General features: G+C 43.9%; 44 protein-coding genes and 3 pseudogenes (1 of these 47 cut by a window edge). 20 read left to right on the forward strand and 27 right to left on the reverse strand.

Translation table 11 applies throughout. The features are described from left to right. Positions 1–215 precede the first annotated feature (215 nt). The 3 genes from WA325_RS01530 to WA325_RS01540 all read left to right on the forward strand — a co-directional run bounded on the left by WA325_RS01530 (position 216) and on the right by WA325_RS01540 (position 1,947). The gene (locus WA325_RS01530; protein WP_024121580.1) at positions 216–923 is read left to right on the forward strand and encodes a cytochrome c biogenesis protein CcdA; all 708 of its coding nucleotides are present in this window, start codon (positions 216–218) and stop codon (positions 921–923) included. An 89-nt stretch (positions 924–1,012) separates the two neighbouring features. Next, complete coding sequence (locus WA325_RS01535) at positions 1,013–1,375, forward strand: response regulator (protein WP_010334411.1); 363 nt, start codon at positions 1,013–1,015, stop codon at positions 1,373–1,375. An 80-nt stretch (positions 1,376–1,455) separates the two neighbouring features. Beyond that, a complete protein-coding gene (locus tag WA325_RS01540; RefSeq protein ID WP_082687905.1) occupies positions 1,456–1,947 on the forward strand; it encodes a CcdC family protein in 492 nt (163 codons plus the stop codon). Positions 1,948–1,977: 30 nt separating this feature from the next. On the opposite strand, the gene WA325_RS01545 is transcribed toward WA325_RS01540, so the two are convergent. From WA325_RS01545 to sspO, 4 genes are all read right to left on the reverse strand, one after another. Continuing rightward, complete coding sequence (locus WA325_RS01545; RefSeq protein WP_024121582.1) at positions 1,978–2,406, reverse strand: DUF2621 domain-containing protein; 429 nt, start codon at positions 2,404–2,406, stop codon at positions 1,978–1,980. A 232-nt stretch (positions 2,407–2,638) separates the two neighbouring features. Next, positions 2,639–3,031 carry an outer spore coat protein CotM gene (gene cotM, locus WA325_RS01550; protein WP_095713925.1) on the reverse strand — a complete coding sequence of 131 codons (393 nt, stop codon included), beginning with the start codon at positions 3,029–3,031 and terminating at the stop codon, positions 2,639–2,641. A 78-nt stretch (positions 3,032–3,109) separates the two neighbouring features. Continuing rightward, on the reverse strand, positions 3,110–3,256 hold the full coding sequence (locus tag WA325_RS01555; protein ID WP_003221237.1) for a small acid-soluble spore protein P: 147 nt from the start codon (positions 3,254–3,256) through the stop codon (positions 3,110–3,112). Between the two features lie 31 nt (positions 3,257–3,287). Beyond that, a complete protein-coding gene (gene sspO / locus WA325_RS01560; protein ID WP_003221239.1) occupies positions 3,288–3,434 on the reverse strand; it encodes an acid-soluble spore protein SspO in 147 nt (48 codons plus the stop codon). 227 nt (positions 3,435–3,661) lie between these two features. On the opposite strand from sspO, the gene acnA reads away from it, so the two are divergent. The 7 genes from acnA (at position 3,662) to WA325_RS01595 (ending at position 8,487) form a co-directional block, all read left to right on the forward strand. Continuing rightward, on the forward strand, positions 3,662–6,391 hold the full coding sequence (acnA, locus tag WA325_RS01565; protein ID WP_202853888.1) for an aconitate hydratase AcnA: 2,730 nt from the start codon (positions 3,662–3,664) through the stop codon (positions 6,389–6,391). A 70-nt stretch (positions 6,392–6,461) separates the two neighbouring features. After that, positions 6,462–6,971: a redoxin domain-containing protein gene (locus WA325_RS01570; protein WP_336183103.1), complete on the forward strand. Its 510-nt coding sequence runs from the start codon at positions 6,462–6,464 to the stop codon at positions 6,969–6,971. A gap of 80 nt (positions 6,972–7,051) precedes the next feature. Next, a complete protein-coding gene (locus WA325_RS01575) occupies positions 7,052–7,177 on the forward strand; it encodes an FbpB family small basic protein (protein WP_003244964.1) in 126 nt (41 codons plus the stop codon). Positions 7,178–7,241: 64 nt separating this feature from the next. Beyond that, the gene (gene sspN / locus WA325_RS01580) at positions 7,242–7,388 is read left to right on the forward strand and encodes an acid-soluble spore protein SspN (protein WP_024121586.1); all 147 of its coding nucleotides are present in this window, start codon (positions 7,242–7,244) and stop codon (positions 7,386–7,388) included. A 35-nt stretch (positions 7,389–7,423) separates the two neighbouring features. Continuing rightward, a complete protein-coding gene (gene tlp, locus WA325_RS01585; protein ID WP_105954363.1) occupies positions 7,424–7,675 on the forward strand; it encodes a small acid-soluble spore protein Tlp in 252 nt (83 codons plus the stop codon). Between the two features lie 80 nt (positions 7,676–7,755). Beyond that, positions 7,756–8,172, forward strand: a complete 417-nt coding sequence (locus WA325_RS01590; RefSeq protein ID WP_010334419.1) for a YbgC/FadM family acyl-CoA thioesterase — start codon at positions 7,756–7,758, stop codon at positions 8,170–8,172. Between the two features lie 15 nt (positions 8,173–8,187). Continuing rightward, on the forward strand, positions 8,188–8,487 hold the full coding sequence (locus WA325_RS01595; RefSeq protein ID WP_024121589.1) for a hypothetical protein: 300 nt from the start codon (positions 8,188–8,190) through the stop codon (positions 8,485–8,487). A gap of 32 nt (positions 8,488–8,519) precedes the next feature. Here the strand turns inward: WA325_RS01595 and WA325_RS01600 are convergent, their stop codons facing one another. Both WA325_RS01600 and plsY read right to left on the reverse strand, forming a co-directional pair. Beyond that, a complete protein-coding gene (locus tag WA325_RS01600) occupies positions 8,520–8,807 on the reverse strand; it encodes a HesB/YadR/YfhF family protein (protein WP_024121590.1) in 288 nt (95 codons plus the stop codon). Positions 8,808–8,900: 93 nt separating this feature from the next. Next, positions 8,901–9,482 carry a glycerol-3-phosphate 1-O-acyltransferase PlsY gene (gene plsY / locus WA325_RS01605; RefSeq protein WP_336183104.1) on the reverse strand — a complete coding sequence of 194 codons (582 nt, stop codon included), beginning with the start codon at positions 9,480–9,482 and terminating at the stop codon, positions 8,901–8,903. Between the two features lie 167 nt (positions 9,483–9,649). Between plsY and WA325_RS01610 the strand changes: the two genes are divergently transcribed. From WA325_RS01610 to parC, 3 genes are all read left to right on the forward strand, one after another. Continuing rightward, positions 9,650–10,057, forward strand: a complete 408-nt coding sequence (locus WA325_RS01610) for a CoA-binding protein (RefSeq protein ID WP_024121592.1) — start codon at positions 9,650–9,652, stop codon at positions 10,055–10,057. 390 nt (positions 10,058–10,447) lie between these two features. After that, positions 10,448–12,415: a DNA topoisomerase IV subunit B gene (gene parE, locus WA325_RS01615; protein WP_095713928.1), complete on the forward strand. Its 1,968-nt coding sequence runs from the start codon at positions 10,448–10,450 to the stop codon at positions 12,413–12,415. A 3-nt stretch (positions 12,416–12,418) separates the two neighbouring features. Continuing rightward, positions 12,419–14,836, forward strand: a complete 2,418-nt coding sequence (gene parC / locus WA325_RS01620) for a DNA topoisomerase IV subunit A (protein ID WP_336183105.1) — start codon at positions 12,419–12,421, stop codon at positions 14,834–14,836. Between the two features lie 50 nt (positions 14,837–14,886). On the opposite strand, the gene WA325_RS01625 is transcribed toward parC, so the two are convergent. Both WA325_RS01625 and WA325_RS01630 read right to left on the reverse strand, forming a co-directional pair. Beyond that, the gene (locus tag WA325_RS01625) at positions 14,887–15,012 is read right to left on the reverse strand and encodes a hypothetical protein (RefSeq protein WP_258182103.1); all 126 of its coding nucleotides are present in this window, start codon (positions 15,010–15,012) and stop codon (positions 14,887–14,889) included. A gap of 24 nt (positions 15,013–15,036) precedes the next feature. Continuing rightward, positions 15,037–15,387: a hypothetical protein gene (locus tag WA325_RS01630; protein ID WP_044155717.1), complete on the reverse strand. Its 351-nt coding sequence runs from the start codon at positions 15,385–15,387 to the stop codon at positions 15,037–15,039. 455 nt (positions 15,388–15,842) lie between these two features. Between WA325_RS01630 and WA325_RS01635 the strand changes: the two genes are divergently transcribed. From WA325_RS01635 to WA325_RS01645, 3 genes are all read left to right on the forward strand, one after another. Further along, positions 15,843–17,240: an alanine/glycine:cation symporter family protein gene (locus WA325_RS01635; protein ID WP_336183106.1), complete on the forward strand. Its 1,398-nt coding sequence runs from the start codon at positions 15,843–15,845 to the stop codon at positions 17,238–17,240. 331 nt (positions 17,241–17,571) lie between these two features. After that, positions 17,572–19,068 carry a cellulase family glycosylhydrolase gene (locus tag WA325_RS01640; protein ID WP_336183107.1) on the forward strand — a complete coding sequence of 499 codons (1,497 nt, stop codon included), beginning with the start codon at positions 17,572–17,574 and terminating at the stop codon, positions 19,066–19,068. 76 nt (positions 19,069–19,144) lie between these two features. Continuing rightward, complete coding sequence (locus WA325_RS01645) at positions 19,145–19,405, forward strand: YnfE family protein (RefSeq protein ID WP_059291729.1); 261 nt, start codon at positions 19,145–19,147, stop codon at positions 19,403–19,405. Positions 19,406–19,804: 399 nt separating this feature from the next. Here the strand turns inward: WA325_RS01645 and WA325_RS01650 are convergent, their stop codons facing one another. Further along, positions 19,805–20,950: an alpha/beta hydrolase gene (locus tag WA325_RS01650; RefSeq protein WP_336183108.1), complete on the reverse strand. Its 1,146-nt coding sequence runs from the start codon at positions 20,948–20,950 to the stop codon at positions 19,805–19,807. Positions 20,951–22,106: 1,156 nt separating this feature from the next. Between WA325_RS01650 and WA325_RS01655 the strand changes: the two genes are divergently transcribed. After that, positions 22,107–22,943 (forward strand): sialate O-acetylesterase, encoded by an 837-nt coding sequence (locus WA325_RS01655; RefSeq protein ID WP_202853123.1) that lies wholly within the window; start codon positions 22,107–22,109, stop codon positions 22,941–22,943. A 193-nt stretch (positions 22,944–23,136) separates the two neighbouring features. Here the strand turns inward: WA325_RS01655 and xynC are convergent, their stop codons facing one another. From xynC to WA325_RS01675, 4 genes and pseudogenes are all read right to left on the reverse strand, one after another. Further along, complete coding sequence (gene xynC / locus WA325_RS01660) at positions 23,137–24,408, reverse strand: glucuronoarabinoxylan endo-1,4-beta-xylanase XynC (RefSeq protein WP_336183109.1); 1,272 nt, start codon at positions 24,406–24,408, stop codon at positions 23,137–23,139. Positions 24,409–24,489: 81 nt separating this feature from the next. Then, positions 24,490–26,028 (reverse strand): glycoside hydrolase family 43 protein, encoded by a 1,539-nt coding sequence (locus WA325_RS01665; RefSeq protein WP_336183110.1) that lies wholly within the window; start codon positions 26,026–26,028, stop codon positions 24,490–24,492. A gap of 64 nt (positions 26,029–26,092) precedes the next feature. Then, a pseudogene (locus WA325_RS01670) lies at positions 26,093–26,228 on the reverse strand (malonyl CoA-acyl carrier protein transacylase); the annotation flags it as partial. A gap of 400 nt (positions 26,229–26,628) precedes the next feature. Beyond that, positions 26,629–26,724: pseudogene (locus tag WA325_RS01675) on the reverse strand (6-carboxyhexanoate--CoA ligase); the annotation flags it as partial. A gap of 222 nt (positions 26,725–26,946) precedes the next feature. On the opposite strand from WA325_RS01675, the pseudogene WA325_RS01680 reads away from it, so the two are divergent. The 3 genes and pseudogenes from WA325_RS01680 (at position 26,947) to WA325_RS01690 (ending at position 28,974) form a co-directional block, all read left to right on the forward strand. Then, a pseudogene (locus WA325_RS01680) lies at positions 26,947–27,404 on the forward strand (GtrA family protein). Between the two features lie 6 nt (positions 27,405–27,410). Continuing rightward, the gene (galU, locus tag WA325_RS01685) at positions 27,411–28,304 is read left to right on the forward strand and encodes a UTP--glucose-1-phosphate uridylyltransferase GalU (protein ID WP_336183111.1); all 894 of its coding nucleotides are present in this window, start codon (positions 27,411–27,413) and stop codon (positions 28,302–28,304) included. A 73-nt stretch (positions 28,305–28,377) separates the two neighbouring features. Beyond that, entirely contained in the window at positions 28,378–28,974 is a 597-nt protein-coding gene (locus tag WA325_RS01690) for a DedA family protein (protein ID WP_326324731.1), read from the forward strand. Between the two features lie 46 nt (positions 28,975–29,020). On the opposite strand, the gene WA325_RS01695 is transcribed toward WA325_RS01690, so the two are convergent. From WA325_RS01695 to fenE, 14 genes are all read right to left on the reverse strand, one after another. Next, positions 29,021–30,220 carry a DHH family phosphoesterase gene (locus WA325_RS01695; RefSeq protein WP_336183112.1) on the reverse strand — a complete coding sequence of 400 codons (1,200 nt, stop codon included), beginning with the start codon at positions 30,218–30,220 and terminating at the stop codon, positions 29,021–29,023. A gap of 167 nt (positions 30,221–30,387) precedes the next feature. Continuing rightward, complete coding sequence (locus WA325_RS01700; protein ID WP_336183113.1) at positions 30,388–31,917, reverse strand: acyl-CoA carboxylase subunit beta; 1,530 nt, start codon at positions 31,915–31,917, stop codon at positions 30,388–30,390. 19 nt (positions 31,918–31,936) lie between these two features. Further along, positions 31,937–32,719, reverse strand: coding sequence for an enoyl-CoA hydratase (locus WA325_RS01705; RefSeq protein ID WP_336183114.1), 783 nt, complete (start codon positions 32,717–32,719; stop codon positions 31,937–31,939). 16 nt (positions 32,720–32,735) lie between these two features. After that, entirely contained in the window at positions 32,736–33,638 is a 903-nt protein-coding gene (gene ldeG, locus WA325_RS01710) for a hydroxymethylglutaryl-CoA lyase (RefSeq protein ID WP_336183115.1), read from the reverse strand. Positions 33,639–33,653: 15 nt separating this feature from the next. Continuing rightward, complete coding sequence (locus WA325_RS01715; protein ID WP_024121611.1) at positions 33,654–33,875, reverse strand: acetyl-CoA carboxylase biotin carboxyl carrier protein subunit; 222 nt, start codon at positions 33,873–33,875, stop codon at positions 33,654–33,656. A gap of 14 nt (positions 33,876–33,889) precedes the next feature. Continuing rightward, positions 33,890–35,224: an acetyl-CoA carboxylase biotin carboxylase subunit gene (locus WA325_RS01720; RefSeq protein ID WP_336183116.1), complete on the reverse strand. Its 1,335-nt coding sequence runs from the start codon at positions 35,222–35,224 to the stop codon at positions 33,890–33,892. Between the two features lie 13 nt (positions 35,225–35,237). After that, the gene (locus tag WA325_RS01725; RefSeq protein ID WP_248336531.1) at positions 35,238–36,887 is read right to left on the reverse strand and encodes an AMP-binding protein; all 1,650 of its coding nucleotides are present in this window, start codon (positions 36,885–36,887) and stop codon (positions 35,238–35,240) included. 41 nt (positions 36,888–36,928) lie between these two features. Beyond that, positions 36,929–38,071 carry an acyl-CoA dehydrogenase family protein gene (locus WA325_RS01730; RefSeq protein WP_105954380.1) on the reverse strand — a complete coding sequence of 381 codons (1,143 nt, stop codon included), beginning with the start codon at positions 38,069–38,071 and terminating at the stop codon, positions 36,929–36,931. A 202-nt stretch (positions 38,072–38,273) separates the two neighbouring features. Next, the gene (locus WA325_RS21420) at positions 38,274–38,381 is read right to left on the reverse strand and encodes a TetR/AcrR family transcriptional regulator (RefSeq protein ID WP_232351018.1); all 108 of its coding nucleotides are present in this window, start codon (positions 38,379–38,381) and stop codon (positions 38,274–38,276) included. Between the two features lie 327 nt (positions 38,382–38,708). Beyond that, positions 38,709–40,244, reverse strand: coding sequence for a glycoside hydrolase family 10 protein (locus WA325_RS01740; RefSeq protein WP_105991939.1), 1,536 nt, complete (start codon positions 40,242–40,244; stop codon positions 38,709–38,711). A 144-nt stretch (positions 40,245–40,388) separates the two neighbouring features. After that, positions 40,389–40,781, reverse strand: a complete 393-nt coding sequence (locus WA325_RS01745; RefSeq protein ID WP_105954382.1) for a DUF1360 domain-containing protein — start codon at positions 40,779–40,781, stop codon at positions 40,389–40,391. A 123-nt stretch (positions 40,782–40,904) separates the two neighbouring features. Beyond that, positions 40,905–44,729 carry a fengycin non-ribosomal peptide synthetase FenB gene (gene fenB, locus WA325_RS01750; RefSeq protein ID WP_336183117.1) on the reverse strand — a complete coding sequence of 1,275 codons (3,825 nt, stop codon included), beginning with the start codon at positions 44,727–44,729 and terminating at the stop codon, positions 40,905–40,907. 28 nt (positions 44,730–44,757) lie between these two features. Next, positions 44,758–55,554: a fengycin non-ribosomal peptide synthetase FenA gene (gene fenA, locus WA325_RS01755; protein WP_336183118.1), complete on the reverse strand. Its 10,797-nt coding sequence runs from the start codon at positions 55,552–55,554 to the stop codon at positions 44,758–44,760. Positions 55,555–55,579: 25 nt separating this feature from the next. Next, a protein-coding gene (gene fenE / locus WA325_RS01760; protein ID WP_336183119.1) for a fengycin non-ribosomal peptide synthetase FenE crosses the window boundary here: on the reverse strand, positions 55,580–57,671 show its 3' end. It continues 5,573 nt past the right edge of the window; 2,092 of the gene's 7,665 nt are visible here — the last part of the coding sequence; its start codon lies beyond the right edge, outside the window — the gene reads right to left on this strand; its stop codon occupies positions 55,580–55,582.

Raw genomic sequence — 57,671 nt, forward strand, 5'->3', positions numbered from 1 at the left:
TGTATCCTTTCATACATTAGATCTTCAAAAGTGAATGTTTATATTATATCCATATTTATACTAATTTTCAAATGAGAAGGAGTACAATGTCTCAATGTCAAATTAAATTATATAAGTTTTTTTTGAAAATAGAAATCCTTCGAGTGAAAGTGTTAAAAAAATGAAATGATTTTGTCATAACTTGAAGGAATGTCAAATCATGAAGGGATGATGACATGGGAGATGTGAATTATTTTCTGACATTCGGGGCGGGATTTTTATCATTTATTTCGCCTTGCTGCCTGCCGCTTTATCCGGCTTTCCTGTCATATATTACAGGAGTCAGCATGGATGATGTGAAAACAGAGAAACTATTGCTGCAAAAAAGAAGCTTGGCCCATACGCTGTTTTTTTTGCTGGGGTTTTCAGTGATTTTTATAGCTTTAGGATATGGAACATCTTTTATTGGAACCTTGTTTAGAGATTATCATGATGCCATACGGCAAGTTGGCGCTTTGCTCATTATTCTGTTTGGTTTTATTACGCTTGGCGTGTTTCGGCCTGAGGTTATCATGAAAGAACGCAGAGTCCATTTTAAGCATAGGCCAAGCGGTTTTTTCGGTTCCGTTTTAATCGGTATGGCTTTTGCGGCCGGCTGGACGCCTTGCACCGGTCCCATTTTGGGGGCTGTTATCACATTAGCAGGTACTAATCCTGGCTCAGCGATACCGTATATGATGCTATATGTTCTCGGATTTGCCGTTCCGTTTGTATTATTGTCGTTCTTCATCACGAAACTGAAGTGGATCAGGAAGAATCAGCTTTTGATCATGAAAGCGGGCGGTGTACTTATGATTGTTATTGGGGTACTGCTATTTTTTGATTGGATGAACTTGATCATTATTTTGCTGTCGGATCTTTTTGGTGGATTTACAGGTTTCTGACTGCTAAATTACTTTTGCACTACTACTAATCCTTTTGTTTTTGGTACAATAAGACTATTACCTGAGGAATTCGATTTTTGGAGGGGAATATGACAAGAGTTTTAGTTGTAGACGACGCCAAGTTCATGAGAGTAAAAATCAGAGAGATCTTGGAAGAGGCAAATTACATAATAGCAGGCGAGGCGGCGGACGGCGAGCAAGCGGCTGACCTGTATAAAAAACTTCGGCCGGACTTAGTGACGATGGATATTACGATGCCGGTGAAAAACGGCATTAAGGCGCTCCGTGAGATCATATCCTTTGACCCTAAAGCAAAGATCATCATGTGTACCGCAATGCGCCAGCAAAGAATTGTTACAGAAGCCATTGAACTTGGGGCCAAAGATTTTATTGTCAAACCGTTTGAGGAGTCCAAAGTATTAGAAGCTGTCAACCGCGTTATGGGAAATTGATAGTCATTTCTTTTCAAAATGGTTTTTTTTATTGTTTTGGAGTATAGTATATAGTGTCAACACTCCGAGAAAACAAAGGAATGATAAGTATGATGATTATAGTTTCATCAATTGTTGCTGTTTTAATGGCTGCAGCTGTGATGGTGGTCAGAATTAAGTCTTCCGATAAGCCCGTTTCACCGAAAAAAATCATTCTCCCGCCGATTTTTATGAGTACGGGGGCGTTAATGTTTTTATTTCCGGTTTTTTGGGTAACGGGTGAAGAGTTTTTAGAAGCGATCACTTTAGGCGTGATTTTCTCTATTTTTCTTATAAAAACTTCAAAGTTTGAAATTAAAAATAATGAAATTTACATGAAACGCTCTAAGGCATTTGTCTTTATATTAGTCGGCCTTTTAGTGATCAGAATTGTGATGAAATCAATTTTAAGCACATCGGTTGATTACGGCGCACTGAGCGGAATGTTTTGGATTCTGGCTTTCGGTATGATTGTGCCGTGGAGAATCGCCATGTATCTGTCATACCGAAAACTTCAAAGCGAGCTGCAGTCAGCAGACATTCAAATGAATTAAAAAACCTTTCCTCCTTGCGGGAAAGGTTTTTTATTTAAGAAGGGCCTGATAAGGTTCAATATCGATTTTCTTGTCTCTTAGATGTTTCTTTAAAAAGGTATGGTCTCTTTTCGGAGTAGCCAGAATATAACCTTTGATAATAAGCCGCTGATCAATTGCTGCTGCGTTTTCTTTTAATGCCAGCTCTCCGATTTTTCCGGCAATTTTTGCTCGAGCTATATCTCTGAACAGCTCCGGAACAGGTGTGACCAATTCATCGAGAAATTGTTTGTTTTCATTGCTCCATAGATGTCTGCTGTTTTCAATATAGTAATCCTGCCAATCCAGCTCAGATTTGCCGTCCTCTTTTGGTAAACGCTTTAAAAACTTTCGAAACATAAAAAAACCGCCGATTGATAACAAGACAATCATCGTGATCACCCAAAACAGAATAAACCACAAAAACCAGCCTTCCAGCATCAATCATTCCCCCTTATACTAACCATATTGTATATGAAGAAAGAATAGAAGAACAATGTTTTAAAAAAATAGAAAAAAATGATAGACGTCTAGTCAAAAGAGATGGTAGATCATATTCTATTGTATAGTGAATCTGCTATTTGGCCATGGGAGAGTCACTAGAGGGTATTTGACGATAAATGGACGGAAAAAAAGTCACTTTCATTATAGGGGATGAAAGTGACTTTTGATTTTAGCTGAGAGGGAATTGAAGAGAAAAAGAAGAGCCATCATTCGTCTCTTTATTGACGGCAACTGTGAGAATTTGATTTTCGCATTCAGTCTCAATCGACTTGTCATTCAAATAAAAAGGAAGCATCATTTGTTTTTCAAGAGTCTGTTCTGAGGATTTAACCGTCAGGATGAACTCACATCCGGACAAGGTAATTGTGATTTGTGTCGGCTGTATAGACGACAGATCTGCTTCAATAATATATTGCTGACTTGTTTCATATAGATCAATAGGTAATGTTTCGTCGTACCAGGCGAACGGATCTTCAAAAAATTGCCGAAGCCATTCCTCCATACCATCGAAATCATTGGCATCGTTTCGTTTTGAATGGGTCATGGAAGCATTCCTCCATATATCAACCTTGCTTTAGCTTATGCAGTTGGTCAGAAATGGGTGAACGCATAAAAAAACAGACGCTAAGGTCTGCTTTTATTACATATCATGGCTGGAATTGTGCTTTTGTCTTGTGTGATTTCTGTTTTTTACTTTCTTGCTTCCGCTGAGGGGTTCCGGTTGACCCGGATTGTGTCCTTTAGGAGCGTTTTTATGCATATCTTTACTTGTATTTTTATTGGTCATAAAATGAGAACCTCCTTAAAAGAGTTCAACGTTATTGATTGGTTTTTCTTTTTTTGTTATTTTGGCGTTCTGCTTCAGTCAGTACAAGCTGATCGTTTTCTACATAGCCGGCGCCTTTGCCTTGGCTTTTCGCGTCATTCATCCCATTTATTACGTGATTTGCTTTTCGTTTGACCATCATTATCACCTCAATCATAATATGGCTTCTTTCAATGAGGAATATGAGAGAGTGCAGACAGTAAAATTTCCCGCTTTTTCGCCCTGATAAGCCGATCTTATTGTATTTAATAAAAACATTGATATTTACTTATGTATGATTTTGTTTTAATATGAAATTGTGAGAAAATTGTGATGGAATGTAATGTTCATCTGAGAATGAACTGATCTGAAGGGGGATTTTGGAGAATGGCAAACGAGCAAAAAACTGCAGCACAAGACGTTTTCCAAGCGAGAAAATCGTTTACTACAAATGGGAAAACTTATCATTACTACTCTTTGAAAGCATTGGAAGATTTGGGGATCGGAAATGTGTCGAAGCTTCCTTATTCCATTAAAGTTCTTTTAGAATCTGTATTGCGTCAAGTTGACGGATTCGTCATCAAAAAAGAACACGTGGAAAATTTGGCAAAATGGGGAACTGCCGAGTTAAAGGAAATCGATGTTCCGTTTAAACCATCACGCGTTATTTTACAAGATTTCACTGGGGTACCGGCAGTAGTTGACCTTGCTTCATTACGTAAAGCAATGGCAGCTGTCGGCGGAGATCCTGACAAAATCAACCCTGAGATTCCTGTTGATCTTGTCATCGACCACTCTGTACAGGTTGATAAAGCGGGCACAGAAGATGCTCTGGCTATTAATATGGACTTGGAATTCGAAAGAAATGCAGAGCGTTACAAATTTTTAAGCTGGGCAAAGAAAGCGTTTAATAACTACCAGGCAGTACCGCCGGCAACAGGTATCGTTCACCAGGTAAACCTTGAGTTCTTGGCAAGTGTTGTCCACGCAGTTGAAGAAGACGGAGAACTGATTACGTATCCTGATACGCTGGTAGGAACCGACTCGCATACAACAATGATTAACGGAATCGGTGTTCTCGGCTGGGGTGTCGGCGGAATTGAAGCAGAAGCCGGAATGCTGGGGCAGCCTTCTTATTTCCCTGTTCCTGAGGTAATCGGCGCGAAACTCGTCGGAAAGCTTCCGAATGGAACAACAGCCACTGACTTGGCGTTAAAAGTGACACAAGTACTGCGTGAAAAAGGCGTAGTCGGTAAATTTGTTGAGTTCTTCGGACCGGGAGTTGCTGAACTGCCGCTGGCAGACCGTGCGACAATCGCCAACATGGCTCCGGAATACGGTGCAACATGCGGATTCTTCCCTGTTGATGAAGAAGCTCTAAATTATCTGCGTCTGACAGGCCGCGATGCTGAACATATTGACGTAGTAGAAGCATACTGCAGAAGCAACGGCTTGTTCTACACTCCAGATGTAGAAGACCCGCAATTTACTGATGTCGTTGAAATTGATTTGTCTAAAATTGAAGCAAACCTTTCCGGTCCAAAACGTCCTCAGGATTTGATTCCGCTTTCTGCTATGCAGGAAACGTTTAAAAAGCACTTAGTCAGCCCTGCGGGTAACCAAGGATTCGGATTAAATGCCGAAGAGGAAGACAAAGAAATTAAATTTAAATTGCTTAACGGCGAAGAAACAGTCATGAAAACGGGTGCAATCGCTATTGCTGCGATTACAAGCTGTACAAATACATCTAACCCATACGTCTTAATCGGCGCCGGCCTTGTGGCGAAAAAAGCGGTTGAATTAGGACTCAAAGTGCCTAACTACGTGAAAACATCACTTGCACCGGGTTCTAAGGTTGTTACAGGATATCTTGTTAATTCAGGCCTTCTTCCATACATGAAAGAGCTTGGTTTTAACCTCGTTGGATACGGATGTACAACATGTATCGGAAACTCAGGTCCGCTTTCACCGGAAATTGAAGAAGCAGTTGCGAAAAATGACCTGTTGGTTACGTCTGTTCTTTCTGGAAACCGTAACTTCGAAGGACGTATTCATCCGCTTGTGAAAGGTAACTATCTTGCTTCTCCGCCGCTTGTAGTAGCTTATGCGCTGGCTGGAACAGTGAACATTAACTTGAAGACGGATCCGATCGGTGTCGGAAAAGACGGACAAAAAGTGTACTTCAACGATATTTGGCCGTCAATGGACGAAATTAATTCACTTGTTAAACAAACTGTTACACCGGAGCTCTTCCGCAAGGAGTACGAAACAGTATTCGATGACAACAAACGCTGGAATGAGATTGAGACAACAGATGAAGCGCTGTATAAATGGGATAATGAGTCAACTTATATCCAAAACCCGCCATTCTTCGAAGAAATGTCAGTTGAACCAGGCAAGGTTGAACCTTTAAAAGGCCTTCGTGTTGTCGGTAAATTCGGCGATTCAGTCACAACCGACCATATCTCTCCAGCAGGGGCAATCGGAAAAGATACACCTGCCGGAAAATACTTGCAAGCAAAAGGAGTGTCACCTCGTGACTTTAACTCCTACGGTTCACGCCGCGGAAACCATGAGGTTATGATGAGAGGAACATTTGCAAACATCCGCATCAAAAACCAAATCGCGCCGGGCACAGAAGGCGGATTTACAACGTACTGGCCGACTGGTGAAGTGACATCAATCTATGATGCCTGCATGAGATATAAAGAAGATAAAACAGGCCTTGCCATCTTAGCGGGCAAAGATTATGGTATGGGATCTTCCCGTGACTGGGCTGCAAAAGGAACAAACCTGCTCGGCATTAGAACTGTAATTGCTGAGAGCTTTGAAAGAATCCACAGAAGTAACTTGGTATTCATGGGTGTGCTCCCGCTTCAATTTAAACAAGGTGAAAATGCGGATACACTCGGCTTAAGCGGTAAAGAAGTGATCGAGGTGGATGTTGATGAAAGCGTACGCCCTCGTGATATCGTTACAGTAAGAGCAATTGATGAAGACGGAAATGTAAAAACATTTGAAGCACTTGTGCGCTTCGATAGTGAAGTTGAAATTGATTATTACCGCCATGGCGGAATTCTGCAAATGGTGCTTCGCGAAAAAATGAAGCAATCATAATGTATGAAGAAGAGAAGGCACCCTGCTTTCTCTTCTTTTTATGAGATAAGATAGCTCCGGGGGTGAATGTATGCTGAAAAAATGGGTGGCAGGAATCCTGTTGATTGGGCTTGCCGGATACATGTGCTGGAACGTCTATCAGCAATTTAGCAAAAAAGAAATAGGTATTGAAGAGGGACAGCAAGCGCCTGACTTCACTCTGAAAACGCTATCAAGAGAAAGGACCTCTTTATCAGATGTCAAAGGCAAAAAAGTTCTGCTTAACTTCTGGGCAACTTGGTGCAAACCGTGCCGACAGGAAATGCCGGCGATGGAGGAACTGCAAAAGGAGCACTCAGATGTAGCGGTTATTGCAGTTAATTTCACTTCAGCTGAGAAAAGCGAGAAACAGGTGCAAACTTTTGCTGATACGTATCATTTAACCTTCCCCATTTTGATTGATAAAAAAGGAATTAATGCTGAATATAATGTGTTTTCATACCCGACTACGTATATTTTAGATAAAAAAGGCGTAATTCAAGACATACATATCGGGACCATGACAAAAAAAGAGATGAAAGAAAAACTGGATCTTTATTAGATTCAGTTTTTTTTATGTGCAAACATGCTTACAAATTTTCAGAATTGGAAAAAATGAAAGAATACGCGGAGGTGAGAAGAGTGAAGAAGATGAGAAAACGTTCTTTTCATGAGCTCGTCATGGAAAACAAAAAAGAGCTGATGACGAATACGGAATATTTAAATCAGCTTGAGGAAAAGCTTGAACAGCGATTTAAGCAAAAATAACCTTTAATTTGTATTCATGTTTGCCCCTCCTTTTGAGAATCCTATTTGTTGAGGAGGGATAAACATGGGAAACAACAAGAAAAACGGTCAGCCTCAATATGCTCCAAGCCACTTGGGTACAAAGCCTGTTAAATATAAACGCAATAAAGGGGAAAAAATGCACGATACTTCTGGTCAGCAGCCAATTATCATGCAGACGAAAGGCGAATAGCGCCGGATTGATTTTATTCTAGGAGGTTCATCCCAATGACAAAAAACCAAAATCAATATCAGCAGCCCAATCCTGACGACCGTTCCGACAACGTAGAGAAACTGCAGGATATGGTCCAAAATACAATCGAAAATATAGAAGAAGCAGAGGAATCAATGGAGTTTGCTTCAGGAGAAGATAAGCAGCACATCAAAGAAAAAAACGCAAGACGGGAAGAGAGCATCGAAGCATTTCGCAATGAAATTCAAGACGAATCCGAAGCGAGAGAAAACGGATACCGTTCGTAAAAACCAGGGAAACCTGGTTTTTTTCTTTCTGATTTGGATGTGGTAAAATGGGGCTAAACTGATTAAGGGAGCAGAGTATCTTGCATGTATCAAAAACAGAAATAGAAGTGCGTTACGCCGAAACAGATCAAATGGGGATCGTGTATCATGCGAATTATCTTGTTTGGATGGAGGTCGGAAGGACGGCACTCATTAAAGACCTAGGCTTTTTGTACAGTGATATGGAAAAGAAAGGCGTGCTTTCTCCAGTCGTTGATATCAATATTTCCTACAAAAAACCCCTCCATTATGGAGAAACTGCGGTGGTGCACACATGGATTGAGGAATACAACGGCTTTAAAACCATATATGGTTACCATATTTATAATCCGGCTGGTGAGCTATCTATTGAAGCGAAATCATCTCATATTTGTGTGGATAAAGAAAGTTTTAAACCGATTCAGTTTCGTAAGGCTTTCCCCGATTGGCACGCAGCATATGAAAAGGCCAAAAAATAGGGAAGTGAATGACATATGGCATTTGGCGTGAAACGGGAGGAAGTTAACCGATGGAAGAAGGCAGTCAAAAGAGGGGAAATCGCATTTTTAACACATTATTGGCTGGATGACCGTTTCCCGGAATCTAAAACCGTGACAAAAGCAGGCTGTGCAGATATTGATAAGCTGGTTCAATGGGGTGCGGCGTACGGTTTGAAGGAAGAATGGATACATAAAAAAAGCGAATTTCCCCACTTTGATCTTTTGGGCGAGACGCAAAAATATATCTTAGAACAAGAAAAGCTGACCGACCATCTCACACGTTTTCATTTATAAAAAAAGAACGCATATGATATGCGTTCTTTTTCTTAATGGTATTCAAATACAGGCTCATCAGCAGACTCTGAATAGCTGACGAGAAGATCATGGTTGTCAAAGTACCAAAGATCACTTTCTTCAATAAAGAAGGTGATGCCGCCAACTTCTGCCGTGACTCCTGCTTCTTGAGGAGCATCTTTCGCCACTCCGAGAGAAAAGCCTTTTTGAACGTTGCTGCATCCGCCATAGCGGACGAAAAATCGAACTTGGTCTCCGTTTTGTAAATCGAGCTCTTCTTTATACCAGTTCAGCGCGTCTTCGTTAACTGTCATATTCATAACAGGACCCCCTTTTCCCTTTGTTATCATTTGATTTTCTCTATTATAAACGTATAAGGCTATCTCGTGTCAAAATAGAAGTTTTTTAAACATTTATAACCATTTAACTTTAGGTTCTGTTTTATTGATAATTCGTTTGATATTCGCCCGGTGCCTGTATATTACAAAAACAGTGAGCAGCGTGACGACAATCAATAAATACTTATCATGTACAAAGAGACTATATATGACAGTATATATCCCTGTTAACATTGATGACAGAGAGACAAATTTAGTCAAGTATAAAAAGATGAAAAAGACCGCAACCATTGTAATGAATAACAGAGGTGCATAAAACAGCAAGACGCCTCCCGAAGTTGCTACGGCTTTGCCGCCTTTAAATTTGGCGAACACAGGAAACACATGGCCAAGAACCGCTATGACTCCCGCAAGGAGCGGATGAATATCAACATGCATGAGGTAAGGCAATGCAGCTGCCAGTGTCCCTTTTAAAATATCTCCGGCTATAACAACCGAACCAGCTTTTACGCCCAGTGTACGGAACGCGTTGGTAGCGCCTAAGTTTCCGCTTCCATGCTCCCGAATATCAATTCCCTTGGCAAGCTTACCTACGATTAAGCCAGATGGAATACTGCCTATCAAGTAGGCCAAAACAATCAATAAAGCAATTAACATCTACATTTCTCCTTTTTCAATGTCCCTAATCTCTATTTTAACATGAGATGTCATGATCTGATGATAAGTTTTTTGTAAAGTTTGCTTACAAATCTAATCAGCCATACATCATGTTTTGATTTCTTCCTTTTCGGTCGTGTAGAATAAACAAAAAGGAGTGGTCTATCATGCAAAACCCTTCAAAAGCGGAAATCAAAGAAATTCTTGATGGAAGTAAGAGAATTGCGGTAGTCGGGCTTTCAGACCGTCCCGATAGAACATCGTATATGGTATCAAAAGCGATGCAGGATGCGGGATACGAAATCATACCAGTAAATCCGACGATCGAAGAGGCGCTTGGTGTAAAAGCCGTATCATCGTTAAAAGAAATTGACGGTCCGATTGATATCGTAAATGTATTCAGACGTTCAGAACAGCTTCCTGATGTCGCTAAAGAGTTTCTGGAGACAGATGCCCCGGTATTTTGGGCGCAGCAAGGCCTGGTAAACGAAGAGGCTTATCAGATGCTGAAGGAAGAAGGCAGAACGGTCATCATGGATCTGTGCATAAAAGTGGCACACGCTGTAACAAAATAGGTGCAGAGCTGCAAAAATCCTTGTGAATTCAAGGATTTTTGCTTTTTCATGTAAAGATATTGTTTGCGAATTACTGTGAAACAGATACAATAAAGCTTGAACAGCTTTTTTTGAATGCCTTGCTAAGCTGGGTTCCGGCCGTTCGATTTGCGAAGGTCCGCTGCTTTATATATAATAAACAAACATACGTTCTCATCTCGAAAAAACAGCACTTTTGGATGTTTTACGGAATGATTCGTTAGCTGTATGTTGAGAATGGGATGACATTGGTTATAATGAAGAGTCCAAGGCAGAAGCGCACCGGGGCAAGGATTATGAAAAATACTTTTATACAATTGACAAGTAATAATGAAAAAGAGAATGTTAGTTTTTTGAAAGGGGTTTGTACGTTTGGCTAGAAAACAGCAATTTGATTACAACGAAGATGCCATACAGGTGCTGGAAGGCCTTGAAGCCGTAAGGAAAAGGCCGGGTATGTATATTGGCTCAACCGACGCGAGAGGCTTGCATCACTTGGTTTATGAAATTGTAGATAACTCCGTCGATGAGGTACTTGCCGGCCATGGAGATCACATTATCGTTAAAATACATAAAGACAACAGTATTTCTGTACAGGATAGAGGCCGCGGCATGCCGACTGGAATGCATAAACTCGGCAAACCAACCCCTGAGGTCATTTTAACGGTGCTTCACGCAGGCGGAAAATTCGGTCAAGGCGGTTATAAGACAAGCGGAGGGCTTCACGGCGTCGGCGCGTCTGTCGTGAATGCTTTATCTGAATGGCTGACGGTTACGATTGAGCGGGACGGCTTCGTCTATCAGCAGCGTTTTGAAAACGGAGGTAAACCGGTCACATCTCTCGAAAAGATTGGCAAAACGAAAAAGACAGGCACACTTACTCACTTTAAGCCTGATCCGACAATGTTCAGCACAACAACTTATAATTTTGAAACGCTTTCTGAACGCTTACGGGAATCAGCGTTTTTATTAAAAGGATTAAAAATCGAACTGATTGACGAGCGGAACGGCCAGCGTGAAGTCTTTTATTATGAGAACGGAATAGAAGCGTTTGTTGCTTACTTAAATGAGGAAAAAGATGCTCTGTCTGAAGTGGTCTCGTTTGAAGGAGAGCATCATTCCATCGAAGTGGATTTTGCGTTCCAGTTTAACGACGGCTATTCAGAAAATATCCTGTCGTTTGTTAACAACGTCAGAACAAAAGACGGCGGAACTCATGAGTCAGGTGCAAAGACAGCGATGACGAGAGCCTTTAATGAATATGCGAGAAAAGTGGCTTTGCTGAAAGAAAAGGATAAAAACCTGGAAGGCACAGATATAAGGGAAGGGCTTTCAGCTATTATCTCTGTCCGTATTCCTGAAGAACTTCTTCAATTTGAAGGACAAACAAAAGGAAAACTCGGCACAAGCGAAGCGAGATCTGCTGTCGACGCAATCGTATCAGAACAGCTTGCTTACTTTTTAGAGGAAAATCGGGACACCGCTACTCTTCTTGTGAAAAAAGCAATAAAGGCGAGCCAGGCGCGAGAAGCGGCACGTAAAGCCCGGGAAGAAGCCAGAAGCGGCAAAAAACGAAAAAAATCAGAAGCGACATTAAGCGGTAAGCTGACACCTGCGGGTTCGAGAAATCCGGCAAAGAATGAATTGTATCTCGTTGAGGGTGACTCTGCGGGCGGTTCAGCAAAGCAGGGAAGAGACCGCAGATTCCAAGCGGTTCTGCCATTGCGCGGTAAAGTCATTAACACGGAAAAAGCAAAGCTTGCTGATATCTTTAAAAACGAAGAGATTAATACGATCATTCATGCCATCGGCGGCGGTGTCGGGGCTGATTTTTCAGTCGACGACATTAACTACGATAAAATCATCATTATGACGGATGCCGATACTGACGGCGCTCATATTCAAGTGCTGCTTTTAACCTTTTTCTATCGCTATATGAAGCCGCTCATTGAGAATGGAAAGGTATTTATTGCACTGCCTCCTTTATATAAGGTCAGCAAAGGCAGCGGGAAAAAAGAAATCATTGAATATGCATGGTCTGATGAAGAGATGGATGATGTACTGAAAAAAGTCGGCAAAGGCTATACAATCCAGCGATACAAAGGTCTTGGTGAGATGAACGCAGATCAGCTGTGGGAAACGACGATGAATCCGGAGTCCCGTACGCTTGTAAGAGTCAAAATTGACGACGCGGCACGTGTTGAGAGACGCGTGACGACATTGATGGGCGATAAAGTAGAGCCGCGCAGAAAGTGGATTGAGAAAAACGTAGCTTTCGGCTTAGACGAAGAAAGCAATATTTTAGAAAATGAAAACTTATCGGTCGCTGAGGAGGTTTAATGATTGTCACAGCCAGAATTATTTCATGATTTACCATTAGAAGAGGTGATCGGCGACCGTTTTGGACGCTATAGTAAATATATTATTCAAGACAGGGCGCTGCCTGATGCGCGCGACGGTTTAAAGCCCGTACAGCGCAGAATTCTGTATGCGATGCATACGGACGGAAACACATTTGATAAAAATTTCAGAAAAGCGGCCAAAACGGTCGGTAATGTCATCGGTAACTACCATCCGCACGGTGACAGTTCGGTGTATGAAGCAATGGTGCGGATGAGCCAGGATTGGAAAGTGCGGAATGTATTAATTGAAATGCACGGGAATAACGGAAGTATAGATGGAGATCCTCCGGCGGCCATGCGTTACACAGAAGCGAAGTTGTCTTCGATTGCATCAGAGCTTCTGCGGGATATTGACAAAAATACTGTTGAATTTGTCCCAAACTTTGATGATACAAGCAAGGAGCCTGTTGTACTTCCGGCTATGTTCCCTAACTTGCTGGTCAACGGATCTACCGGTATATCTGCAGGATACGCGACTGATATACCGCCTCATCATTTAGGAGAAGTCATTGATGCTGTTATTAAACGCATTCAAATGCCGTCATGCTCTGTAGACGATCTCATGGAAGTGATCAAAGGGCCTGACTTTCCGACAGGCGGAATTATCCAGGGCGTTGATGGCATTAGAAAAGCCTACGAAACCGGAAAAGGGAAAATTATTGTCCGCGGAAAAGCTGAGATCGAAACGATCAGAGGCGGACGTGAGCAAATTGTGATTACAGAAATTCCGTTTGAAGTCAATAAAGCCAACCTTGTGAAAAAAATGGACGAGTACCGTATTGATAAAAAGGTTGAGGGCATCTCCGAGGTTCGAGACGAAACAGACCGAACCGGCCTTAGAGTGGTTGTAGAACTAAAGAAAGAAGCAGATGCCAAGGGCATTTTGAATTACTTATATAAAAATACTGATTTACAGATTACGTATAACTTTAATATGGTGGCGATCCACAACCGCCGTCCAATGCTGATGAGTCTGCCATCTATTTTAGATGCATACATCGGCCACCAAAAAGAAGTTGTCACAAACAGATCCGTTTACGAGCTTCAAAAAGCAAAAGACAGACATCATATTGTAGAAGGTCTTATGAAGGCTTTATCGATCTTGGATGAAGTCATCGCAACGATTCGCTCCTCTAGCGATAAACGTGACGCCAAAAACAATTTAATGGCGAAATATGAATTCACTGAGCCTCAGGCTGAAGCTATCGTGTCCTTGCAGCTATATCGTTTAACAAATACCGATATCACAGCGCTCAAGGAAGAGGCTGAAGAGCTCAGCAAAAATATTGAAGAGCTTGAATCGATTTTGAGCAATGATAAGAAGCTGTTAAAGGTCATTACAAACAGCTTAAAAGCGCTGAAAAAGAAATATGCGGACACGAGACGCTCTGTCATTGAAGAAAAAATTGAGGAAATCAAAATTAATCTTGAAGTCATGGTTGCCTCTGAGGATGTATACGTGACTGTTACAAAAGATGGCTACTTAAAGCGCACAAGCCAGCGTTCCTTTGCCGCTTCAAACGGACAGGATTTTGGGATGAAGGACACAGACAGGATGCTGCACCAGTTTGAAATGAATACGACAGATGTGCTGCTGCTTTTCACGAATAAAGGAAGCTATATCTATTGTCCGGTTCACCAGCTGCCTGATATCAGATGGAAGGACATGGGCCAGCACTTTTCTAACATAATCACGATTGAACGTGACGAAACGATTGTAAAGGCCATACCGATAAAAGAGTTTGATCCATCTGCTTATCTTTTATTCTTCACGAAAAACGGCATGGTGAAAAAGACAGAACTCACCCATTACAAAGCACAGCGTTATTCTAAAGCACTTGTGGCGTTAAATCTAAAGGGTGAAGACGAGCTGATTGATGTACATGTGACAAATGGTGACAGTCAGATCTTGATGGCGACACATCTCGGATATGGCCTATGGTTTGGAGAAGATGAAGTAAATGTTGTGGGCGCACGTGCAGCTGGCGTTAAAGGAATTAACTTGAAAGATGGAGACTTTGTCGTGTCAGGAGAAATTCTGCATGAGTCTGATTCTCTCGTATTGTTTACACAGCGGGGAGCGGTCAAACGTATGAGTCTTTCTGAGTTTGAAAAGACCTCCCGTGCAAAACGGGGAGTCGTTATGCTGCGTGAACTGAAGAAAAATCCGCATCGTGTCGTTTCGCTGTTCGCGTGCGGACTTGATGAGCGGTTTATGGCAGAAACGGAAAAAGGGGACAGAAAAGAACTGCAGGCTAAAGAGCTGCGAACAAACGACAGATACAGCAATGGTTCATTCTTTATTGATGAAGAAGAATCAGGCAAGGTCACAGCTGTCTGGCGTCTTACAACTGAATAATCATTAAAAAACCCGCCCACATATCGTGAGCGGGTATATTTTGTTTTTCATCAGCTTTCATGGCTGGTGAATAAGTCTGTCATGGCATGAATGACTTCAATACCTTGCCATACAAATAAGTTCAGCGCTGTGAAAGAGAACAAGCCTAAAATCACCATTCTTAAGATAAACAACATGTTAACAGCCTCCTCATATTTTCGTTATATATTCGGGTGATGTTGAACATGAAGTTTGTCGAAATAAGACGATTGATAAAATTTGGCCAGTATAAAGCTTTTTCTTCGCTGCCGTCTCCGGGAGTAACATATATCTTTGTTTTCCGCGGTCATCAGCAGCACAGCCATTGAGAAGGCAGTCAGCGCAAAAGCTCCGGTGATGGATTTCTTTTCATCATCTGCATTTTGGCCAGCTTTCATCTCATGCATTTCCTGCTGGTCGGCTACCGCTTTATAATGATGGCCAATATCAAAGGCGTGGGGAATTGAGAACAAATGAAAACTGGCAATCGCCAAAAATAAGATGGACGCTTTAAGTATCGTTACTTTTTTCAAATGATCTCCCCCCTTCGATATTACTGAATATTTTTATAATGATATCCCAGACCATCTTAAAAGTAAACCTGATTTATTAAATTTAAAAATAAAATTCACTTTGTTAAGTATATATCGTTTCAGTTCCTTTTTAAAGTGAAATGTCTTTTATTAGTATATGTATACCCGATCTAGGGTGTGATACAAAACATATTTTAAAGATATGTTTGCAGTTCAAGAATTATCACGATATACACCCTAAGGGTAGGGAGAAACAAGTGGAGAATGTATAGAAAGGGAGACTCCTTGTCGATTTCTAATGATTTTATTCATAGAAAATAAAAAATCAAACTAACATAATATTCTTTCGAAAAAACTTCCTAATTCGACATATTGTGATATAATAATACTCGTTATGTTAAAAAATCTAACATCGAAATTGAATTCACAATGAATTGATGAAACAGGAGGTAAATATGGAGTCTTTTTTCAACAGTTTGATTAATATTCCAAGTGATTTTATCTGGAAATATTTATTTTATATTTTAATAGGGCTTGGATTATTTTTTACACTTCGTTTTGGTTTTATCCAATTCCGTTACTTTATCGAAATGTTTAGAATAGTAGGTGAGAAGCCACAAGGCAATAAAGGTGTTTCTTCTATGCAGGCATTTTTTATTTCTGCCGCATCCCGAGTCGGTACAGGGAACTTGACTGGTGTTGCCTTAGCGATTGCGACAGGCGGACCAGGCGCTGTATTTTGGATGTGGGTTGTAGCAGCTGTCGGTATGGCTTCAAGCTTTGTTGAGAGTACGTTAGCTCAGCTTTATAAAGTGAAGGACGGAGACGATTTCCGAGGCGGACCGGCTTACTATATCCAAAAGGGGCTTGGGGTCAGATGGCTTGGCATCGTATTTGCTGTCTTAATTACCGTATCATTCGGTTTAATCTTTAACGCTGTTCAATCAAATACAATTGCAGGAGCGTTAGAAGGCGCTTTTCATGTGAATAAAATAGTTGTCGCTGTTGTTCTTGCTGTTTTAACGGCTTTTATTATTTTTGGCGGTTTAAAACGTGTTGTCGCTGTGACACAGTTGATTGTTCCGGTCATGGCAGGGCTTTATATTCTTATAGCACTATATGTTGTATTCACAAATATTTCTGCATTCCCAAGCGTTATTGCGACAATTGTCAAAAACGCTTTAGGAATTGAACAAGTTGTCGGCGGAGGAATAGGAGCTATCATCGTCATCGGTGCACAGCGCGGACTTTTTTCTAACGAAGCGGGAATGGGTAGCGCGCCAAACGCTGCTGCGACAGCTCATGTTTCGCATCCGGCTAAGCAAGGCTTTATCCAGACATTAGGCGTGTTTTTCGATACATTTATCGTATGTACGTCCACAGCGTTTATTATTTTGCTGTACAGTGTAACACCAAAAGGTGACGGCATCCAAGTAACGCAGGCTGCTTTGGACCACCATATTGGGGGATGGGCGCCTAGTTTTATAGCAGTCGCAATGTTCTTATTCGCTTTCAGTTCAGTTGTCGGAAACTACTATTATGGCGAGACAAACATTGAATTCATTAAAACAAGCAAAACATGGCTGAACATTTACCGTATTGCGGTTATTGCTATGGTTGTCTTTGGATGTGTAGCAGGGTTCCAGATTGTTTGGGACATGGCGGATCTCTTTATGGGGGTTATGGCGCTGATTAACTTAGTTGTGATCACACTGCTGTCAAACGTAGCATACAAAGTCTATAAAGATTACGCGAAACAGCGCAAACAAGGACTAGATCCTGTGTTTAAAGCGAAAAATATCCCAGGACTGAAACACGCTGAAACTTGGGAAGAAGAGAAACAAGAAGTATAATTTATAAAGAATACGGCTGCATTCAATGACTTGAATGCAGCTTTTTATTTGCCTAAAAAAGCGGAATCTTTTGATTTCATCAAAAAATAACGTGTAAAGTCCTGAACAAGCACTTTTATCCCTGATATACACGTGTCAGCTGTATAAGAAGCAACACAAAAAGAGTCAATAGACAGGCTTTTAAGCCGCCTAAAAACAAGAAATTAGGTTGATAGACAATCATGAGAAAGATTTTTACAATGAGTGCGTGTTTAAAAAAAGAAAGGGAGGGAGAGCGGCAGCTAATAGGCAGACATTTTACATGATTATTTGAAGGAGGAGAGAATGCTATATGAAACGTTCAGTCTCTATTTTTATCGCATGTTTATTAATGACAGTATTAACAATTAGCGGTGTCGCGGCACCAGAAGTATCTGCAGCAGGGGCGAAAACGCCTGTAGCCCTTAATGGGCAGCTTAGTACCAAAGGTACTCAGCTAGTCAATCAAAATGGAAAACCGGTGCAGCTGAAGGGGATCAGCTCACACGGTTTGCAGTGGTTCGGCGATTATGTCAATAAAGATACTTTAAAATGGCTAAGAGACGATTGGGGAATTACCGTCTTCCGGGCGGCAATGTACACGGCTGACGGCGGTTATATCGAGAATCCGTCTGTGAAAAATAAAGTCAAAGAAGCTGTTGAAGCGGCAAAAGAGCTCGGAATATATGTCATCATTGACTGGCATATTTTAAATGATGGCAATCCAAATCAAAATAAAGAGAAGGCAAAAGAATTCTTTAAGGAAATGTCAAGCCTTTACGGAAGCTCACCAAACGTTATATATGAAATTGCTAATGAACCGAACGGTGATGTAAATTGGAAGCGCGATATCAAACCGTATGCGGAAGAAGTGATTTCTGTTATTCGTAAAAATGACCCGGATAACATCATTATTACCGGAACAGGCACTTGGAGCCAGGATGTCAACGATGCTGCGGATGATCAGCTTAAGGATGCAAACGTCATGTACGCGCTTCATTTTTATGCCGGCACACACGGCCAGTTTTTAAGAGATAAAGCGGACTATGCGCTCAGCAAAGGAGCTCCGATTTTTGTAACGGAATGGGGGACGAGTGACGCTTCCGGAAATGGAGGGGTATACCTTGACCAGTCGAGGGAATGGCTGAATTATCTCGACAGCAAGAAAATCAGCTGGGTAAACTGGAACCTTTCTGATAAGCAGGAATCATCCTCAGCTTTAAAGCCGGGGGCATCTAAAACAGGCGGCTGGCCGTTATCAGATTTATCCGCTTCAGGGACATTTGTAAGAGAAAACATCCGCGGCTCCCAAAATTCGAGTGAAGACAGATCTGAGACGCCAAAGCAAGAGAAACCCGCACAGGAAAACAGCATCTCTGTGCAATACAGAACAGGGGATGGAAGTGTGAACAGCAACCAAATCCGTCCTCAGATCAATGTGAAAAATAACAGCAAGACCACCGTTAACTTAAAAAATGTAACTGTCCGCTACTGGTATAACACGAAAAACAAAGGCCAAAACTTCGACTGTGACTACGCGATCGGATGCAGCAATGTGACGCACAAGTTTGTGACATTACATAAACCTGTAAAAGGTGCAGATGCCTATCTGGAACTTGGGTTTAGAAACGGGACGCTGTCACCGGGAGTAAGCACCGGAGAAATTCAAATTCGTCTTCACAATGAGGACTGGAGCAATTATTCACAAGCCGGGGATTATTCTTTTTTCCAGTCGAATACGTTTAAAGATACAAAAAAAATCACATTATATAATAACGGAAAACTGATTTGGGGAACTGAACCCAAATAGTGACTGTTTTGACGGACATCACAATTGGTGTCCGTTTTCATTATCTAATCAGCGGCAGAACAAGGAGGTGCAAGCTGTGGACGAAACATTGAAACAGTATATGTTGCTGTTCAAACAAAACAGCGATTTGGTTAACGGACCGGACTATCCAGGAAAGGAAAAAGATATCCAAAACCAAAAAGAACAGATTGAAGCCTACGAAAAACTTCTGCAGCAAGGCTTTACCAGCGATTATGATTATGATGAGTTTGCTGATTCGGTGATCAAATGCGCATACGGTGATATGACATTGGAAGAGCTGGAAGCCGTATATTATGGGTTGACTTCGCCATTTTAAAGTTTCTTAATAAGACTTGCTGAAGCTCAGGCATTTGACACTTGAAATGAAAAGCAATCGAAATTGGCCAACCTGTAAGTAATTTTCTTTATTCTGTCTCACTAACTTAAGTATACTTTGTTATTGAGACAGAATTTCTTTAAAATTGATTACTTCCTAGAATATATATTATGTTAACTAAAATAAGTCGTAAATCCACACCATTGTTGTTCAGCCTCTCTTATGCCAGGATTATTATCTGTATAAGAAAAAAACTTTAAAGTAGCTCGCGAAAACAATAATTGTTTAGGTGCAATGAAATTTGACAAATCATTGCACCCTTGAGCTTGTAATAATAATCTATTTCGTCAGTTGATTTTTTTAATTGTTTTGCCGCTTCCAATGCCCAATTCGGTTATGTCACTTGTTGCTGGTCTTCTTGATCAAGTCCACGCCATCGTATGCCAGACTCTCCACACTTGCAGCCTTCTGCAGTATGTAATGATCAAAAAAGTTCTTCGTATAGTCTGTAACAAGATTTCGCATCTCCATAGCATCCCGTTCGCCTCTGAGTTCCTCATTAACACTGGTAAACACGATGTCGCAGTAATCTAAATGCGCAACACGATCAACAGAGAAATAATAGGTTTCCATGCTATTGTTAGCGCCAATTATCGCATTCATGTTATAGTTAGGTTCACAAAACAGTAGCAAAAAGGGTTTCTTAAGGTCGCTGTCGAGAAGGCCGAACGCACCGCTATCCAAGCCAATCCCGCAGGCGAACCGGTCGTCGTCCCGGCAAACAATCGCCGTCGTAGGCCCTCCATAAGAATGTCCGACTATGCCCATGCCGATGTCAAGCAACAATCTGCCCTTAAAGATGGAATTCAGCTCTCCTGAGTCCAGTTTGTAAAGATAATCGGCTGCATACCTTACATCTTCTGCCTGTAATTCACTATACTCTGTTAACTTGGCAAGTATCGGCAGTGTAAGCACGTTATGGCACATCTCAATGGCAGTTTCATCGTCAGGCCGCATCTCCATCTTACCAGCCAACGCCAGCATCTTCGGATCTCCAGAAAACGCCATAATGACATCCGAAAAATCCTTTGATACATTAAACAGGCGCCCATCTTTACGCTTATACATCGTGCTATTCTGATGGCCGATGCTTACCACAACATATCCCATGCTTGCCAAGTCTGTACAGATCACTGTACCCCATTCTGGAGAACCGCCCCCGCCGCAAACATAGAATAACACCGGATAGCGCTTTTCCTTCCCGGAGAGAGCAAGGTCGTCGTAACACTGGGTCTTGATATCTATAGAGAAAACATCCTTCCCTTTAAGATACGCAGTGACAAGTGGCTGCTCATTAAACATCTCGTAGACTTCAGGAAACATGTACGTTGATGTAGTCTTACCTTCGCTACTGTCGGACGGATAGTACACAAACGCCGTCAGTTCTCTTTTTGAGTGATCTGATGCCGTGTACTCAAAATCCATCTGGGTTCGACCGACAGTATAGCCGCCAATAGGTTCTGGAAATGCGTCATAAGTTTTCATTCTCTTGTTCCCCCTTAATTAATAAAAGTGGCGAATGTGAAATACATACATTGCGCTCTAAGCGCTTTTCAAAACTGATTTAGGGTCTGTTTCAACAAGAACCCAAAAATCGTATTCTAGATCACTGAACAAGCGAACATTCCTTTTTAGTTAAGGACTATATGATCCCCAATAATTATTTCCAAACTTGCTGCTTCTTTTCATGTTAAAGGGCGAATACATGTGCACACCTCTTTTAACAAGATTTTTCTATAAAATTTCGACAAGGTTCTACAATACCCTTCTATAAATATTCATAATATCTCAGTAATAGTGCATCGGTCGTTCAGAATGGATCCACTTTTACATTCTGTAAAGAGAACATAAAAGTGGATCCATTAAATGATAAAATACTTATTTGACTAGTGTTTACAACGCATAAAATGGATCTATGTTTACTTCCTAGTACAATTCCTCCTTGTTTCTATACCACCTCCTAAGCTGCATCCTTAACTTAACTTCCAAGATTACTTGATCACTTTTTACGATAGTATATTTCCATGTGCATTTGAATTGATCATTGAACAGCCAAAAAAAGAATAAACCATGCCTAAAGGCGTTAAAACGGACAAATAAAAAAGGACACCTTCCCCAACCGGTAAAGTCTGTCCAAAATGGAGTCGAATTTATACGTAAGTTACTGGGGCTGAATAGGCTACGTAGTCTCTATCACATTAGTTCACTAACTTTCCCCTCGCTAACCAAGTCCTCCCAATAATTCCCCTGCCTTAGACCCCTCCCCTATATTACAATAAAGTTATTTAAATACGCCCATTAGACTGTTCCAGAAAAGGATCATTTTGTTGAATAAATAAGAGCGATAGCAAAATACCATTAAAAACTTGACTAAAACGATTCAACCTAATAGTAAATTTCGCTATAATTCACATTAAAGGGGATGCTTACAGATGGATAATCACTTAAGAATGTCTGGTACTTCTTCCACTCATGTAAATCCTATTATTGGAAAGGCGATACTTTGCATGGGGCGAAATGTTTCTAAGTCATTTTCTCCATTTTAGAATCTTGCCGGATTTTTTTAAATAGTAAATAGACCCCAGCAAAATGCTAGGATAAACACGTGATGTTAGAGAAATACAAGGAGGCATAAAAAATTATGATACATTCTTTTTTACTAGTTGGTCAATCAAATATGGCTGGACGCGGATTTTTAAAGGATGTTCCAATGATTTGTAATGAACATATAAAAGTTCTACGAAATGGAAGATGGCAAATCATGATGGAACCTATAAACTATGATCGAGCTTTTGCAGGGGTTGGTCCTGCGGCTTCTTTTGCAGCTGCATGGTGCAGAAAAAATGAAGATAAAGAAATAGGTTTAATACCTTGTGCTGAAGGTGGTACAAGTCTAGATGATTGGTCAGTAGAAGGACCACTGTTTGAACATGCTATCTTACAAGCAAAACTTGCAAAGCGAAGCAGTAAGTTAGAGGGAGTTTTATGGCATCAAGGTGAAAATGAATGTTCTTCAGGACGTTCTAAACTTTATCATGAGAAATTTTTGGAAATTGTTGAGGCGTTTCGTCATGAACTTTGTGAGCCAGATCTACCTATTATCATAGGCGGAATTGGTAACTATTTAGGAAGTGGTTTTCTTGGTCATTACTTTCCAGAACACTCTGAGGTTAATCAGGAATTACTGGAGTTTGCTAAAAAGGAAAAGAACTGTTATTTTGCAACAGCATTGGGACTAACACCTAATCCTGACGGTATTCATTTGAACGCAGTTTCACAGAGAATATTTGGTCTTCGATATTTTGAGGCATATAATAAACGAGAGCATATATTAGAACCCCTAGAAGGTGAAGAAACTGCTATTAATATCGATAGTGAAAGACCTTTAACAAAGACTGAAAAGACTGCAATACTAGAAAAACAATTTGCTGGAGGAGAGATATCTTTAGAAGAGTATCAATCGCAGTTGATGAGTTAAAATCTAGAAAAATGTACATATATTTCTGTCATTCGTACATCAGGGTAACACAATTCTGTCATTTTCAGTGACGGAATTGTGTTACCAAAAATTCAAAAAAACCCTAATTTGATGGGTTTTTTTGAACATATAATTGTATCCGCTACACATCCTTCTTCTCTTCTTCCTGCGGTACCGCTTGCCTGAGGTGCCCTTAACGATTTACGACAAATGTTGTCACGCTTTGAGCTGGAAGATGGGCCCAAAAATGATTGCCCGTTACATTGAGATTCGTTCCAGGTTGAAGATTGCTGCTTCCGCTTGTTATCCATCTGGATACCTGAGAAGCAGATCCATTCTGCAACACAAAGTTTTGGTTGACCCCTGTATTGCTTTTGTTAATGGCAACAATAACAACCTTGTTGTCACCTTTATAGGCTGATACGTAAACGTTCGCATTAGGATTTTTCGTTGCATCAACCCTTACATAGCCGGGACGCACAAACTTTGAGAAATGAGCCATATTGTAACCGCGTTTGCTGATCGTACCGTCTTCTTTCATAGGACCGTAAGATCTGCGGATGTACCACCAAACATAAGCTTGAAAATCTCCCTCCACCATTGAATGGTGAATATGCTCTGAAACGCCTAATGCCTCGGGCCAGCGATCCGCTGAATTGTTGTCACTGTTTGGATAGTATACTTCCGTCATCCATAGCTCTTTCCCTGCTCCTTTTTGTTTGAATAGAGGATAAGGAAACTGACTGACCTGAGTGCCGTACAGGTGAGTTCCGAGAATATCCATATTCCTAAGCGCCTGCGGATCGTTCAAAATGGGGTCCGATATATTTTTAAAGTACTGAAAAGATTCTGGTGCAATGACACGTGCATTAATGGAACCGGCATTTTCTCTCATGAAACGAAGTATTTCTTGCGGAGTCCACCACGTCCATTCGTGTGCATAATCAGGCTCGTTTTGAACAGAAATCGCATAAAGATTCACGCCATTATTCTTCATGTAGGTAACAAAATCGTTAAGATGCTGCGCGTATGCGGCGTACTTATCGTATCTTAGCCGTTTAGCTGATGTGTCACCATTACGATTGAAAGTCTCAACCATATCGCTTGGAGGATTCCAGGGAGAAGCAAAAACGATTGCTCCATGTTTGATCGCACTCTTTGCAGTCTCCACTTCTCTGTACCAATTATTTCTATTTTCATCCACATGAATTCTTAAGATTGAAAAACCTAACTGATTCTGTCCATTGCCAAAAGCAGTTTCTCTTTGAGCTGCTGTCAAATCTCCAATCCAAGCCGGGTGGTTCATGCCTCCAAAACCGCGAATCACTTGTTTTTCTGCAGATACATTAACTGTTACATCACTTGCTGCCAAAACTTCAGTAGCGCCTGGCCCGGTTAACATTACTGACAGCATAGTGAAACATACCAATAATACACAAATTGGTTTTTTCACGCTTGAAATCATTTTTCCTCTCCTTGTCTTTTATGGTATTAAACAAACTGATCTGTCTCCTTTTATATTGCAAACAAAAGGTTTTCTCATCTGCTATCTTTGCGTAAACTGCCAGTAATCAAAATTAAACAAGTTTCCTGTACCTGTTCCGGTAAATACAAAGAAAACTTTGTGCACACCGGTTGCACCGCTTACCGCAGTTTCTATTTCTCTCCAGGTTTGCGCTCCGCCTGTGGAAGGTACATTCAGGGTTCCTGCAAGCATACCGTTTGTACTGTCGAGGCGCACTTCTATTTTCCCGCCTATAGTGGATGCTACATTTGCTTTAAACGTTCTGGCACCGCCCGCCCCGAAGTCTGCATTTCCTACAGCAATCCAGTCTCCGTTATGAATGCTAGTTACATGTTGATTATTTACCGGCCCGCCGGTTGCTGAAGATTTCTCGGTCAAAATGCGTCCATTCCAGGAAAACGTTTCAGCTTCTACCCGGTTATATGGATTCAAATTGGAAAGCTGTGTTACGCCTGCATAATTTGCCGCAACCTCTTGAATGGATCCATCTGCATTGTGCACTAGCTTATTAATATGGGGAGAACGGTATCCTTTGCCGGCCCCGAACAAAGCGGAACTGACAGTTTGAGTATGGTACACCGCATACCACTCGTTTTTAAAATTGAAAACAGCATGGTGGTTGTTTCCGCCACCTCCGAAAAATGCTCCCGGATTTTTCAGGAAGTGCCCTCTATATGTAAAGGGACCCATGGGACTTGAGCTGGTCATGTAGCCGATCTCACCTGGGGGTTTATCGGCCGGGTGCGTGCCCCCGAAATTGATGCAATAGGAATAGTAATATTTTCCGTTATGCTTATGCATTCCCGAATCTTCAAACATAAAAGGCGCATCAATTGTAGCTGCACTTCCAACAACACTGGTCATATCAGGCCCCAATTTCATGACTCTTGCTGTTTTAGGATTGGCCCATTGCCCCTGCGTTGGATTTGAACCGCCAGGGATGCCTCCGCCTGCATACAGGTAACCGGTACCGTCGTCATCTACGAATACTGCCGGATCAAAAAGCCACACAACACCGGACATTCCTGGTGTACTTGGCGTTACCAACGCTTTTCCGATTGGATCGGTCCATGGGCCAATCGGACTGTCTGCGGTGAGAACCCCGATACCTCCGCCGCTGTTTGCGAAATAAAGGAAGAATTTATCCTTACCATTTATCTTTTTAACTGCGACTGACGGGGCCCAGGACGCACCTGCCCATTTCGCAATCCCCTGGCCGCCATTAGCCCCGTTGGCACCTGCTACCGGAATGGCTCCGTGGTCTGTCCAGTTCACCATATCCGCTGAAGAGATGACGAATACTCTATTCAAATTGGCAAATGAGTTATCCTTAATCGTTCCGTTGCTATTATATTCATAGTCATCACTTGACATATAGATGTAGACTCTTCCGTTATAGGTCAGCGCAAACGGATCTGCTCCCAAATGATGGTCGATAAGCGGGTTTGAATTCCCTGCATGTTTTGCAATTGTAGTACTGGCTGCATACGCAGACTCCCCAAATAAGCAACTCAATAATAAAGCAAGAACCCATAAACATACGCTACACTTTTTATTCATGACTTAACATCCTCCTTTTTTCTAAAAATGGGGGGTGATCACACAGGTCATGAAGGACACATAAATCAGATGCTGATCGTATTATCGAACTGTGAAAAAGCGCACTGACATTCAAATAAGTATATTTAGCCCCCCTTTTCCTCCGCCATCCTGATGACACATTCCACAGCTTGCGGATGCCTGAAAATCACATGCTGCTGGCAGGAAATAAAAAGGCAGGATTTTTCTTGAGTTCCCTCCGATCACATTGAATAGAGATGCAATATTATACAAAATATTCCTTTATCTAACATCCTAGCATGGTTATAATAAATGTGTATAGAATACTTTCGGAGGAATTATTGTTCGGTTTTACAAAGAAACTGGATACATTTATTCATTGAATATATAAGGTGGGGCTGACACCGGAAAATCAGTCTCAAAAGGTTTTCAGGCGCAAAAAAACAGCCGTTCAGAGCGGCTGTTTTTTTTAGAGTACAAGAACTATTGCGGTATACCCTCCGTCCATGACTACGGCCTGACCTGTGATGCCTTTTGCTTTGTCGCTGTCCCTCTTGAGTGCGAGAAGCCTTTATGTAATAAGCCATTCACCCCTTCCTATAAACCGCTGTAAGTGATGACCCGTTCTCCGCCTTGTTCATAGGGGGCGTCCTGGGAAGCCCTCATTCTGACGCTGTAATATGTTTCTTCCTGCACCATATCCCCCTCCTTTCTAACCTTGAGAATGAAAGTTAACTAAATTCATTAAAGGTTAACACTCGTGCAGAATATTAGGATTCCTCGTAAAATATGTCAACCTACACGATCAAACGATTAACTTAATGAATCTGCAAGGCCTCATTATTTTTTCATGTTTTGTTCATATTTTAGTAATTGTTTATTCAACACTGTCCGCTAAAGTAATCCATATCAACAAATGTGACAGCCATCTGCATTTTTTATGAAGGGAGGTCAAAACGGGTGCCGTTATGCTGAAAGAAAAAATAAAGACATTAGGCCGTTTTTGCACCGTGGGCGTCGGTAATACGCTGATAGATTTTGGTGTCTTCTTTCTTCTCACCGCTTGTCATGTTCCTTATCTGCCGGCGCAGATCTGCTCCTATTCTGCAGGTATCATCAACAGCTATGTGTGGAACCGGAATTGGACGTTTCGTGTAAAACGTAAGACTGATGGGAAAGAGATCGCGCGCTTTCTTGTGATTAATATTGCCGCATCGGGGATCACCTTTTTGTTGCTTTATTTGTTTCAAAAAAGCGGTTGTTCGCTTTTGGTGAGTAAGCTCGCCGCCACTATCGGCGGGATGATAATGAATTTTATCGGAAACCGAATCTGGGTATTTGGAGATTCGCTGAAAAACATACAGGATCAGGAGTGAAGATGAATGAGAAAAAAAGTGAGAAAAGCGGTCATTCCCGCAGCGGGTTTTGGAACGAGATTTCTGCCGGCGACAAAGGCGCAGCCGAAAGAAATGCTCCCGATCGTCGACAAACCGGCAATTCAATACATTGTAGAAGAGGCCGTAGAGTCAGGAATTGAAGATATACTGATTATTACAGGGAGAAACAAACGCTCGATTGAAGATCATTTTGACCGGTCGGCGGAATTGGAATTCAATCTGCGGGAAAAAGGCAAGACGGAGACGCTTAAGGTAATACAGCAGATTGCCGATTTGGCCAATGTTCATTATATCCGCCAGAAAGAACCGCTCGGCTTAGGTCATGCGGTGCTGTGTGCGGAGCATTTTATCGGAGATGAGTCTTTTGCCGTTCTATTAGGCGATGATATTATGGTGTCTGAAAAGCCGGCTCTTCGGCAAGTAATGGATGTATACGCCGCTTATGGCACAGAGGTTGTCGGTGTACAGTCTGTTCTCCCTGAGGATGTCAGCAAATATGGCATTATTCAGACATCAGGCTCTCAAGGCCATGTGTATGAAGTGAACGATTTAGTTGAAAAACCGTCTCCTGAAGATGCCCCTTCCGAAATTGCAGTGATGGGCCGATATGTACTGAATCCTTCTATCTTCCCTGTTTTGAAGTCGATCGGGAGAGGCGCAGGCAATGAGATTCAATTAACAGATGCACTTCGTGAGGTTTGCCGCACCCAGCCTATTCATGCGCGGCTTCTGGAAGGAAAACGATATGACATTGGCGATAAATTGGGCTGTTTTAAAGCAAGCACCGAAATCGGCTTAATGCGTCCTGAAATGAGATCTCAGCTTTTAGCTTATTTAGAAGAAGTGCTCAAACGGGAAACAAAAGAAGTGCTGCGATAAAAAAATTTGTAACCATCTTGCTCGTCAATCAGTCATATAATAGTGAAAAAGATAAGGACAGGTTGTGAAGAATGTGGGCAGTTTGATAAGCGAAATTTTAACTTGGCTGACGAATATGGGATATGCGGGCATTGCAATTGGGTTGATGATCGAAATCATACCGAGTGAAATTGTATTGGCCTATGGCGGCTATATGGTATCGGAAGGCTCGATTGGATTTATCGGCGCCATCATTGCGGGGGTTATCGGGGGCACCATTGCCCAGATCTTTATTTATTGGATCGGACGCTATGGCGGCAGGCCGTTTTTGGACAAATACGGGAAGTACTTATTGATTAAAAAGCATCACATTGACATGTCAGAAAACTGGTTTCAAAAGTATGGTACGGGGGTTGTCTTCTCGGCACGTTTTATACCGGTTGTCAGACATGCGATATCAATTCCCGCAGGCATTGCCAAAATGCCGTTTCTCAAATTTGTGGTACTGACTGTACTTGCTATCATTCCGTGGTCTATTCTGTTTGTTTATTTAGGCATTCAGCTCGGAAGCCAGTGGGATGACGTTGAGAACATTGCGGGCACTTATACAACACCGATTATGATACTGGCTATAGTGGTCATTGCACTTTATTTTGTCATAAAAAAACGTACAGCCATTTTTAAACGATAGCTTATGGATATGCATAGGGATGACTCTCCCCTATGCATATTTTTTGTTATTTTCGATGATGATTTGAAAGCTTCATATGTTCCGCTAAAAATGCGACAAACACTTCATCACGTACAAGAGATGCCGCGTAATTCCTTTTAATAAACCATTCTGCTTCCTCAAAAGCCGCGAAGGTTTCGTCCTGTGTCTCCCCGTTAATTTGAATGTTCCATGCGTTGTCCAAAGGAAACAGGAAGAATCTCATTTGTTCGCGATTTTCGTATAATGAGCCGTTTGCCGATCCTTTCAGATTATAGAAATTACGGAATGCATCTGGGCGGACCGGTTCCATTCGGAATGCTTCAGCTACAAACAAATCGTATACTTCGTTCGTTATGGAACAGCCTGAAGCCTTCGCATGCCCCCCGCCTCCGTACCGGCCTGCTACTTCTGAAACATCAATGTAATCATGAATGGTGCGCAAGCTGGCTCGTTTTGATCCCATGCTTAAAATGGCAATGTAATCAAGATGCGGATTGTCTTTTCCGAGTCTGTTTCCGAGTTCAGAATGGTACGATTCTGCGTGAACGATACCTATACAGTGTTCGTGAACAAAGGTTTGCACCATTTCTCTTTTTTTCCTGCGAAGGTAGCGCTCGATTTTCTCTTCTTCTAAATCAAGCAGTTTCACTTCAAATTCATCAAAGAAGAATTCGTCGTGGGCAGAAAGCCGCTGAATCATTTTTTGTTCAAATTCATCGATAGAAAGCAAAAAGAAAAGGTCATTGAGCCGCTTTGCCTGTTTTTGATCGTACTGCTCCCATTCCCAAGTGTCGTATTGGCGGATGAGCTCTGTAAATTGATCTAAGGCGTTTGTCGGCTTCATCAGATCATTTTGGACAAGATAGTCGTATAAAAGAGATGTGGCCGATGCAAGACGTCCGTCATCGTATTCCACCTGGACAAATCCCCACTCATGCCCATTCAAATGAAGGGCTGTTTTATGGTGGTCAATCAGTTTCACTTTTCCGCCCGCATGGACATACTCGTTCAGCCTCTTTTCATTTTCTTCATTGACAGCAAGATCCGTGATAAATAAAGCATCGTGTCTGCTGCTCTCTTTTGCTTTTTCTAAGAAGTATTGGACTTGAGCATTTAAGCCGTTGACAGAGTTATAACGGACCTCAACTTCTTTCCCGAAAGCCAATTTCGCAACGATCCCGCACCCTACTCCGTCCAAGTCGTTATGTGAATATAAATGGTACATAATAAAGGCCCCTTTGTATCATACTGGAGATTGCCGCTATAGGTGTGCGGCAGCCTTTATTTACTATTGTAAAAAACAGAGGGTTTTATGCACAGTTGATTAGTTAACATAATAAAATTATTATAAACAATAAAAAGAGCGCTTATTCACGCTCCTGGTACTTCCTTTTAAACTGGATAAACCGGATGTTTTCGATTGGTGAATGTCACTTCCTTTGTCATGTACGCCATAAGCCGTTTGTGCAATTCCTCGCGCAATGAATTGGCTGGGATTACCGCGTCAATGATCATCTCTGAAGCCAAGCGGTATATATTGATGTCCTCTTTGTACTCCTCGCGTTTGCTGCTGATAAATTGAGCCCTCTCTTCTTTCGGCAGCTCGGAGATTTTTTTGGCATAGACAGCGTTTACGGCTGCTTCAGGGCCCATTACGGCGATTTGTGCGGTTGGAAGCGCTATGCAGCAATCCGGTTCGAAAGCCGGTCCGGCCATAGCATATAATCCCGCTCCATAGGCTTTTCTCACAATTACAGAAAGCTTGGGGACGGTTGCTTCTGACATGGCTGAAATCATTTTGGCTCCATGGCGGATAATTCCGGCCTGTTCTACCTTTGTGCCGATCATAAAGCCGGGAATGTCCGCTAAGAACAGCAATGGAATATGAAAGGCGTCGCATAATGTGATAAATTTAGCGGCTTTGTCCGCTGAATCGTGGAATAAGACACCGCCTTTTACTTTTGGCTGATTCGCGATAATTCCGACAGGCTGTCCGTGAATCCTCGCAAGACCTGTAATGATTTCCGGTGCGAATAAAGCTTTGATTTCAAAAAAAGAGCCTTCATCTATTACACGATCGATCAGCTCAAACATATTAAAAGGTGCATTTTGGTTTTGCGGAATAACGTCGGAAAGCGGTATGTCAAAGGGCTTTGGCGGCCGTTTTTCTTGTACAGGCGCTTTTTCTTTATAATTTGCCGGAAAGTAAGATAAATATGAGCGTGACAAGTGAATGGCTTCTTGTTCAGTTTCAGCGAGAATATCTCCGCAGCCGGAAACTGAACAATGCATGCGGGCGCCTCCCATCTCTTCAAGTGACACCTTTTCACCGATCACCATTTCTGCCATCCGCGGCGAACCTAAATACATGGACGCGTTACCGTCTACCATGACGACAATATCGCAGAAGGCAGGAATATACGCACCCCCAGCTGCGGACGGGCCGAATAGAAGGCAGATCTGGGGAATGCGCCCTGACAATTTGACCTGATTGTAAAAAATTCTCCCTGCGCCTCTTCTGCCCGGAAATACATTGATCTGGTCGGTGATTCTGGCGCCTGCCGAATCGACTAAATAAATGAGCGGACAGTTTAATTTTTCTGCTGTTTCTTGTATTCTGATGATTTTTTCAACTGTTTTTGCTCCCCAGGAGCCTGCTTTCACTGTAGAATCATTTGCCATGGCGCAGACGGTTTGGCCGCCGATTTTACCGATGGCGGTTACGACTCCGTCGGCGGGAAGCCCGTCTGACATACATTCTGCAAAAAAAGCGTCCTCAAGCTCGATGTCATCGTCAAATAAAAGGGCAAGCCGCTCTCTAACAAAGAGCTTGCCTTTTTCTTGGTTGCTGCGATGATACTTCTCCGCTCCGCCTTTTTGTATCCTTTCCGCCCGTTCTGTTCGTTCTTTTTCATAATCCATAAGGCATTCCCTCCGATCTTTATTCTCCCGTGTATACGGCACGTCTTTTTTCTTGAAAGGCTTGAAGTCCCTCTGTCCTGTCCTTTGTCGGGATCGTGTGTTCATATGCTTTTTGTTCAATTGATAATCCCGTTCCAAGGTTTGTTTCCAATCCTTTATTGATCGCGAATTTAGCCTGGCGGACGGCAATTGGTCCGTTAGCTGAAATGGCTTCTGCCAGTTCCTCTGCTTTCGCCATAAGCTCACAAGAAGCCGTAACATGCTCTACAAGGTTTATCTCTTTGGCTTCATGTGCGGTTATGCGTCTGCCTGTATAAATGAGTTCTTTTGCTTTTCCTCTGCCGATCAGACGCGGAAGTCTTTGTGTCCCTCCTGCGCCTGGGATAATGGCTAAAGCCGTTTCCGGAAGGCCTAACGTAGTGTTCTCTGCTGCTATTCGGATGTCGCATGCCAATGCCAATTCAAGCCCCCCTCCTAAAGTACTTCCGTTTATGGCTGCTATCACCGGCTGCGGCAAGGCTTCGAGTAAAGCAGCGGTTCTGTGAATGAAGGATACACTTTTGAGAACCTGATCTTGTTTCATTTTTATTCTTTCTTTCAAGTCTGCTCCCGCACAGAACGCTTTTTCACCGGCTCCTGTCAGGATGACACAGCGGATTTTCGTGTTGAATTCGATTTCTTGGAGAATGGATTGCAGGTCTCTAAGCATTTCTGCCGAAAGGGCATTTGCCGCATGGGGCCTGTTAAGGGTGATAACAGCAATATGTTCTGTTTTTGCAGTGAAAAGAATAGATTCTCCCATTGGTATTTCCTTTCTTTTATAAAGATGATTTATACACCTGTAAATTTCGGCTCGGAAGATGTTTCCCAATTTTCTCCTCGATCCATTTGGCTGCTGGAAGTAACTTGGCGAGCTTTACGTTTGTTTCGATTCCCATTTGATCAAGCATGTACACGATATCTTCTGTCGCAGCATTTCCCGATGAACCTGGAGCATACGGACAGCCGCCAAGCCCGCCCGTTGAGCCGTCAAATGTGGTGATGCCCATTTGCAGAGCGGTGAGAATGTTGGCGAGTGCCGTTCCCCTTGTATCATGAAAGTGGAGTGCGAGCTGGCTTGCCGGAAATCGTTTTAAAAGCGCTTCAAGTACGATTTCAACCTGTACAGGATTTGCCGCGCCGATCGTATCTCCAAGCGATAGTTCAGAAATTCCGAATTCAAATAAAGATTCTGCCAGGCGAATCACTTGTTCGATCGGTACATGTTTTTCATACGGACAGCCGAAAACTGTGGAGAGATAGGCTCTTACTGTAAGATTTGCTTTTTTTGCGTCGTCTGTTACTTGTTTGAGAACTTGGAGAGTGTTCGCAGTGGATTTGTTGATGTTTTTTATGTTGTGTGTTTCGCTTGCGGACATAAAGACAGAAGCTTCGTCAATGCCCCCTTCCAGCGCATTCTCCAGTCCCTTTTGATTAGGGACAAGTGCTGCGTACGTGATGCCTTTTGCCCGGCTGATGCCTTTTGCCACATATAGAGCATCTCGAAGCGCGGGAATCCATTTTGGATGAACGAAGGATGTTATTTCGATATAGGAGAGTCCTGTCTGGGAAAGCTGGTTGATCCAAGCGATTTTGTCTTCTGTTGCAAGCCACACCGGTTCGTTTTGCAAGCCGTCCCGCGGGCCGACTTCTCTTAACATGACTTTTTTAGGATAGGACATGGTAAGCCTCCCCGATTATTGAGTTGGATCGTTCAGTTCGAGCAGCACATCACCTTCATTCACGAAATCACCTTCCTTTTTTTTCACTTCTTTGACTGTTCCGCTTCTCTCTGCAACAATCGGGATTTCCATTTTCATTGATTCTAAAATGGCGACTTCCTGGCCTTTTTCAACGTGGTCTCCGGCTTTGACATGCACCTTCCACAGGTTCCCTGCCATTTGAATGTGTATCGTCATGACAGCTGCCTCCTTTATAAGTTGTTTTTCAAAAAATCAGTTGTGACGTCTCCTTTTTTGAATGCTTCTAATGAAGCAGCCTGTAAGAGAAGCGGAATATTCGTTTTGATCCCTTCTATCCGATAGTCACGGAGCGCCTCCTTTAGCCTCTCAATCGCTTCCTCTCTGTTTTGGCCTTTGATGATCATTTTGGCGATCATCGGATCGTAAAAAGGCGTAACTGCGCTCCCTGTTGTTACTGCACATTCGTGTCGGACTCCATATTGTTCCGGGAGAGAAAAAGCGGTGATTGTTCCCGGTGACGGATAGAAGGTTTTCGGATCTTCCGCATATATTCTGACCTCTATGGCATGCCCGTTTCGTTTTATGTCCTGCTGAGCGAATCTGAGAGTCTGTCCCTCCGCAACCCTTAATTGCTGCTCAACTAAATCTAAACCTGTAATTTCTTCAGTCACGGGATGTTCTACCTGCAATCTCGTATTCATTTCCAGAAAATAAAAGTTTTTATTCTCATCGACTAAAAATTCGATCGTTCCCGCATTGGCATAGCCAATCGCTTTGGCTGCTTTCACTGCCGTTTCTCCTATCTTCATTCTCAGCTCATCATCAACAAATGGAGATGGGGCTTCTTCAATGACCTTTTGGTGGCGTCTCTGGACAGAACAATCACGTTCAAACAGATGCACGGCATGCCCGTGGTGATCGGCAAGAATTTGAATTTCGATGTGGCGGGCGTGTTCAATCACCTTTTCTATATACATGGACCCGTCTCCGAAAAAATCTGCTGCTCGCTTTTTGTTTCCTTCATACGCCTTTATCAATGCTTCTTCGTCAGGAACGAGCTGCATTCCGATGCCTCCTCCCCCTGCTGAAGCTTTCAGCATAACGGGGTAGCCGATTTCACTCGCGGCGAGGCAGGCTGCCTGAATATCTCCAAGGGATTCGGAAACACCCGGCACTACAGGAACACCTGCCTCCTCCATTGCCTTTCGTGCTTCAATTTTACTTCCCATTTTGGCAATCACAGCGGGTGAAGGACCGATAAATACAATGTTTTCTTCTTTGCAGCGTTGCGCGAAACGGCTGTTTTCTGACAATAATCCATATCCCGGATGGATGGCGTCGGCATTTGCCTTTTTCGCCGCCTCTATGATTCTCTCAATATTTAAATAGCTCTCACTGACTCTCGATTCTCCGATATAATAAGCCTCTGTTGCTGTCTTTGTATGGAGCGCATCTCTGTCTGCTTCAGAATATACCGCTGCCGTTTTGATCCCAAGGCGGCTGCACGTACGAATGATTCTCATTGCGATTTCTCCGCGATTGGCAATCAGCACTTTTGTAAACAAATGAAATCACCCCTCATTGACTTGATGGTAAGTGAAACAGCTGAATCGTTTTTTCACGAAGCTTGTATTTTTGAATTTTGCCTGAGGCCGTCATAGGATACTCGTCTGTAAAGATGAAATAACGCGGAATTTTGTGGCGGGCGATTTTCCCTTTGCAATAGGTTTTCAGCTCTTCGGGTGAAGCTGTTTTTCCCTCTTTCAGCTTAATCCAGGCAGCTGCCTCCTCCCCGTATTTTTCGTCAGGCACACCAACTACCTGTACATCTAAAATATTAGGATGACGGTATAAAAATTCTTCTATTTCTCTCGGATAAACGTTTTCACCGCCTCTGATGAGCATGTCTTTTAATCTCCCGGTGACGCGGCAGTATCCGTCTGCATCCATCACAGCGAGATCACCGGTAAAGAGCCATCCTTCTGGGTTGATTGCCTTTTGGGTAGCTTCTTCGTCTTTATAATAGCCCTTCATCACATGATAGCCGCGGGTACAAAGCTCTCCCTGTACGCCTCTTTGAACCTCATTAAACGTGCCGGGCTCCACAATTTTCACTTCGACCTCTGGCAAGGCTCGGCCGGTTGTTTCCACTCTTCTTTGGAAGGAATCATTAGCTCTTGTTTGTGTGATCACCGGCGAAGCTTCCGTTTGTCCGTAGGCGATTGTGATGTCTGTCATGCCCATTTTTTCAATGACAGCTTTCATCACCTCACTCGGACAGGATGATCCTGCCATGATGCCTGTTCGCAACGAGGACAGATCATAAGAATCAAAATCTTGAAGATGAAGCTCCGCGATAAACATCGTCGGAACACCGTGCAGTGCTGTGCATGTCTCGTTTTCAACCGTTTTAAGGACTGTAGCAGGTTCAAATTCTACAACAGGTACCATGGCTGCTCCGACGGTCACACATGCCAAAACGCCAAGCACGCAGCCGAAGCAATGGAAAAACGGAACCGGAATGCACATGCGGTCAGATGAGGTTAATTTCATACATTCAGCGATATTTGCGGCGTTGTTGATGACATTAAAATGAGTCAGCATCACTCCTTTAGGAAATCCTGTCGTTCCTGACGTGTATTGCATGTTAATGACATCATCTTTTTCAAGGCTGCTCATTCTTGCTTCCAGCTCGGCATCTGACACTGTTTGTGCCAACATCTCTGTATCGTCCCAATGATACATACCAGGTAAACGTTTTTCACCGATATAAATCAATGTTTTTAAACACGGATAGCGTTCTGATTGCAGCTGCCCGGGCTCTGCTTCCTTCAGCTCGGGAATTAAGCTGTTCAAGATCTCAGTATAGGAAGTGCCGCGATATGAATCCATGACGATAAGTGCATCCGCATCTGATTGTCTCAGCAAGTAATCAAGCTCTTGGGATTGGTAATTTGTATTTACGGTAACGAGCACGGCCCCGATTTTTGCGGTGGCGAATTGAGCAGCAAGCCATTCCGGTATATTCGAGGCCCATATGGCCACGTGGTCTCCCTTTCTAATTCCCATCCCTATGAGTCCTTTAGCGGTTTGGCGGCACAGCCTGTTGAATTGCGCGTACGTATAGCGGAGATTCCGTTCGGGATAGACAACCGCTTCTTGATCAGGATAGGCTGCTGCCGTTTGTTCCAGCAGCCTGCCGATTGTGCAATGGATGAGTTCGGACATGTGTCGGTCCTCCTTTCACGAGATCAGAAAGCGTTTACATTTTATTTTAGAAGCTGTCTGGCGATCACGATACGCTGAATTTCTGATGTGCCTTCTCCAATTTCCATCAATTTTGCATCCCGCAGCATCCGTTCAACCGCATATTCCCTCATGTAGCCGGAACCGCCGTGTATTTGAATCGCTTGGTTGCATGCCCTCGTTGCCATTTCAGAGGCAAACAGCTTGGCATAAGCCGCTTCTTTCGTAAACGGTCGCTTATGATCTTTCAGCCAGGCAGCTTTTAATACCATTTGGCGGGCAAGATCGATTTCCATCGCCATGTCGGCAAGTTTAAACTGAATGGCCTGAAAGGAAGAGATCGGCTGTCCGAACTGCTTACGTTCTTTCGCATAGGCTAAGGAGGCTTCAAGTGCCGCTTGGGCAATGCCGACTGCAAGAGCGGCAATTGAAATGCGTCCGCCATCCAGGGTATGAAGAAACTGTTTAAATCCTTTTGAAGGGTCGCCGAGCAGGTAACTTGCGGGGACACGGACATCCTCAAGCAAAATTTCCGCTGTATTTGATCCGCGCACGCCCATTTTATCGTACGGGCTCGTTATGGTAAGGCCGGGTGTGTCAGTCGGAACAATCAATGCGGAGATGATATTATTTCCGCTCTCATTTTTGCCTGTCACTGCCGTCACAATTATCGTACGTGCATAGCTGGCATTTGTGATCCAGCATTTTTCGCCGTTAATCACATATTCATCACCATCTATCACCGCTTTCGTTTGCGTGCCTCCTGCATCAGAGCCGGCATTTGGTTCTGTCAGGCCGAATGATCCGAGTGCTTTTCCGGAAGCCAGAGGAATCAAATGCGCCCGTTTTTGTTCTTCTGTCCCGAAGTAATATAGAGGGCTTGCACCGAGTGAAACTGCAGCTGCATAGCTTAATCCTGTACTGCCGCATGCTTTGCCGATTTCTTCAACAGCTAAGGCATAGGAAATCGTATCTCCGCCTGATCCCCCGTATTCCTCAGGAAAGGGGATGCCCATCAGTCCGAGATCACCCATTTTTTGAAACGTTTGTATCGGAAATTCACCCGTTTGATCTACATGTTCTGCGTGAGGAGCAATTTCTCTCTTTGCAAAATCCTTTACCATTTCACGAACCATTTGCTGTTCTTTTGTCAGCTCAAAATTCACTTGGTTTCCTCCTTCACATCTTTGTAACATCCTATTAAGTGAATTCAGGAATCATTCCCTGACAAAAGAAGTCTGAAAATTAAAACGTTAGCGTTAAAATTAACCGGTGATAATAAGCATTTTCCTTCGTTCGGGCTTTTGCTGATTTTAGCTTTTCGGTTGGCGGACGCTGATTGTTCTTTACGTTTGCCCATGAACTGTCTTACACATGACGAACCACCTCCAGCATCAGGTTCTCTTTTGTGCGAAAATGATAATAAACGGTTCCTTGCGTGACATTTGCTTGTTCGGCAACTGATTTTAACGTCATTGTAGTTCCTTGATACTTCTCATAAATCCCCCGCTTTTTTCTGATAATCTCGATCAAAATGGCTAATCATTTTATGTACTGTCTTTATGTTATGTTTAGGAATGATGCCGCAGTTTTTAAATACTTCGTCATGTTCATAGATTGAAAATATATTTTGCAAGTGTGCCTCTTCGATTTTTTTTAATACGAAATGCTCAGATTCCAATACAGGGAAATCATTAAAAATCATTTTCTCTTAGTAATTCAGCACCGGCAATACGTTTCTTGTCTCATTCATAAAAACGCAATTTGTTGAAAAAGACGGCTAGTAACAGCCGTCTCTGCGGGCTATTGATTTATTTTTCTTTTCGAGGCCTTGCTTTCGTTATGAAGCCGGTCTGCGGACGTGACATAATAGGTATATGTTTTATTTGGTTCTGCCGTGTCATCCAGGAAGGTTTGCTTGTCGTTTGTTTTTCTTGCTGTGGCCAGCAATGTTTGCTCCTGTTTTCCTTCAGCCCTGTATATCGCATAATAGGCTGTTTCCTTTGTTTTTCGATTTGATGAGTGGTCTTGTATGTGCAGGAGGTTTCCGTTATCGTCTGCGGTTACTTTGATCAGTTTCGGTTTTTTCGGTGCTTTGCTGTCGAGCCAAGGCATTTCGGGTACCAATGCAGGCTTGCTGTACAGGTCGGTGATGAGTCTGTCTTTGATGCCGAGCGGATTTTTATTGAGGTCTTTGAGGCTGAAATGCATGCTTCCTTTCACCAGCTCCAGCTGACGGTTGAGATTGATTTGTCTGGCGTATTCTTCAGGGTCGGACCAAGGCGGGTCAAAATTGTTATTGATTTTATAGGCTGCCTGCCCGATGTATAAATGAACGGGTCTGTTTTTGACCTCGTTGCTCCACCAATCAGCCAGCACGTCATAAGCGGCTGCGTTGAAGCCGATGCTCCAGTAAATTTGCGGGGCAATATAGTCGATGTCGCCTTGCTGGATCCAGTGTCTCGTATCTGCATAAAGGTCGTCATAATTTCTGACACCTGCTTTGGTATTCGATCCGGTTGGGTCGTCTTCTGCATTTCTCCATACACCGAATGGACTGATGCCGAATTTGACATATGGTTTTTCAGCTTTGATTGTTTGATTGATTTGGCTGACAAGCTGGTTTACATTATCTCTTCGCCAGTCATCAATATCGGGAAACGTGTCTTTCCCGTATTGTTCATACTGTACTGTATCAGGAAATTCCTGTCCGGCTATTTTATAAGGGTAAAAATAATCATCCATATGAACGGCATCAACGTCATAATGCTTTACGACTTCTTCAATACCTTCGATGATAAAATCCCTCGCTTCAGGAATGCCGGGATTATAATAAAGCTGCTTTCCGTAAGCCACGACCCAGTCCGGATGCTTTCTTGCCGGGTGATCATCAGACAATTTATTGAGATCTGTATGGTTCATCGTAATACGGTAAGGATTAACCCAAGCGTGAAATTCAAGATTTCGTTTATGGGCTTCTTCAATCATAAAAGCAAGCGGATCATAACCTGGGTCTTTTCCTTGAACACCAGTCAAATATTCAGACCAAGGCCCGTAAGCGGACGGATAAAAGGCATCGGCCGTCGGCTTAATTTGAACAATGACGGCATTCATTCCCATTGACTGAACGTCATCCAGCAGGCTGAGATACTCCTGTTTTTGCGCTTCAATCGATAAGCCTTTTTTTGACGGCCAATCAAGGTTTAGTACGGATGCAATCCATACGGCTCTCAGTTCCCTGTCCGTTTGTGCTTTGGCCAGATAAGGAACGGATATGATTAACGTTCCGATGAGCAAGCTGACAAGAATACGTACAATCGGCTTTTGACAACCCTTCATTCTGTTTCTTCTCCCCCATTACATCGCTTTCACTATTCGTTATTACGGTATTCCCGGGCTGTAAAAGGGTGCTTAATTGGATTGAAGAAACCGGATTTATAACCGGCTGAACGTAAAAAAGCCCCGAAGCCTCTTTACCCTGCTTTAGGACTTTTTATCATTTATGAGAATTTGGACACTTTTTAACACGTCTACGAGTTTTACGCCTACGCCGACAGCTGATTCAAGAATGGCCTGTGCGCCTGCGATCGATAATATGAAAATCACCGGAACAGCGATATCGGGTAAAAAAAGATAGCCAAGCCCGATCAGGATGGCACACCAAACGCCCGCGCACCAGTAGCAATTTAACATATAGCCAAAGTTTGAGGACGGCACGTTTTTTTCATTCACATGCCCGTTTGCATCAACGGTTCTTTTCTTTTTCATAAAAGGTTTTCGGATGAATTCAGTAATTTTGTCGAATACAATTAAGTGTGTCAGCCTGTAACTCGCCAGTATCAGCATAAAAAAAGTAAGCCAAGAAAGATGTTCCATGACAAGCCTCCAAGAAAAAGGATGATGTTATCATTCCCCGCTTTTTTGCATCCATTCTTATGCGCGACGCTCTTGCAAAAAGAAAACCGGACAGAGATACGCTTCTGTCCGGCAAGTATTTGTTTAATGCTTATTTGGCAGCACTTTTTGAACTGAATTGATCTTGTCTAAAATATAGAGGATAATATTTGCATTTTTTTCAGCAAATTCACCTTCCAGCATGTCTTTGTGTGCGCCGTACCCGGTGTATTCGGCATAGCCTTCCTCAGCGGCGTCTTGCCATTTCTGTAATACCATAGCCCCGCTCGTTTCGGTTTGAATGCCAGCTTCAATGAAATGAATGTTTGATTTGATGCGGCCTTCATTTATTAACTGAGCCCAATATTCCTGATAACACCTTTTTTTCTGCATCACTGTTTCTCTGACTGCTTCCGGCAGGTATGCGGCTGAGTCGTCGTTTTCGGTATCTGCTGTTATAGACTGATCCTTTTTGTAGGCGTCTACGATAATGAAGTCACTGACTTCTAATCCTTTCTGCTCCATAGCCTGTACGACCTCAAAAGCCAAGTTTCCGCCCGCGGAGTAGCCTAATAGAACGTACGGCCCTTCTGGCTGTATTTCGGTAATGCGGCTGACATATTGTTCGATGCGGCTGTCTTCCTCAATAAAATGAAAGCCATACACGGCTGCTTTGTGATTCAGCTGCAATGCCAGGTCTTTAAAATAAATCCCGAAGCCTGAAATCGGCGGGAAGCAGAACAGGTTTTTTCCGCCTTGCTGGTTCAGTTGGATCACATGCTGTTCGCCGGCCGCTGACAGCTGATTAGAATAAAGCTTTTCCGCAAGCTGGGCGATCGTCGGATTTTCGAATAAGACATCAATCGGTATATCAATATGCTGATGATGTTTAAGCATGTGTATCACTTGAAGCGCTTTTAGTGAATGTCCGCCAAGAGCGAAGAAATCATCATGTATTCCGATCGTTTTAACGCCGAGTACGCTTTTCCAAATTTGCGCCAATTCCTGTTCGACCCAGTTTCTGGGCGGTGTGAGGTCCTGACGATTTTCAGACTCGTTTTCTGGAACAGGGAGTGCGCTGCGATTGATTTTTCCGTTTCCGGTAAGCGGCATACGGTCAACCCGAACCCAGCGCTGCGGAATCATGTAGTCAGGAAGCACTCGTGCCAATGCAGCGCGAATTTCCTTTTCGTTTCTGCTTTCATCACTAACATAATGCGTGTATAGCTGCGCCTCTCCATCTGTTTCCAGCAATGTAACTGCCGCTTCACGGACCCCTTCGATTTCTAACAGCCGCGCTTCAATTTCAGCGGGCTCAATCCGTTTTCCGCGAATTTTAATCTGTCTGTCAATCCGGCTGATATATTCTAGGTTCCCATCAGGCAGCCACCGCGCCAAATCACCGGTACGGTATATTCTTTCTCCAGGTATGAAAGGATCAGGAGAAAAAACGGCAGCTGTTACATCATCTCTGTTTAAATAGCCTTTTGCCACCCCGTCACCGCCGACACATAGCTCTCCGGGAACGCCTATTGGCAAGAGACATCCTTTTGCATCTAAAATGAAAGCGGTACAATTGCTGATCGGTTTCCCGATCGGGATAGGAGTGGCATAGTCTCTTTTAATCTCAAAAAAGGTTGAGAACGTCGTGTTTTCTGTCGGTCCATAGATATTATAAAGCGAAAGGTTCGGACACGCGCGCCTGACAGCATTTATAAGCTCAGGCGACAGCGCTTCGCCCCCGACATATAGCGTATGAAGCCTGTGAAACATGTCAGCTTGAGCTTGTGCCAGCTGATTAAAAAGAGCGGTTGTCAAAAACAGCACAGTAATGTTGTTTTCAATTAAATACGCGCCAAAACGATCTGGTGTCAGCATTGTTGATTTATCAATGATATGCAGAGTTGCTCCTTTTAAAAGCGCTCCAAACATTTCAAAGGTGACGGCGTCAAAGCTGATGGACCCTGTCAGGATAAACCGGTCATTTACAGAAGCTGATGTGTAATTGCTGTTGCAAACAAGGGACACGACATTGCGATTGGTAATCATGACGCCTTTAGGCCGGCCTGTCGAACCGGAAGTATACATGATGTACGCGAGATCATCCGGGCCAGTGACGATTTCCAAAGGTTTCGTATGTTCTTCAATCATCGCCTCTGCATCTGCAGAAATGAAGGTTCCAGCAAACGCTGTGTTTGGCTCCAGTCCTTTTTGAACAATCAGCATAGCGGCTTTTGTTTCGTCGAGCATATAGCTGATCCGTTCAGGCGGAAGCTCCGCGTCAAGAGGAAGGTATGTCCCCCCTGCTTTTAAAACAGCCAGTACACTAATGATGAATTCAGGAGAATGACCAGCCAAAATACCGGCTGTTCCGTTCCGGCGCAGCCCGTTTTCATACAATGTTCTGGCCAGTGCATCCGATTTTTGATCGAGTTCACGATACGAAATGGACCTATTTCCGTAAACCAGAGCTGTTTGATCCGGTGTTTTTACTGCCTGTTCGCGGAATATATCTATCACTGTTTTGTTTTTCGGATACGCCGTCGAAGTGTCGTTACATTGTGTTAAAATCTGCTCTTTTTCTTTCGGATCAAGAAAGGAAAAGTCTGCAACGGGAATGTCAGGGTGATCTGCAGCGGCTTGTAACGCTTGTGTCAGCTGTCTTTGGATGCAGGTCATCCAGGCAGCATCATACACGTGCGCATTATAGCTGAACTTGATGACGAGTTCATCACCGGGAGCAACGACAAGGTTGAAATTGTATCCTGACTGTTCAGACACTTTTACATTGTCTATTTGCAGAGGTGAATCAATCTGATCAGCTGAGTCAGCCATTTTTTGCTGTAACGGATAATTTTCAAAGACAATAATGTGGTCAATCAGTTCCTGTTTTAAGGCGGTGTTTGCCTGAATATCGAATAAAGGATGGCAGGTAAACGGCTCAGCGTCCAGCATATCTTGTTGACAGCGGCTGAGCAGTTCTGCAAACGTTTCTTCTTTGCCTGTTTTAACACGAACCGGAACTGTATTGATAAACAATCCGATCATTGACTCAACACCCGGGATTTCAGATGGTCTGCCTGAAACGACCGCGCCAAAAACGACATCGTCCGTTCGGTTGTAGCGCTGGAGCATGACACCCCAGACCGTTTGAATAAAGGTGGCAAGCGTGACGCCTGTTTGTTTGGCGGTCTCTTTTAGCTTGTCCGTCAGCTTTTGATGTAGAGTGAAAATTAATTCTTCACGGTAATACCCTTCTTTTGCTTCTCTGTCCGTCACCCGAGGCAGCTGTGAGGGGGTGCTGTAGTTTTTCAGATAAGCACGCCAGTAGTCTGCTGCCGTTTCTTTGTCTTGTTTTGTCAGCCAAGAAATATAGGTGCTGTAGGGGCGAACAGGCTCCAAAGCAAGGTGATTTCCTGTATGGATAGATTGATAGATTTGCATAAATTCCTGCAGAATGATTCCGAGACACCAGCCGTCCATTAAGATGTGATGGTGGCTCCAGACACAGACATGCTCATTTTCCGCTGTTTTGAGCAGAGAAATCCGCATCAGCATGTCTTTTTGCAAATCAAACCCTTTTTTCTTATCTTTCTCCTTAAACTGTTCAATATAATCATTACGCTCATTCGTTTGCAGGCTGGAAATATCCTCAGTGTACAAATGGAATTTCCGTTCTGTCATCACGACCTGCCGAGGTCCCGACAGATTGGGGACGTGCGGCAGAAATACAGTTCTGAAAATATCATGGCGGTCGATGATGGCTTGAATACTGCGCTGAAACATCTCATAGCTAAGGCTTCCTTTTATCGTAAAGAGCGACTGCTCAACATAAGCTCCCTCCTCTTTATGGAGGAAGGAATGAAACAGCATTCCCTCCTGCATATGACTCAGAGGATAAATGTTCTTGATTTTTTTGGTTTTAACCATATCGCCTGCACCTTTCTATACGGTTTCATTAGTGAAAACTGAGCATATCAGCGATTTCTTGGAGCGCGTCCTCGGTCAGTTCATGATCATCAAAATCGCTGATGGTTTTTTCTGTTTCTGTTTTGTTCAGACAGTGATCAATCAGCTTCAGTAAGTAGTGATGGCAATTCTCACAAAGCTGTGCGATTGTTTTATGCTGGAAACGGGATGTTTCATACGTCATGTTGACTGTCATTTTTCCTTCTGCTGCCATCGCACTGATGTCAAGCGTTTGCTCACGGTTCCAAGAAGTGCTGATATCTTCTCCGGTCCCGAGCGGAGAAAACGAGAAGGTGTTTTCATCAGGCGCTTCAGTTGTACGGCTGTTTTCAAATTGACCCAGATAGTTGAAGCTGATGTCCGCCGTGCCGGTGAAATCAAGGTCAGTTTTCTCAGGCGGAGTCAAATATTTGAGTACACCGTAGCCGAATCCTTTGTCCGGAACGCGTCTCAGTGTATCTTTTGTTGTTTTTAACACATGAACCAAGTATTCTTCTTGATCCTTGTCGGTCAAGTCTGAATCTAGTTTGACGAATAATGGATAAATGGCGGTAAACCATCCAACCGTGCGGCTGACATCTATGCCGTCTAACACATCCTCGCGTCCGTGGCTTTCTAATGACAATTTGACGGCGGATTGTTTTGTCCAATCCCGCAAAGCTAGAATCACGGAAGCCAGCAGCATATCTTGCGTATCTGTGTTATATGTGCTGTTGACACGTTTTAAAAGCGCCTTCGTCTCTTTTGTATTTAGAGAGAATGAAACTGTATCCCGTTTTCTCTCATTTGCCGTTTGAGCGTCCATTTGATCAAACGGCAGTGCTTCTGTTTGATACTCTTCAGCTTCGCGCCAATATGCGAGCTGTTTCATAAGCTGACGGCTTTCAGTATAGTCAGCGAGTTTTTCCGTATATGCTTTGAAAGAGCTTGTTTTAGGCGGCAAATCAATGTCTTCTCCGTTTACAGCCTGACGGTATCCGGTTGCCAAATCCTCCAGCAGGACACGCCATGAGACGCCGTCAACAATGAAGTGATGAGCCGTTAGGAACAAAAAGTCTCCGTCATCTGTACGGAAAAGTCCGGCCTGCAATAGCGGCCCTTTTTCCAAATCTATGTTCTGCTGAATGTCACGTACATGATGTTTAATCAGAGATTCATATTCATTGACTTCTGAACCTTTAAGATTGATGATCTGAAGGCTGTACAGCGCGTCATCTGAATGACTGACCGGCCGATTATATTGAACCCATTTGCCTTGCTCAGACTGTGTGAACACCATTCGCAGCGCATCGTGGTGGATGGTGATGGCTTTTAACGTTTTGCGCAGCGCGACTTCTTGAATGGAGGTACTCCGATGCAGCATAACAGATTGATTAAAATAGTGTTTCTCTTTTATATCTTGAGAAAGGAACCATTTTTGAACAGGTGACCACTGTACTTCTCCCTCAACCGGAGCTTGGCTGGCACTAGTATCGGAATCACGGATATATGCTGCCAGTTCTTTAATTGTCGGATGACTGAATAAATCTTTAACCGACATTTGTTTCCCGATTCGATGAAGCCGTGCTGACACCTGTAACGCTTTAATGGAATCTCCTCCGAGCTCAAAGAACGAATCATCAATTCCGATTTTCTCTGCACCGAGCACTTCACCCCATATATCTGCCAGTTTTTGTTCCATCTCGCTGTTCGGTGCATGAAATGTACGTACTTGATTGAATGCCGGTTCTGGAAGTGCCCGGCGATCCAGCTTGCCATTTGGTGACAAAGGAAGCGAGTCCAGCGTTTGAATAAACGCCGGCATCATATATAAAGGCAGCTGTTTTTTTAATTCGGCACGCAGCATTTCTGTATTAAAGTCTTGCTCTGCCAAAATGTAAGCACATAATTCGGTTTGAGCAGGCGCTGTTTCGCGAGCAAGGACAACAGCCTCTTTTACTCCGTTTATACGGCGGATAACCGATTCAATTTCTTTCGTTTCTACTCGGTGGCCTCTGATTTTGACTTGATCGTCCCTCCGTCCTAAGTATTCGATTGAACCGTCTGCCATCCATCTGGCTGCGTCACCTGTTCGGTACATGCGTTTTTCGGGCTGGAATGGGTGCTGAACGAACGTTTTTGCTGTCAGTTCCGGAAGATTGACGTACCCTCTCGCAAGCCCTGTTCCTGCTATGCAAAGCTCGCCGGCAACGCCGATTGGCTGAAGCTGATCCCCGTTTAAAATCAGCACTTCAGTATTGTCGATCGGCCGGCCGATGCATACGTTTTTCTGCCGTTCCATATGTCTCATGGCTGTGGTTGCCACACTGTTTTCTGTCGGCCCATATTCATTTGCTAGCTCTGTATTCGGGCATATTGCCATGCTGCGGTCTATCAATTCCCGGTCAGCTGCTTCTCCTGCAAGCGTGACTACCCTAAGCGTCTTCGCATCTTCCGGCTGTATGACGTCCAAAAGTGCCCGATATAAAACAGGGACGATAATCATATGTGTAATCCGATGATGAGATAGATCATGCTTAATGGACAAAATATCTTTCGCTTCGTTTTCATCAGGCAGCACTGTCTTTGCACCTGACAAAAGCGGTGTGAACATACTTGTTAAAAAGCCGTCAAACGAAAAAGAAAAGAGCTGAAGGACTGTGTCTGTCTCATTCAAAGCATAAGCATTTCGCCGCCACTGCAGGGTGTTGGCTATTCCTTTATGCTCGACCATCACGCCTTTTGGCTGGCCTGTCGTTCCTGAAGTGTAAATGATATAAGCCAAATGCTGAGGGCGTGACACTTGAGGAAGCGGTGATCCGTCGTATGTCTCCGCGTTCTCTATAGCGAATATCTCACCTTCAAAATCTTCAAGTGCTTCTTGCTCCGCAGCAGGTAAAGTGATAAGCAGTTTGGTTCGGCTGTCGCCGAGTATATAGCGTTTCCGTTCCGCCGGGTATTCCGGATCAATCGGGACATAACAGCCGCCGGCTTTCCAAACGCCCAGAATGGCTGCAATCATGCTGAATGAACGAGGCATCATAATGCCGACTGGTGTGTCCGGTTTAACACCGCGGTCTCGCAGGGCCCATGCTATGCCATTGGACCATTCGTCCAGTTCCTGATAGGTGAGCGTGTTTTCTCTGCTGACGAGTGCAGGAGCATTCGGAGTCAGCACTGCTTGTTTTTCAAACAGCTGATCGATTGTTTGCACTTTATGTTCATTTTCTTGCCCGCTGTTAAACTCATTCAGCAGTTTGTTTCGCTCTTCATGAGTCAGAATGTCGATATTGTTAAGAAGTGTGTTCGGATTTTTGACAATATGACTCAGCAAATTTGTCAGGTGATATGTCCATTGTTTTATCGTTGCTTCTTGAAAAAGTGCAGTCGAATATTCAAATTGCAAATGAATTTGCTCGTCACCCTCAGAAGCCTGCAATGTGATATCAAACTTAGAAACATGATGAGAAACGCCGGCCGGCTGAAGTTGTATGTCATCCAGCTCCAAAGTCTGTTGCTCTGTATTTTGAACGACTAACATCGCATCAAACACTGGATTTCGGCTCATATCCCTTGTTACGCCGAGCTTGTCGACAAGCTCTTCGAACGGATAATCCTGATGTTCGTAAGCTTCCAAGGCAGTCTCACGCACTTCCTGCAAAAATTGCGCAAATGGCTTCCCGCCCTCCGGGCGTGTCCGGAGCGCCAGGGTGTTGACGAACATTCCAAGTATCGGCTCAAGGTCTTTGTGAGGACGTCCGGCAATTGGTGACCCGACGATGATGTCTTCCTGTCCGCTTAAGCGCGCCAATAACGCTGTGTAAGCTGCAAGGAGCACCATGTACAGGGTGCTTCCGTTCTCGCGTGCGAGTTTGTGAAGCCCGGCTGTGAGTTCTTGATCGAGCGTAAATGAGACTTGATCACCCGCGAAGCTTCGCACCGGCGGCCGGGCGTAATCAGCCGGCAGGTCCAGTACGGGCAGCTCGCCTTCGAGCTGCTTCAGCCAGTATGCCTCCTGCGTCTTGTACGTGTCTCCTTTTTTAAAGGCCTCCTGCCATACGGCATAGTCTTTATATTGAATGTGAAGCGCAGGTAGCTCTTGATTGGCGTACAGCTCCCCGAATTCCCGAATGAGCGTATTGACTGAAACACCATCTGAAATAATGTGATGCATATCGACCAGTAATAGATGCCGCCCGTCTGATACCTTGACGATCCCCGCCCGGAACAGCGGAGCTTGGCTGAGATCAAACGGCTGGATAAACGCTGCCGCGGCTTCCTGTTCAGTTTGTCCGCCGAGCACAGAGGTGTGGAATGTAAACGGCACTTCGTCATGGATGCGCTGAACCGGCTCGCCGTCTGTGTCCGTTGTAAAGGACGTCCGCAGTGACTCGTGGCGTTTGATCAGCTTTTTGAATACGGCCTCCATTCTTGTAAGATCCAGCTTTCCTTCCAGCTCCAAGACTGCCGGCATATTGTAGCCTGTGCCTCCATCCTCCAGCTGCTGGAGCACATACATCCGCTTTTGGGCGGAGGAAACCGGGTAGGTCTCGCGTTTTTCAGCCGGCTTCATGGCTTCATACGGACTTTCCGTTCCTTCGCTGATGACAGAAGCCAAACCTTCTACCGTCGGATGGGCAAACACATCCTTCAGCGGCATCTGGACGCCGAATTCCTTGGCGATCCGGGAGACAAGCGCGGTGGCTTTTAAGGAATGGCCGCCCCGGTCAAAAAAGTTATCGTGAATGCCGACAGGTCCGCTTTTCAGCACTTCCTCCCACAACTGGGAAAGCTTCATCTCTGTCAGGTTTCTCGGCGCTGTGTAGATTTCCCGATCTGCCGCTCCGTCAGGAGCAGGCAGCGCTTTTCGGTCGAGCTTTCCGCTCGGGGTAACCGGCCATTGTTCCATCTCAATGATATGGACAGGAATCATGTAGCCCGGAAGCAATGTCTCAAGCTGCTTGCGCACTTCATTTCTGCCGAGTCCTTCCGCATACGCACATAATTCCGGCTCGCCGCTTTCTGTACGAACGGTTACAGCGGCTTCCCGCACGCCTTCAATGCTTCTGAGTGCGGCTTCGATTTCTCCCGGCTCAATCCGATAGCCGCGGATTTTTACCTGGTCATCCAGACGGCCGAGGAATTCAACCTGTCCGTCTGGGAGCCAGCGCGCCAAATCACCCGTTTTGTACATGCGTTCACCCGGATAAAATGGATCATCAAGAAAACGTTCTTCTGTTAATTGCGGACGATTCAAGTAGCCTCTGGCGACGCCGGCTCCGGCGATGTACAATTCTCCGATACATCCAGCAGGCAGCATCCTCTGCTTCTGGTTCAGAATATACAATCTGACATGATGAATAGGTTTGCCAATGGGAATGCGGTCAAGTTTTTCATCCAGCGGGCAATCAAAGTATGCCGCTTCTACAGTAGCTTCGGTAGGCCCATAGGAATTGGTTAATGTAACATCTGGCAGCAATTCACAGAACCGAGAGACAAGGTGTGCCCCCAGCTGTTCGCCTCCAGAAAACACCCTCTTCAGCCTGTTCGTTTTGATCGGTACAGGGCCATTTTTTAGATATTCTAAAAACGCATGAAGCATAGAAGGCACAAAATGCATCGCTGTAATCTGCTGTTCTTCTATGACCTTCAATATCATGTCCGGTTCTTTTTCGCCTCCTTGAGGAAGCAGATAAACAGAGGCGCCGGCGTACGGCCACCAAAACAGCTCCCATATTGAAGCATCGAAGGAATACGACGTTTTATGCAAAATGACGTCCGATTGGTTCAAAGGATAGCGGAACTGAAGGGAATTTAAAAAATTCACTGCAGATTGATGCTCAACCTGTACACCCTTAGGTCTTCCAGTAGAGCCGGATGTATAAATCATATAGGCTAAAGAATCCGGATAGACTTCAACATTTGGATTGGACAGACGACGTTTCAGCCCGCTGTTTAATTGACTGAGATGAACGATTTCTCCATCAAAAGCCGGAATGTCTAGATTGTCAGATTGAATAAGGAGAATGTCAGCATCGCTGTCCTTCAGCAAAAAGCGGATCCGTTCCTCTGGATAATCCGGGTCAATAGGAAGATAAGCGCCGCCTGCTTTTAGAATCGCATAAATCCCGATCAGCATTTCAGGGGAACGCCTTCCCATAATGGCAACAGTCGTTTCGGCTTTTACTCCCCGGTCGATCAGCTCCCAGGCTACACGGTTAGCCTGTTCGTTCAATTCCTTGTAGGTTATCTCTCCGTCTTCAACGATCACGGCCGGTTGGTCAGGTGTTTTTGCCGCTTGCTGTTCGAGTGCATGGTGCAGGGTCTGTTTCAACGGATAGCCTGTCCCTTCAAGCGGCTGGCATGAGTCAATGAAAGACCTTTCTTCTTCTAAAGTCAGGATCGGGATATCGTCCAATTCCATGTCAGGACTGGAAGCTGTGTTTTCCACAAGTGTCGTAAAAAGGTCGGCCCATCTTTGAACGGTATCTTCTTCAAACAAAGCGGTACTGTATTCAAATTGACAGTACAGCTCAGCCTCATGCTCCGTGACATACAGGGAAATATCGAACTTAGATATCGGATGCTGCAAATCGTTCCATCTAAGCAGCAAATCATTCATTTTCAGCGTTTGCTTTTCCATATTTTGCAGCACAAGTGTTGTATCAAACAGCGGATTCCGGCTCATTTCCCGCTGCACACCGAGTTGATCAACCAGCTCTTCAAACGGATAATCCTGATGCTCATAGGCTTCCAGTGCAGTCTGCTTGACTTCCTTCAGAAAATCCGTAAATGTCTTATTGCCGGCTGGGTGCGTCCGGAGCGCTAATGTATTGACGAACATGCCAAGGACCGCTTCAAGATCGGCATGCGGGCGTCCGGCAATAGGCGAACCGATCACGATGTCTTCCTGACCGCTTAACCGCGACAAAAAAGCTGAATACAATGCGAGTAGCGTCATGTACAGCGTGCTCTCATTTTCGCGGGCTAGCTGCTTCAGACGGGACGTGATTTCTTCATTCATTTGAAATAAAACTTTGCCGCCTGTAAAATTCCGTTCTGCCGGTCGGCGCTTGTCTGTTGGGAGCTCGAGCATCGGCAGCTCACCGCTAAACTGTCTCAGCCAGTAAGTCTCTTGCTTTTTGTATGTGTCTCCCTTTTGAAATTCCTGCTGCCAAACGGCGTAATCTTTATATTGGATTCGTAACGGCTTAAGCGTCCGATTTGCATAGCGCTCAGTAAATTCGCGGATTAAAAGCTGAACGGATACACCATCGGAAATGATATGATGCATGTCCACCAGCAGCAAATGCTTCTCGTTCGCCAGTTTTACAAGGCCAGCTCTGAATAACGGCGCTTGACTGAGGTCAAATGGACGGACAAATCCTGCAGCAGAGGCTTCTTCACTTAACGTAAACGGAACCTCACTGTGAATACGCTGTACGGGCTCGGCATCTTCTCCCGGCACAAAGGACGTTCGAAGCGGCTCATGCCGGCTGATCAGTTCCTTGAATACAGCAGCCAGTTTTTCGCGATCAAGCTTCCCTTCCAGTTCTAAAACTGCCGGCATGTTGTAGCCGACACCGCCATTATCTAGATGCTGGAGCACGTACATCCGCTTTTGAGCTGATGATACTGGGTACGTCGGTTGTTCTTTTGCCTGTGCAATTGACGAAAAGGGATTTTCCTCTGCATGTCGAATAATGAGAGCCAATCCTTCCACTGTCGGATGGGCAAATACGTCCTTCAGCGGGACTTGAACATGAAATTCCTTGGCGATTCGCGACACAAGCACCGTTGCTTTTAACGAGTGTCCGCCGCGGTCAAAAAAGTTGTCGTGAATGCCGATCGGGGCTTCCTTCAGCACATCTTCAAACAGCTGCGAAAGCTTTACCTCTAACAGGTTCCGCGGAGCAGCGTATGTATTACTGCTGATTGAAGCTTCCGGTTCTGGAAGAGCTGATTGATCGACTTTTCCGTTCGGCGTCAAAGGAATGCTGTCAACCCAGACCCATTTGGCCGGAATCATATATTCTGGGAGCTCATTTGCCAGATATTGTCGAAAAGCCGAGGGATCCAGCCTGTGCATACTGCAATAATAAGCGCATAACTCATGCTCTTCACCTTGATTTTGCCTGATAAGAATAGCAGCTTCTTTGACCTCTGGATGATTCATTAACGCGATTTCTATTTCTTGCGGCTCGATTCGATAACCTCTGATTTTCACTTGATCGTCGGCTCGACCGATATATTCAAAGCTGCCGTCTTCACGAATTCTCGCTACATCTCCCGTTCGGTACATGACCGCTCCGGGCCTGAAGGGATCGGGTAAAAATTTCTCTCTCGTCAGTTTATCGTTATTGATATAACCTCTGGCGACACTTGAACCGGAAATATATAGTTCTCCTGATACCCCCCGAGGCTGCAGCTGTTTTTGGCGATTTAAAATATATAGATCAGTACAATCAATCGGTTTTCCGATCGGAGGAAACTCCGGAATTTGGTCACCCGGATATATGGTATATGCCGACACTACATGAGTTTCTGAAGGTCCATAATGATTGTGCAAGTACATACTGCGCTGACGCAAAACATCTTGGAGAAGACTGGAAACGATTAATTGCTCACCGGCTGTAATCAGGTGTTTTACATCATGAGGAAACACGTTCGCAAATTCCTGTTCGCTGAAAATCATTTTGATAAAAGCTGTTGGGAGAAACACAATAGTCGTCTGATGCTCTTTTATAAATGCAAACAGCTGAGGCACGTCTCTTTTTATAGCTTCAGGCACGATATGAAGTGTGCCGCCTCCCAGCAATGTTGAAAATATTTCTTGATAGCAGACGTCAAAAGCAGGAGTTGCAAATTGCAAAACATCATTTTCAAAGTCAATGCCAGAGCGAGTGAATTCGAACTGCAGCAAGTTCGCCATATTTCGATGTTCAAATTGAACGCCTTTTGGTTTTCCTGTTGTGCCTGATGTGTAAATCATATAGAGCAGATCGTCAGCACTATTCACTGAATGTAAGCAGCTGCTGTCTTCGATTTGAGTATCTTCCATATAGGTAACATTCAGGCCAGTCTCAAGCAAAGGTGCAAAACGCGCTTGTGAAACGACATGAGAGCAGCCGCTGTCATTCAGAATATAATGGATTCTGTCAGACGGATAATGGGGATCGATTGGAACAATGGCGCCTCCAGCCTTCAATATACCGAGAACACCTGTAATGAACTCAGTTGAGCGTTCCATCATGATTGCGACAGGTTCCTGCCTCATAATGCCTTTATTCCGCAAATGCCGTGCCAATCTGTTGGCGGATTCGTTCAATTCTTTATAGGTCAGAGAATGCGCTTGATCAATCACAGCCCGCGCGTCAGGCGTCTTTTCTGCCTGTTTTTCAAACATGGCATGGATGGTTTCGTAAACGGGTTTGCGATCTTTGATTTCCCCAATCAGCTGCAGCTTTTCAGTGTCTGTTGTGATATCGATGTCTTCGGGTGAGAGATGCGGATGATCTAAGATTTGGGAAACAGTGTTCAAAAGATGCTCCTTAACAGAAAGCACAAAGGATCGGTCATGCAGTGCTGCATCATAGCTCATTTTTATATGGATTTCTTCCGCTGGCGCCACCATAAGATAAAAGCTGTAATTGGTTTCATCCGCCACTGTGAAGTCATGAATCTGAAAAAGATCTGAATCGTGCTCCTGGCTGTTCAGCATTTCTATTTCTTTCTGCACCGGATAGTTTTCGAATACAAGAATATGATCAATCAAACCTTGCTTGACTGCTGAACGGGATTGTATCTCGTATAGAGGATGGTAGCTGTATGCTTCTGCAGCAAGGCGATCCTTTTGCATGTCTTTTACGAGCTGTAAAAATGGCGTTTTTGATCCATGCAGCCGTATGGGAATCGTGTTGATGAAAAGCCCGACCATTTGTTCAATTCCTTCAATGTCTGAGGGCCTTCCTGAAATGACAGAACCGAATACCGCGTCATCACTATTGTTATATTTTTGGAGAAGAATTCCCCATAGGGTATGGAAAATTGTACTGAGTGTGACTTCTTCTCTTACGGCAAGCTCTGACAGCCTGCTGCTGTCTTCTTTTGAAAATGAAAATGTAATTTGCTCCTGCCTGCTTGTGCTCTTTGTTTTTTTCTGCTTCGGGAGCAAGGTTTGCTGCTCAATGCCGGAAAGATAATTGTCCCAATAGGAAACAGCTTTCTCTTTGTCTTGCTCCATCAGCCAATTGATATAAGTTCCGTATGGCTGAACGGGCTCCAATGATAATGGAGCCCCTTTTATTTTTGCTGCATAAATCTGAAGGAATTCTTTTAGTACAATGCCGAGGCACCAGCCGTCCATCATGATGTGGTGAAAGGTCCAAATACAAGTATATTGCCGCTCTCCGGTTCGAATAAGTGTGATGCGCATGAGCATATCTTTTTGCAGATGAAACCCTTTGGCGCGGTCCTTTTCTTTTATTTGTTCGACAAACGCAGATTGGCCCGCTTCATCTAAATGAGCAATGTCCTCCTCCAGTACACTGACAGTCCGTTCCCTCAGGACAACCTGCTGAGGTGAAGAGACATTTTGGCTGATGAAAATCGTTCTGAAAATGTCATGTCTTGCTACTAAAGCATTGATGCTCTCTTGGAAAAACTGAAAATTGACTTCTCCCTCTATTGTAAAAGAGGCTTGTTCAACATATGCCCGTGAATCTTTTTGCAGGAGGGAATGAAAAAGCATTCCTTCCTGCATATAAGACAGCGGATAAATATCCTGAATTGAATTCGCTTTTGTCATGTTCATATCTCCCTGTCACGATTTTCTACAAGTCTTCCACCAAGCTGGATATACTGTCCAAATCCTCTGCCGTTAACGATTGGCTGCTGAAATCGCTCAGCGTCTTTTCTGTGTTCTGTTTTTCAGCACAGTGTTTCATAATATCCTGCAGATAGCATTCAATTAGGTTGATAAGCTGCTCCATTGTCCCCCTGTGAAACCGTGCTGGCGCATAGCTGAGCTGAAAATGAAGCTGATTTTCTGCTGCCATCGCACTCATTTCAATAAGCTGCTCCCGCTTCCAAGTAGGAGTGATGTCCTTACCGCTCCCAAGACCGGATGGGCGGAAACGGTCTTGACTTTCTATGTCGTTGAACTGCCCTAAATAGTTAAAGCCGATTTCAGGTGTTTTTGAAAACACCATGCTTTTATGTTCGGGATGTGTAAGATATTTCAACATGCCGTACCCTACCCCTTTGTTCGGTATCCGGCCCAATGTATCTTTCACAGTTTTAACTGCGGTTCCAAGCTCATCCGCTTGATTTTCAAAGTCAATAAGGACGGGGTAAATGGATGTAAACCAGCCAACCGTCCGGCTGATGTCTAAATCCGGCAGAATGTGTTCTCTCCCGTGTCCCTCCATTGCCAAACGGAGCTTGCTGCCCCCAGTCCAGTCACAAATCGCTAAGGAAGCCGCCGTCAATAAAATATCTTGTGTATCTGTGCCATAAGCGTGGTTTACCTTTTGCAGCAAGACCGCGGTGTCTGCTTCAGTGAGTGAAAAGCGCAATGTTTCCCTTTCACTGCTGTTCATATTCTCCATATAAGGCATTTCATATGGCAGTTCCGCTGCTTTTTCCTCTTCAACCGTCCGCCAGTACGTTTCCTCGCGAATCAGCTTGCTGCTTTGGGCATAATCTTGAATTCGCCGTGCGTATTCCTGATAGGAATCTGTTTTAGGCGGAAGCTGTATAGCCTGTCCTGAAGCTGCTTGATGATATGCCGCTGACAGGTCCTCCAGTAAAATTCTCCATGATACCCCATCAACGACCAAATGATGAATCGTGAGAAATAAATAATCTCCGGACAGCGTTTTAAACCAAGCGGCATGCAGTAATGGTCCTTGTTGGAGATTGATACTTTGCTGAAGATTTGCCACTTCTTCTTTAATGCTCGTTTCCCAATCGATTCCCGGATCTGAAAAATCAGAAATCCTTAAGCTGTACAGTTTGGATTCATGAATATCTTGGTTGATTTGTATCTGTTGTCCGCTATCATCCCGATAAATCATCCGAAGGGCATCATGATGCTCTGCCAGTTTTTTTAATGATGCGCGCAGTGCATTTTCCGACAAACAATCAGGGCTAAACAGCATGACAGACTGGTTAAAATGGTGCCTATCTTCTATATCCTGAGAGAGGAACCAATGCTGAATAGGTGTCCATGGAACAGCTCCCTCAACAGATCCTTGGTCTATTACTCTTTCTGTCTTCCGGATGACCGCTGATAAATCTTTTATGTTCGGATGGCGGAATAAATCGCTTGCATGCAAGCTCCATCCATAACGTCCGAGGCGCGCGGATACTTGAAGAGCCTTAATTGAATCTCCGCCTAGTTCAAAAAACGAATCTTCTATTCCGATCCTCTGTGTCCCGAGAACCTCCTGCCATATGATCGCAAGCTGTTCTTCAAGGTCATTTCGAGGCGGGACGTACGTTTGTTTAGATGTGATATCTGGTTCAGGCAGTGCTTTTCGGTTCAATTTTCCGTTGGCAGTGAGCGGGAGAGCATCCATTTCTATCACATAGGCCGGCATCATATAGCCTGGCAGCTTTTGAGAAAGGTGAGTACGCACTTGTTCAGCATCTGTACCCTCTTTTACGCTTATATAGGCGTAAAGCTCCTTGCTGCCTAATTGTCCTGTTCGCGCCAATGCGGCTGCTTCTTTGACACCGTCTATATGACGAAGCGCTGATTCAATCTCACCTAGCTCAACCCGGTACCCCCTTATTTTTACCTGATCATCGGCACGGCCTACATATTCAATTGTGCCGTCCGGTAGCCAGCGTGCCAGATCACCGGTACGGTACATTTGTTCGCCGGGCGCAAATGGATTTGGCACAAATTTCTCTTTCGTC

It is taken from the genome of Bacillus sp. 205(2023), assembly GCF_037027485.1.
In the GTDB taxonomy this organism is placed as follows: Bacteria; Bacillota; Bacilli; order Bacillales; family Bacillaceae; genus Bacillus; species Bacillus halotolerans.

Excerpts from the sequence above, each read along its gene's own strand:
- WA325_RS01530 (WP_024121580.1), top strand. The coding sequence starts at position 216 with ATGGGAGATGTGAATTATTTTCTGACATTCGGGGCGGGATTTTTATCA.
- WA325_RS01535 (WP_010334411.1), top strand. The coding sequence starts at position 1,013 with ATGACAAGAGTTTTAGTTGTAGACGACGCCAAGTTCATGAGAGTAAAA.
- WA325_RS01540 (WP_082687905.1), top strand. The coding sequence starts at position 1,456 with ATGATAAGTATGATGATTATAGTTTCATCAATTGTTGCTGTTTTAATG.
- WA325_RS01545 (WP_024121582.1), bottom strand. The coding sequence starts at position 2,406 with ATGCTGGAAGGCTGGTTTTTGTGGTTTATTCTGTTTTGGGTGATCACG.
- WA325_RS01555 (WP_003221237.1), bottom strand. The coding sequence starts at position 3,256 with ATGACCAATAAAAATACAAGTAAAGATATGCATAAAAACGCTCCTAAA.
- sspO (WP_003221239.1), bottom strand. The coding sequence starts at position 3,434 with ATGGTCAAACGAAAAGCAAATCACGTAATAAATGGGATGAATGACGCG.
- acnA (WP_202853888.1), top strand. The coding sequence starts at position 3,662 with ATGGCAAACGAGCAAAAAACTGCAGCACAAGACGTTTTCCAAGCGAGA.
- WA325_RS01570 (WP_336183103.1), top strand. The coding sequence starts at position 6,462 with ATGCTGAAAAAATGGGTGGCAGGAATCCTGTTGATTGGGCTTGCCGGA.
- sspN (WP_024121586.1), top strand. The coding sequence starts at position 7,242 with ATGGGAAACAACAAGAAAAACGGTCAGCCTCAATATGCTCCAAGCCAC.
- tlp (WP_105954363.1), top strand. The coding sequence starts at position 7,424 with ATGACAAAAAACCAAAATCAATATCAGCAGCCCAATCCTGACGACCGT.
- WA325_RS01595 (WP_024121589.1), top strand. The coding sequence starts at position 8,188 with ATGGCATTTGGCGTGAAACGGGAGGAAGTTAACCGATGGAAGAAGGCA.
- WA325_RS01600 (WP_024121590.1), bottom strand. The coding sequence starts at position 8,807 with ATGAATATGACAGTTAACGAAGACGCGCTGAACTGGTATAAAGAAGAG.
- plsY (WP_336183104.1), bottom strand. The coding sequence starts at position 9,482 with ATGTTAATTGCTTTATTGATTGTTTTGGCCTACTTGATAGGCAGTATT.
- WA325_RS01610 (WP_024121592.1), top strand. The coding sequence starts at position 9,650 with ATGCAAAACCCTTCAAAAGCGGAAATCAAAGAAATTCTTGATGGAAGT.
- WA325_RS01625 (WP_258182103.1), bottom strand. The coding sequence starts at position 15,012 with ATGTTGTTTATCTTAAGAATGGTGATTTTAGGCTTGTTCTCTTTCACA.
- WA325_RS01635 (WP_336183106.1), top strand. The coding sequence starts at position 15,843 with ATGGAGTCTTTTTTCAACAGTTTGATTAATATTCCAAGTGATTTTATC.
- WA325_RS01640 (WP_336183107.1), top strand. The coding sequence starts at position 17,572 with ATGAAACGTTCAGTCTCTATTTTTATCGCATGTTTATTAATGACAGTA.
- WA325_RS01650 (WP_336183108.1), bottom strand. The coding sequence starts at position 20,950 with ATGAAAACTTATGACGCATTTCCAGAACCTATTGGCGGCTATACTGTC.
- WA325_RS01655 (WP_202853123.1), top strand. The coding sequence starts at position 22,107 with ATGATACATTCTTTTTTACTAGTTGGTCAATCAAATATGGCTGGACGC.
- xynC (WP_336183109.1), bottom strand. The coding sequence starts at position 24,408 with ATGATTTCAAGCGTGAAAAAACCAATTTGTGTATTATTGGTATGTTTC.
- WA325_RS01665 (WP_336183110.1), bottom strand. The coding sequence starts at position 26,028 with ATGAATAAAAAGTGTAGCGTATGTTTATGGGTTCTTGCTTTATTATTG.
- galU (WP_336183111.1), top strand. The coding sequence starts at position 27,411 with ATGAGAAAAAAAGTGAGAAAAGCGGTCATTCCCGCAGCGGGTTTTGGA.
- WA325_RS01695 (WP_336183112.1), bottom strand. The coding sequence starts at position 30,220 with ATGTACCATTTATATTCACATAACGACTTGGACGGAGTAGGGTGCGGG.
- WA325_RS01700 (WP_336183113.1), bottom strand. The coding sequence starts at position 31,917 with ATGGATTATGAAAAAGAACGAACAGAACGGGCGGAAAGGATACAAAAA.
- WA325_RS01705 (WP_336183114.1), bottom strand. The coding sequence starts at position 32,719 with ATGGGAGAATCTATTCTTTTCACTGCAAAAACAGAACATATTGCTGTT.
- ldeG (WP_336183115.1), bottom strand. The coding sequence starts at position 33,638 with ATGTCCTATCCTAAAAAAGTCATGTTAAGAGAAGTCGGCCCGCGGGAC.
- WA325_RS01715 (WP_024121611.1), bottom strand. The coding sequence starts at position 33,875 with ATGACGATACACATTCAAATGGCAGGGAACCTGTGGAAGGTGCATGTC.
- WA325_RS01725 (WP_248336531.1), bottom strand. The coding sequence starts at position 36,887 with ATGTCCGAACTCATCCATTGCACAATCGGCAGGCTGCTGGAACAAACG.
- WA325_RS21420 (WP_232351018.1), bottom strand. The coding sequence starts at position 38,381 with ATGACGTTAAAATCAGTTGCCGAACAAGCAAATGTCACGCAAGGAACC.
- WA325_RS01740 (WP_105991939.1), bottom strand. The coding sequence starts at position 40,244 with ATGAAGGGTTGTCAAAAGCCGATTGTACGTATTCTTGTCAGCTTGCTC.
- WA325_RS01745 (WP_105954382.1), bottom strand. The coding sequence starts at position 40,781 with ATGGAACATCTTTCTTGGCTTACTTTTTTTATGCTGATACTGGCGAGT.
- fenB (WP_336183117.1), bottom strand. The coding sequence starts at position 44,729 with ATGGTTAAAACCAAAAAAATCAAGAACATTTATCCTCTGAGTCATATG.
- fenA (WP_336183118.1), bottom strand. The coding sequence starts at position 55,554 with ATGACAAAAGCGAATTCAATTCAGGATATTTATCCGCTGTCTTATATG.